Here is a 56,002-nt window from a genome sequence, read left to right as displayed (position 1 = left end):
GCCAGGCACCGTACCTGCGCCTCAATCCGCAAGGGTTGGTGCCGGCCCTTGAACTGGACGGGGTTGTACTGACGCAATCGCAGGCAATTATCGAGTATCTGGATGAGGTCTATCCGCAGACGCCTCTTCTACCGCCAGACCCACCAGGCAGGGCACGGGTGCGGGCGCTGTACCAGCTCATCTCTGCCGACACTCACCACGTCACCACCCTGCGCGTCAGCCATTACCTGCGAACACAGCAAGGCGCCGACGAACGCCAGATTCGCCAGTGGCAGCACCACTGGCTCGGCGAAAGTTTCACGGCCATTGAGACCTTGCTTGGTAGCTCCGCCATGGCCGGGCGCTTCGCTCATGGCGACCAGTTGACACTCGCCGACATCGCCCTGGCACCTCAGGTCTACGCAGCCCAGCGCCTGGAACTGGCAATCGATCAATGGCCGAACCTGGCCCGAATCGTCGAGAACAGCATGGCCGAGCCGGCATTTATCCGTGCACACCCCAACAACCAATCAGTATCGGCTCAGCGATTGAACGCTGCGACCTGACGTGGCGTGTGACTTGCCCCGGCCGTTTTTACAACATTTGCTGCACCGGCTACACAGCGTTCATACCTCAATAAAACCAGCAAGGAGTGCAAGATGGGCCTGAATACTTATTTTGATCGCAAGCATCTGGAAGCGCATTACGCAACGACAGAAGACTACAAACAGCGGTCAGACTCGTGGGAAACACTGGCTAAAAACTCCATCAGCCAATGGTATGCCGAGCAACTCAAAGAATTGACGTTCACGGACGTGCTGGATGCCGGAGCCGGCCTGGGTCGCTTTAGCGATGCAGTGGCGCGGTCGAAAGACGTTAACATCACGGCGATCGATATCTCGCCGGAGATGGTACAAGCCACCCGACAGCGCGTAGAAACCTTGCCGGGCAACCACCGCTTCATTCAGTCGGCTATCGAGGAGGCCCCTTTTGAGCAAGAGGCTTTCGATCTTATTCTGGCGAACCTGGTGCTACACCATGTGCCAGACATCAAAGTAGCGTTCGAGAAGCTGGCAACATTGGTCAAGTCTGGTGGACACGTCGCCCTGCTGACCGCCGACTTCGACTGGATGAGCGAATTGAATCGACTGCAGGACCATGCCCTGCTCACGCTTGGCTTCCCATTCGATGGCCCGGCCTTGACCGCCCCAGGCACCAATAGCTTTTGCGAAGCCAACATCATGAGGTTTGTGCCCGCATCGCTGACGCTGGTCAAAAAGCCCTGGTTCGACGGCACCATGGTCTTTCCGGACGTGGACGCCGTGCTGAACTTTTATACCCGCACCCTGCGCTACAAGAACATCGCCCAACAGATCGGCGATGACTCCCTGAAGCAGGCTGCCCGTGAGCTCATCGAGAAATACTGCTTGCAGGATGGCGAGCTGAAGGTCTCCAGCAGCGTCTATCAATATGTGTTCAAAAAGCTCTGATGAGCTAGGACGAACCTGAAACTCTGCCGATGGCCGCCCCAGGCGGGCGGTCATGGGTGCACTCAGCGCAGCGATTGAAGGTCAGCGGCGCGCAATGGCAGTCATGGACATGTCGACGATGGCCGTCAGTCGAGACTCCTCGTGCACCATTTTTCCGAACACACGCAGCCCTTGAATCATGCACAACAGGAAATCCCCCACGGTCTTTTCATCCAGGGCCGAGTTGAACACCCCTTCGGACTGACCGCGAATGACAGTTGCCGTCAGCAAGGTCAGAGTCCGGCTCATGAAGGAATCGATTCGCGAATACAGTTCGGTGTCTTCCGGCATCATTTCCAGGGTGGTGTTGACGATGAAGCAACCATCCAGTTCCTCCAGCGCCGAAGCAGAGCGGGTGTAATGCATTAACGCCGCCCTCAGTGCCTGATCCGCAGGCTCGATGGAGTTCAGCCGCGCCGCCAACTGAGCGATAGAACCGTTGCTGTAATGCTCGATAGCGGCCAGGAGCATGCCATGCTTGTCGCCAAAAGCGCCGTACAGGCTACCCCTCATCAACCCTGTCGCCTTGCAGATTTCGTCCAGAGACGTGCCACGATACCCGCGCGCCCAAAAGACATGAGCGACGACCTCGGAAACGGTAGCGACGTCGAATTCTCGCGGACGTCCACGTCCCGGTTGGCTGGCAGTTTTTTTGGAGAGATCAATATTGGGCATGGTGAGGGTATTACCGTCAGGCCATTTCAGACGTCATGGAAGGGGGGCGGGCGACAGCCCCTGCCTCTTGCAAGGCTTGCACAAGTACGATTTTACGGGGACCGAAGCCGCTGAATATTCTTGCGGCATAATGGATCCAGTGACCTTTCGCGTCAACCACGCCAGCCTCAGGCAAAAGATCACCGCCCTCGGTCCAGAGCGGCAAGGCGGCGATCAACTCCTAAGGCGAAGCCGGCAACAGAAACCGCGCAACCACCGGCAAGTGATCAGAAATGCGCAACGTATCGTCCTGGCGCACCCGCGCTTCGACTCGTTTGATGTGCGGGCTGTAAAACAGGTAGTCGACGGTCCGGTCCGGGCCGCTCAAGCCCGGGTCATTCGGGTAATGGGTCAGCCATTGGGCCCGGTCGATACCGCTGGCTTCGTTGTTGGTGGGGATCATCGGGTATTTGTCCCACAGCACATGCAGCGCGCTGTCGGCGGAGTAGGGCGTGCGTTGCTCGGTGGGCAGGCGTCGATACTGGCCCAACGGCAACAGGTTGAAGTCGCCACCGATCAACCACGGCGTGCCGCGGCTTTCGTATTTGTCGAGGACCTTGGCAACGGCCGTCACCTGGCGTTGCAAGGTTTCGTCGAGCGCGGTGGTGGCACGGTCCAGATGGGTGTTGAACACGGCCATCTGGCTGCCATTGCTCAATGGCAGGTGAGTGACCAGCAAGGCGTTTTTCGGCCTGAACTGACGGCTGATGAAATTGGCGGGTGCGACCGGTAATTGCAGGCGTTCGGCGTGGTCGATCCGGTAGCGGCTCAGGGTTGCCAATTGCCGGCCAACGCTGCCGTAGATAGGCGGTTCAGGCACGAAGTCGGCTTTCCAGTCGAAGGCCTGCGCGCTGCACGGATACAGGTCGGTGACTCGATCCTGAAGCAATTTGAACTGGTTTTGGTAGCCACTGGCCTTGGCGCCGTCATCGAGTTCCTGCAACAGCACGATGTCCGGTTGCTCGTCGCGAATCACCCGCGCCACTTCGTCGAGGCTGAAGGCCATGTCTTCAGGTGTCGGGCTCTCGTCGTTTCCTGCGGCCAGGTCGTTCCAGAACACGTAGCGCTTGCCTGCCAGGTACTGGACGTTCCAGGTCATCACCTTCAGCGCCTGGCCGGGCACCAGCGTCGGCGCCTGGGCGCTACAATTGACCGGCAGGGTTTCCTTGGTCTCGGGGCGCCAGGTCAGGCTGTAGATCATCAATGCAATCAGGCCAATGGCAATCAGCACGCACAGCAGGGTGTAGCGCAGTAGACGGGTCATGGCTCGGCTTATAGCGTTACAAAATTGACCCCGAGCATAACCGAGAGCAGCGCCCAAGCCCAAGGGTAGAGCGCTCAGAGCGCTCCGTCAGCTTTCTCCGGTGCATCGCTAATCAGCATGAATAAACGGAACACCACCACGCTGGTGAACAGTTGCAGAAAGCTGTGCGCGCTGTCGATCAGTAGCGAGATCACCGGGTTCTGCGGGTCAGGGTAAACCGCCAGTGTGGCACCCTTGAGCACCCACAACGGCCCCATCACGCACAGAATGCACACCAGAATGCGCAGGAAATTCCCGCGGGTCAGGCGCAGGCTTTCCTTCATCGCCGCCAGCGGTGCCAGGCCGCGCAGCACCAGCAGGTACTCGCCGAACGCCAGCGTCACCATCAGCCAGATACCCGGCAGAAAATACAGCGACAGGCCAATCAGGATCAGCAGTGTGTTGAGGGCGGTCAGCACGGCGAAGCGCGGCCACAGGGTTGCAGAGGTCGCCAGCAAGTCGCGGGTGTGCGGCGACTCGCCACGGCTGCGGGCATCGAGAAACAGGATCAGTGCGGCGGTGTACAGCGGATACACCAGCAGGCCGACAATCACACTGATGCCGGGAAAACTGTCCGGCTCCGTCGAGTGGTCGACCACTTGTTGCAGCAGCGCCTCGACAATCACCAGCGGCAGGCACAGCTGCACAATCTGGCGCAAATTGCGCTTGAAGAAATACAGAGAGTCACGCAGTACTTCGAACGGATTCATCAGTCGGTATCGCAGGTTGAAAGCAGGTGCCTCACTTTAACCGATGAACCCCTTTGGGGCGCAAACGTAAACGTTCGGTAAAGGTCATTGAAACATCCTGTATCAGCCCCATTACTGGTGAGCACCTTATCCACCGTGGATGAGGGCGACGATATTCCCGGCAATCTATGAGGTCGCCATGAACAGCGAAGAACAAACCCTGATCGATGGACTGTTTTCCCGGCTGCAACAGGCCGAAACGGATTCAGCCCCGCGCGATGCCCAGGCCGAAGCGCGGATCAAGGAACACCTGACTCGCCAGCCCGCGGCGGGCTATTTCATGACCCAGGCAATTCTGGTGCAAGAGGCAGCCATCAAGAGCCTCGACGAACAGAACAAGCAACTCACTCAACAAATCCAGCAATTGCAGGCTGAACTGCAATCGGCCAAGGCTCAGACGGCGGCGCCGGCACCGAGCAGCGGTGGCTTTTTGTCGAGCATCTTCGGTGGGGCTTCCCGTGATCCACAGCCTGCTCCGACTCAAAGCGCAGCCCCGTCGAATGGCGGCTGGCGTGAACCAGGGCGGCCGTCGTTCAACTCGCAACCGCCGCAGCAAAACTTCGGTGCGTCGCCCCAGCAGAATTACGCTCCGCAACAGCCTGCCGGCAGCGGTTTCCTCGGTGGCGCGTTGAAAACGGCAGCGGGCGTGGCCGGTGGCGTCATGCTGGCGCAAGGCATCAGCAGCCTGTTCCAGCACAATCAGCAGCCGGAAGTGGTTGAAGTCATCAAGGAAGAACCGGCTCAGGTCAACGATCAGAGCGACGGTGGCAATGGCTGGGGCGACGATCAGCGCGTGGCTGACAATTCCAGCGATCAAGGCGGATTCGCCGACGCCGACTATAACGATGACAGCTCATCGTTCTTCGGTGGCGACGACGATTCCTTCGTCTGATACATCCGTGGTGAGGGAGGTTGCTCCCTCGCCACATGGCCGATTATTCGCGGAACAATCCTTCAGGCTGGCATACTGGGCAACTTTTCGGGCCCGGTGCCTGATCCTGTCCGCGCTTCGGCACGCCAAAGAGGATGTACGGTGAAAAAAATCGCAGTGTTCGCCGATGTCCAGAACCTCTATTACACCGTGCGTCAGGCTTATGGTTGCCACTTCAACTATGCCGCGCTGTGGGCTGATGTCAGCAAACAGGGGCAGATCGTCGAGGCCTATGCCTATGCGATCGATCGTGGCGACAGCAAGCAGCAGCAGTTTCAGCAGATCCTGCGCAACCTCGGCTTCATCGTGAAGCTCAAGCCCTACATCCAGCGCAGCGACGGTTCGGCCAAAGGCGACTGGGACGTGGGCATCACCCTCGACATCATGGATGCCGCCGACCATGTCGATGAAGTGGTGCTGGCCTCCGGCGACGGTGATTTCGACATGCTGCTGGAGCGCATCATCGCTAAGCACGGCGTGCAAGCGGTGGCCTATGGCGTGCCCGGTCTCACCGCCAATTCGCTGATCCGCGCTGCCAGCCGTTACGTGCCGATCGAAGGCGCGTTGCTGCTCAAGAATTGATTTTTACGGAGTTGAAACAGGTTTGGAACGCATAGCAGTCATCGACTTTGAAACCACCGGACTCTCCCCGAGCAGCAGCTGCCGGGCCACGGAAATTGCCGTGGTGATTCTTGAACAGGGGCGCATTGTCGAGCGTTACCAAAGCCTGATGAACGCTGGCGTGCGGGTGCCGGCTTTTATTGAGCAACTCACCGGCATCAGCAACGCCATGCTGCGCACCGCGCCCTCGGCCGAGCAGGTGATGAACGAGGTCAACGAATTCGTTGGCATCACGCCGCTGCTGGCGCACAACGCTGCATTCGATCAGAAGTTCTGGGACTACGAACTCGGGCGAATCAAACGCACACGCTTGCAGAACTTTGCCTGCTCGCTGTTACTCGCCCGCCGCCTGATGCCCGCCGCGCCGGACCACAAACTCGGCACCCTCACCACTTTCGCCAGCCTGCCCAATACCGGCAAGGCTCACCGGGCCATGGCCGATGCCGAAATGGCCGCCAACCTGACGGCGCACTTGGCTGAAGAGTTACGGCGCAAGCATGGGCTGCGGGAGTTGTCGCATGATCTTCTCGTCAGTTTGCAGAAAGTGCCGGCGGCGAAGATCAATGAGCATTTGAAGCGGTATCGCGGGTTTTAAGGTTTTGTAGTGTTTCTACTGGCCTCTTCGCGGGCAAGCCTCGCTCCTACAGGTTCGGTGCAGTTCTGTAGGAGCGAGGCTTGCCCGCGAAGGCGTCAGAGCAGGCACCGCATCACGATTTACCATTCCCCTCCAACTGCCCCAACGGCACCCGCTTTTCGATGGCACTCGACAACACAATCGAGGTCTTGCTGAACCCGAACGTGGCGATCCGGTTGATCAACTCTTCCAGCTCCGGCATCGAACCCACCGCCGCTTGCATGATCACGCACGGGTCGCCGGTGACGCGATGGCATTCGGTGAGTTGTGGGATTTTGATCAGTTCGTCGTAGGTTTTCTGGTTGCCGTGCTGATTCAGGCGCAGTTCGATGACGCACTGGATCGGCAGTCCGATTTTGGCCATGTCGACTTTCGCCTGGTAGCCGGTGATCACCCCGCTGGTTTCAAGTTTGGCGACGCGCTCGGCCACCGCCGGAGCGGACAGGTTCACCTTGCGTGCCAGATCGGCGTAGGACGCACGACCGTTTTCCAACAGGGCGCTGAGGAGCATGCGGTCGTATTTGTCCATCGTGGTGTTCCTGAAAAAAGGCTGACTTTCGAAAGCACGGTTTATAGCGCTGAACTCCGTGTTTTGAAAAGTGTACCGGCGCTATAAACAGGTTTTGTAACTTATTTTCCGCTGCTGGCCTTTCTAGAATAGCGGCTCTCTTTGTCTTGTTCTCGAGCTGCCCATGCCTGGCATACGCCGTTTTTCCTTACCGCTGATCGCTGCTTTTTTCGCGTTGTACGTGATTTGGGGGTCGACCTACCTGGTGATTCGTATCGGCGTGCAGTACTGGCCGCCGTTGTTGCTCGCCGGTATTCGTTTCGTGATTGCGGGTACGTTGATGTACGCGTTCCTGCGCTGGCGCGGGGCACCGGCACCGACGTGGGCGCAGTGGAAAGCGGCGGGGATCATCGGGATTTTGCTGCTCACGTGCGGTAACGGCGCGGTGAGTGTGGCCGAGCACACGGGCGTGGCCTCCGGTGTTGCCGCATTGGCGGTGGCAACGGTGCCGCTGTTTACCTTGCTCTGCGGATATTTCTGGGGTGCGCGTAATACCCGTCTCGAATGGGCCGGGATTGTGCTCGGGCTGATCGGTATCGCCATGCTCAACCTCGGTTCCAATCTGCAATCGAGCCCGTTGGGCGCGGCGTTGCTGGTGTTCGCGGCAGCGTCCTGGGCTTTCGGTTCGGTGTGGAGCAAACACTTGCCGTTGCCTCAGGGCGCGATGGCCAGTGCCGTGGAAATGCTGGTGGGCGGCGTGGTGTTGTTGATCGGCAGCGCGGTGAGTGGCGAGCATCTGGAGGCCATGCCGCCGATCGAAGGTTGGGCCGCATTGGCCTATTTGACGTTCTTCGGTTCGATCATTGCCTTCAACGCCTACATGTACTTGTTGAAACACGTGCGTCCAGCGGCGGCCACCAGTTATGCCTACGTCAACCCGGCGGTGGCGGTGTTGCTGGGTATCGTGTTTGTTGGCGAGACCATTGGTATTGAAGAAGCGCTGGCCATGACAGTGATCATCAGTGCCGTGGTGCTGATCGGGTTGCCGCAGTGGCGCCGAGGTGCAGATCGACCAGCCGTAGTGGTGCCGACAGAATCCCGCGCGAATTAGGGTAAACTGCGCGCCATTGCATCTTGTTTTGCACACTTGTTTTGAAAAACCCGCGCTGAATTTTCCTACGGTACTCCCATGACTTTCGCCACCCTTGGCCTGATCGAACCCTTGCTGCGCGCCCTCGAGACGCTGGGCTACCAGACACCTACGCCGGTCCAGGCGCAAGCCATTCCGGCGGTGCTGGCCGGTCGCGACCTGATGGCCGCCGCCCAGACCGGCACCGGCAAAACTGCCGGTTTCGCCCTGCCGCTGCTGCAATTGCTGGCCATGGAAGGGCCGAAAGTCAGCGCCAACTCCGTGCGCGCACTGATCCTGGTGCCAACCCGCGAGCTGGCCGAACAGGTTCACGAAGCCGTGCGTCAGTACGCCGAGAACCTGCCGTTGAGCACGTATGCGGTGTACGGCGGCGTGAGCATCAACCCGCAAATGATGAAGCTGCGCAAAGGCGTCGACCTGTTGGTGGCGACCCCTGGCCGCTTGCTCGACCTGTTCCGTCAGAACGCGCTCAAGTTCAATCAGTTGCAAACCCTGGTGCTGGACGAAGCCGATCGCATGCTCGATCTGGGCTTTTCCGAAGAGCTGGGGAATATCTACAAAGCGCTGCCGAAGAAACGTCAGACGCTGTTGTTCTCCGCAACCTTCTCCGACGCCATCCGCACCCTGGCCGGGCAAATGCTCAACGATCCGCTGAGTATCGAAGTCAGCCCGCGCAACGTGGCCGCCAACACCGTCAAGCAATGGGTGGTGACGGTGGACAAGAAGCGCAAGCCGGAGTTGTTCGTTCACTTGATGCGTAAGGGCAAGTGGAAGCAGGTGCTGGTGTTCGCCAAGACTCGTAACGGCGTAGACGCGTTGGTGGAAAAACTCCAGGGCCTGGGCATCAATGCCGACGGCATTCACGGCGACAAACCTCAGGCGACCCGTCAGCGGGCACTGGATCGTTTCAAGGCCAGCGAAGTGCAGATCCTTGTAGCCACCGATGTGGCAGCGCGTGGTCTGGATATCGAAGATTTGCCATTGGTGGTCAATTTCGATTTGCCGATCGTGGCCGAGGACTACATCCACCGCATCGGTCGTACCGGCCGTGCGGGCGCAACCGGGCAGGCTATTTCGCTGGTGTGTGCTGATGAGGTGAATTTGCTGTCGGCCATCGAGACGTTGACCCGTCAGACGTTGACTCGTCAGATGGAGCAGGATTTCGAGCCTGAGCACCGCGTGCCGGATACCGATGCCAGCGGTCAGGTGATCAAGAAGCCGAAAAAACCGAAGAAGCCCAAGACCTCCAGTGGCGGCAAGCGCAACCTGGGTAAATGGGTCGAGAGCGGTGATGCCTCGGCGCCGGAGCCTTCGATCAAGCCTGTGCGAAAAGTGCCGGTGTTTAATACCGGGCCGCGTAAGCGTAAGCCTTGATCCTCCGAGGATCGTACCCACGCTCTGCGTGGGAACGCCTCAATGGACGCTCTGCGTCCGCTTGGGTAGGGACGCGGAGCGTCCCGGGCTGCATTCCCACGCAGAGCGTGGGAACGATCAGTGTCGGTGTTTCAACCACTCCACCATCCCCATCCCCGCCGCTCGCCCACTGGCGAAACACGCGGTCAGCAGATAGCCGCCGGTCGGCGCTTCCCAATCGAGCATTTCCCCCGCGCAGAACACGCCAGGTAGTTGCTTGAGCATCAAACGTTCATCCATCGACTCGAACATCACGCCCCCTGCGCTGCTTATGGCCTCGTCCAATGGCCGGGTTTTCACCAGCGTCAGCGGCAATGCCTTGATCGCTTTGGCCAGCAGCGCCGGATCGGTAAAACAGTCGGCCGGTGTCAGCTCTCGCAACAACGCCGCTTTCACGCCATCAAGCCCTAGCTGGCTGTGCAGGTGTTTGGCCATGGAACGGGAGCCGCGAGGTTTGCTTAGCGCAGCCTGGATTTTATCCACAGGCTTGCCCGGCAACAGGTCGAGGTGAATGGTTGCCGAGCCGTGTTGATTGATTGCTTCGCGGATCGGTGCCGACAGGGCGTAGATCAAACTGCCTTCAATCCCCGTGGCAGTGATCACACATTCTCCGAGTCGTGGCACGTCGTCATTGAGGCCAATCGCGATGTTTTTCAGTGGCGCGCCTGCGAATTTGCTGACCATCAATTCGCTCCAGGCCTGCACCTCGAAGCCGCAATTGCTCGGTTGCAGCGGCGCCAGTCCTACACTGCGCTGTTCCAGCGGCAGCATCCAGGCACCGTCCGAACCGAGACGCGACCAACTGCCGCCACCGAGGGCCAACAGGGTCGCGTCGGCTTGAACAGTTTTTTCGCCTTCGGGGCTGTCGATGCGCAAGTCACCGTTGTCATCCCAACCGAGCCAGCGATGGCGGGTGTGGATAACTACGCTGGCATCGCGCAGGCGTTTGAGCCAGGCACGCAACAGGGGCGCGGCTTTCATGTCGGTAGGAAACACCCGGCCGGAACTGCCGACAAAGGTTTCGATGCCCAGGTCATGAATCCATTGGCACAAGGCGTCGGCGCCGAAGGACCGTAACAGCGGCGCAATCTGCGGTGCCCGTTCGGCATAGCGTGAGAGAAATGCCGGGTAGGCCTCGGAATGGGTGATGTTCATGCCGCCGACCCCGGCGAGGAGGAATTTTCGCCCCACTGAAGGCATGCCGTCGTACAGATCGACTTTGATCCCGGCCTGGCTCAGTACTTCAGCCGCCATCAAACCGGCGGGGCCGCCGCCGATGATGGCGACGTGAGGGGGGAGGGAAGTGGAGGGCTGGGTCATGGCGAGAGCTGCGGTATGGCGGGATAGGGCGGGCATTCTAGCAGCCCTGTCCCTTGTGGGAGCGAGCCTGCTCGCGATAGCGGTGGATCAGTCGACATCGTTATCGACTGTGAAGGACTCATCGCGAGCAGGCTCGCTCCCACAGGGGGCATTGGTGTTTTCAAAGGTGGTTAAAAAACAACCACCGTTCTGAAGCCTACACCCCGCATGGCCTGTAGGCCCTTTCACTCAGGTTATCCACAGGCGGTTCCACAGGCATTGTGGGTAAAGATCCATAACTCAGTGACAACCTGATGACTGCCAGACCCGTTGGGCGCTGTGGTGGAGGATTCCATGGCGGCGCGCCAGGGCCTTGCGGTCTTTGCTGTAACCGCCGCCGATCACGCCGACCACCGGAATATCCCGGCCAAGGCAATGACGCATCACGCTTTCATCGCGAGCGGCGACGCCTTCGTCTGTCAGCTTCAGATAACCCAGGGCGTCGTCCTTATGCACATCGACGCCGGCGTCGTACAGCACCAGGTCCGGTTGGTAGAGCGGCAGCAAATAGTTGAGTGCGTCGTCCACTACCTTCAGGTAATCGGCATCGCCCATGCCCATCGGCAACGGAATGTCCCAATCACTTTCGGCTTTGCGTGCAGGAAAATTCTTTTCGCAGTGCAGGGAAACGGTTATCGCCTCAGGGGTGTTGTGCAGGATTCGTGCAGTCCCGTCACCCTGATGCACATCGCAGTCGAAGATCAGCACCCGATTCACTCGGCCACTTTCCAGCAGGTAATGGCTGATCACCGCCAGGTCATTGAAGATGCAGAACCCGGCGGGATGATCGTAATGCGCGTGGTGGGTGCCGCCAGCCAGATGACAAGCCAAACCATGTTCCAGTGCCTGTTCGGCCGCCAGCAGCGAACCGCCGACCGCCCGCACCGTGCGCCGGGCCAGCGCTTCGCTCCAGGGCAAGCCGAGGCGTCGCTGGTCTTCGCGGGACAATTCGCCGCCCATGTAGCGTTCGATATACGCAGGGTCATGGGCGAGGGCGAGAATCTCGGGCGGGCAGAGGTCCGGGCGTAGCAGGTCGGTGTCGCGGGCCAGGCCACTGTCCACCAAGTGATCGCGCAGCAGGCGAAACTTGTCCATGGGGAAGCGGTGATCCGCCGGAAACTCGGGACTGTAGTCTTCGTGGTAGATCAATGGCAGGGGCATGGCTGATTTATACAGGAAGGCATGTAGGAATGAGTGAACGATCCTACCAGCGATGTAGACTTGCGGCATGGAAACCGAGGGGAGGGGAGAGGCACGATGGAGCCGATACTGGAACTCGAAAGCGCACGACTGTTGTTACGGCAGTGGCGTGATGAGGATTTGCCGGCGTTTGCGGCGATGTGCGCTGATCCACAGGTGATGCGTTATTTTCCGGCACCCTTGAGTCGACTGGAAAGTGCCTCGTTGATCGGGCGGATTCGCGGGCATTTTGCCGAGCATGGTTTCGGCCTCTGGGCGTTGGAACGTAAAGACACCGGCGCCTTTATTGGTTTTACCGGCCTCGGCGTGGTCGGCTTCGATGCGCCATTCACGCCGGCCATCGAAATCGGTTGGCGCCTGGCGCGTGAGCACTGGGGGCTGGGTTATGCCGGTGAAGCGGCGTGGACCGCTCTGCGCTGCGGGTTTGATCGGTTAACGCTGCAAGAGGTCGTGGCATTCACCACCAAGACCAATCTGCCATCCGAGAAAGTCATGCAAGCAATCGGCATGCACCATGCCCCCGCCGATGACTTCGAGCACCCGCGGCTTGCAGCCGATCATCCGCTGCGTCCGCACGTGTTGTACCGCATCACCCGTGAGCAATGGCTGCAAACCTTGCATGGATAAGCAGGCGCGGACGTTTACAATGGCCCTCATGTTGAACCGGGCCATAAACTGAATCGACCGCCGCAGCCAAGACTGCGCGGCATTGCGTTGTGTGAGGAGAGTCTGAATGAGCCAAGTGTTGGAAGATCTGGTAGACCTGCTGACCCTGGAACCGATTGAAGAAAACCTGTTCCGTGGCCGCAGCCAGGACCTGGGGTTTCGTCAGTTGTTCGGTGGCCAGGTACTCGGCCAGTCCCTGTCGGCGGCCAGTCAGACAGTCGAGCCGGCGCGCCATGTGCATTCGATGCACGGTTATTTCCTGCGCCCGGGCGATGCCAAATTGCCGGTGGTGTATCAGGTCGATCGGGTGCGCGATGGCGGCAGTTTCAGTACGCGCCGGGTGACGGCGATCCAGAAGGGCAATCCGATTTTCACCTGCAGTGCCTCGTTCCAGTACGACGAAGAAGGCTTCCAGCACCAGACCGAGATGCCGCAAGTAGTCGGCCCGGAAAACCTGCCGTCGGAGCTGGAGCTCACCCAGCAGCGCGCGCACCTGATCCCTGAACACATGCGCGAAAAACTGCTGTGCCCGAAACCGATCGAAGTCCGGCCGGTGACCGAAAAAGACCCCTACAACCCGCAGCCTGCCGATCCCATCAAATACGTCTGGTTCCGCGCCGACGGTGCGTTGGCTGACACCCCGGCGCTGCACAAATACCTGCTGGCCTACGCGTCGGACTTCGGTCTGCTGACCACCTCGATGTTGCCCCATGGCAAATCGGTCTGGCAGAAAGACATGCAGGTAGCCAGCCTTGATCACGCCTTGTGGTTCCATGCCGACCTGCGCGCCGATGACTGGTTGCTGTACGCCATGGACAGCCCGTGGGCCGGCAATTCGCGCGGATTCTCCCGTGGCAGCGTGTTCAACCGTGCCGGGCAACTGGTGGCCTCGGTCACTCAGGAAGGCCTGATTCGCCATCGTAAGGATTGGGCATGAGCCTGGCCGAGGTGCGGCATTGGGTGTTCGACATGGACGGCACCCTGACGGTGGCGGTGCATGACTTCGCGGCGATTCGCATAGCGTTGGCGATTCCTGCCGAAGACGACATCCTCACCCACCTCGCGGCACTGCCGGCCGATGAAGCCGCGGCCAAACACGCGTGGCTGCTGGAGCACGAGCGGGATCTGGCGTTGGGTTCGAAGCCTGCGCCGGGCGCGGTGGAACTGGTGCGTGAGTTGGCCGGGCGCGGTTGTCGCCTGGGCATTCTCACGCGCAATGCTCGCGAGTTGGCCCATGTCACGCTGGAGGCCATTGGCCTGGCTGACTGCTTTGCGGTGGAAGATGTACTGGGCCGCGATGAAGCACCGCCCAAGCCGCATCCAGGTGGATTGCTGAAACTGGCCGAAGCCTGGAAAGTGCCGGCGAGCGAAATGGTGATGGTCGGTGATTACCGCTTTGATCTGGATTGCGGCCGGGCGGCGGGGACGCGGACGGTGCTGGTGAATCTGCCGGATAATCCGTGGCCGGAATTGACTGATTGGCATGCTGCCGATTGCGTGGCGTTGCGGCAGATGCTTTCGGCTTGAGGGCCTCTTCGCGGGCAAGCCTCGCTCCTACAGGTGATGTGACGTTCCTTGCTCACACCGCCATTCTGTAGGAGCGAGGCTTGCCCGCGAAGGCGTCAGATCAGGCACCACAAAAACTCACTGCCCGAACAACACCTTCTGCCCCTCAGGCGAGGTAAACATCCCGTCCCCATCGTGCCCGACCCCAGGCACTTCGATCAGTTGCTGACTCAATCCTTGAGGGTGGCGCCGCTTCAGATAATTGAAATAATTGCGCCCACGAATCAATCGAGAAGCACCCTGGGCTTTGGCCTCGCAACTTTTATCCAGCGCAGGATGATTCGGGTCGATGTCCTGCTGCCCGAGTAAATAAACGATGTCACGTTTGACGTAGTTTTCTTCGAGTTGCGCAGGTGTCTGCCCATCGGCATAGGCGGGCAGATCCGCCAGCCCGTATTTCCAGCGATTGAAATTCGGACATTTCGCGTGACTGAACGCCACCGGCCGTTGCTCATTGAAGTAGGCATACGACGAAGGGTTGGCGATCACATAGCGCACTTTCACACCCTCGGTATCGAGGGCTGGCTGAGGGTGACCCAGCAAGGCATAACGCTGAACCACCTGAGCGCCGCCGGAGTGACCGGCGATGACGATTTGCTTCACGTCCGGAAACTGTCGCCGATCACCCAGGCGAGCGATGATTTCGTCGAGCGCCGCATAGGAACTCAGGGTAAACGGCGCGGTGGATAAACCGCCGGCCATCCAGTCATTGCCTTGCCAGCGTAAAACACTGTCAGGCACCGGTTGGCTCGCGACGTCGGTTTCGTTGAGAAACTGCGGGGCGAGCACCAAGGTGTTCGCGCTTTGCCCGGCTTGCTCGGCAGCGCGCTCGGCGCTTTGGCGGTAGGTTTCTGCATTGCGTAATCGACCATGGACGATGATCAACACGCGTTCTATTTTTGTCGGCGTCGGGCCAATGCTTACCGCAATTTCCCCGGCGCTCAACAGCAAACGCCCGGAACTGATCGCCTTGACGCCCTGCTCGGCAGCCTGGGTGCTTGCGCAGGTGATTAACAGAACCAGCAGCCACTTACGCATCACAGATTCTTCGCTGAAAAGGTGTCGCACTGACCAACTTGGCCTTGTGCGAATCCGGCCTTGAACCAGCGTACTCGCTGGGCCGAAGTGCCGTGGGTGAAGGAATCCGGCACCACGCGGCCCTGACCTTGCTGTTGCAAGCGGTCGTCGCCGATGGCGTTGGCGGCGTTCAAGGCTTCTTCGATGTCACCGGGTTCCAGCCAATTCAGACGTTTTTGCGCATTGTTGGCCCAGACGCCAGCCAGGCAGTCGGCCTGCAGTTCCTGGCGCACCAGCAAACCATTGTCGCCTTCCATCTGCCGGCCCTGTTGGCGAGCGGCCTGGATCTTCGCGGAAACGCCGAGCAAGGTCTGCACGTGGTGTCCGACTTCGTGAGCGATGACATAGGCCTGGGCGAAGTCGCCCGCGGCGGAAAAGCGCTGGGACATCTCCTGAAAGAAACTCATGTCCAGGTAGACCTTCTGGTCGGCCGGGCAATAAAAGGGCCCGGTTGCTGACGTCGCCAGGCCGCAGGCCGAGTTGACGCGGTTGCTGAACAGCACCAGGGTCGGGTCTTTATATTGCCGATCGGCCTGCTGGAAAATCTGGCGCCAGGTGTCCTCGGTATCGCCGAGGATCGAGCGCACGAATTCGGCCCCTTCATCATTGGCCGGTGGCGCCTTGCGGGTCTGGGTGGTGGCCGGAGCCGATTGCTCGGTCATCTGCCCGGTCAGTTGACCGAGGATCTGCATCGGGTCCTGGCCGGTGATCCAGCCGATCCCGACGATCAACAGGATCGCCGTCAGGCTCAGGCCCTTGCCTCCACCGAAGCGCATCCCACCGCCCCCCCCACCGACATCATCGCCACGGGCATCAACCACGTTGTCGCTGCGTCGGCCTTTTTTCCAAAGCATGGGGGAATCCTCGTTGAACATGGTGATGAGTGTTGCTGGTGAGTGAGAGCGGCGCCAGTCCGGTCGTCAGACAGCCTTGAGTGGCGCCGGTTCTATACCGCTGGGGAGATTAGCGACTTACGTTGCCAGGCGTGAACTACAGTTGCGTGGCCGCGAAGGTATCGCAGGCGCCGATCCGGCCTTCGGCGAAGCCGGCCGAGAACCAGGTCACCCGTTGTGCGGAGGTGCCGTGACTGAACGTCTCTGGCCGTATCACGTTGTTCTGGGCGTGTTGCAGTTGGTCATCGCCGAAGACCGTGGCGGCGTGCAGTGCCGCATCGATATCACCGGCCTCAAGCCACAGCAGGCGTTTTTGCGCATGGTGCGCCCACACACCGGCAAGGCAATCGGCTTGCAGTTCGGCGCGAACCTCCAGTCCACCATCGCCGGTGACAGGTTGACGGTCTGACAGTGCTCTCTCGAAAGGGTCGGAGAGTCCCAGTTCCAGTTGCACGTGGTGTCCGATTTCGTGAGCGATGATGTAGGACTGTGCGAAGTCGCCGATCACCGAAAACTGCTGGGCCATGACGCGAAAGAACGCGAGATCCAGATACACCTGGCGATTGGCCGGGCAATAAAACGGGCCGCTGGCTGAGTTTGCGAAGCCACACGCCGAGGCCACTCTTTCACTGAACAGGGTCAGTGTGGGTTCCGGGTAATGCCGGCCGGTTTGCGCAAAAAGTTGTTTCCAGGTGTCTTCGGTATCGCCCAGCACGGACTGAACAAACACGAGTTGAGGATCTTCAGAAACCATGGCGGTGGAGTGTTGAGGCGGTGTGTCTGACGGGGCCGGGATGCTGACTGGAACGTCATCCGGCATCGTACTCACCGTTGAATAAATTCCTGCGCCTGCCAGGGTGGCGACGGCCATTGTGGCGCCAATTATTTTCCCTGTCGTTTTGCGGGCATCCTTGCCCTCCCGAGTGTCATTTACGTTGTCGCTGCGTCTTGCTCTGTTCCATAACATGTTTGCGGTCTCTCATAGATTGATTGGGCGTGTATCGCCGCGTCTATGAATAACCGCACTGGCAAAGAGACGTGGATGAAATGTGTAAGGGTTCGTGAAATGCACAGTCGTTGCGACGTGCCGGGGCGGTTATCGGATACCGGGTTCCAGATTTCGCATTCGGTGGGTTGTCTTCTAGAATCGGCAAAATTTCATGTGGAACCTCCCATGGCCGGCAGTCAGATCGAACGAGTTTTCAGCGTGCTGGAAAGCCTCACCAGTGACCCTCGTGGCCTGCCGATGCAGACGCTGGCAGAGCAACTGGATATCCCCAAAAGCGCGACCCATCGCTTGCTCGCCGAGCTGATTCGGCTGGGCTATGTGCGACAGAATCCGGAGAACCTGCGCTATCACTTGTCGACCAAACTGGTGGCCCTGGGTTTCCGTTACCTGTCGAGTAGCGGCGCGGATATCGTTCAACCGGTGCTTGATCGCCTGGCCCAGGAAACCGGTGAGTTGGTGCGCCTTGGAGTGATTGAAGGGGTGCGGCAGGTCTGGATTGCCAAGTCCCAGGGCGCCCGATCCGGCTTGCGCTACGACCCGGACATGGGCCGCGATGCACCGTTGTTTTACACCGCGTCGGGGCATGCGTGGCTGGCGAGCATGAGCGATGCCGAGGCCTTGTCGCTGGTGGAACGCCAGGGCAGTGACCGGCCCAAGGACCTCGGGCCGAATGCACCGCGCTCCAACATCGAATTGCTCGAACGCCTGCGTCTGGCCAGAGAGCAGGGCTATGCCTGGGTCGAGGAGAGTTCGGCGGTCGGCACGTCGGCAATTGCAGCGGTGGTGCGGCATCCGGGTGATGGTCGGGTGATCGGGGTACTCAGCATCGCCGGGCCAAGTGCGCGGATGCCGGGGGCGCGTTTGCATGAACTGGCGCCGCTATTACTGAAGTTTGCCGAGGAGTTGTCAGCGGCGAGCCTGGCTTCAGAGTTGTTGTAGGAGCGAGGCTTGCCCGCGAAGACGGTGTGTCTGTCGACATCAATGTTGCATGACACACCGTCTTCGCGGGCAAGCCTCGCTCTACATTGGATTTTGTGCGCTGTTCGAACACTATTTGCCTTTTCTCATGTAAGAATCTGGAATCAAGTTCTAAATTATTGGAATTCATCTCCCGCAAGGGCAAGAGAGACTCCGTAGGCGCGAGGCTTGCCCGCGAAGCTTTTGATCTCCAGACCCAGGGATAACCCATGACCGTCAGCACCCCGCTTTCCGGTGTCAATCAGCCCTTCAAAGGGATTCTGCTGATCGTCGTCGCCACCTTCCTGTTTTCCAGCCATGACGCTTTGTCGAAATATCTCTCGGGGTTCTATCCCGTCATCATGGTGGTCTGGGCCCGCTATGTGGTTCACACCTTGCTGATGGCGGGGATTTTTCTGCCGCAGTCCGGGCTGCGTGTCCTACGTACCAAACGGCCATTGCTGCAGTTGTTGCGGGCTTTGTGCCTACTGGGGACCAGTTTGCTGTTCACGACTGGTTTGCTGTTCATCCCGTTGGCGGAAGCCACTGCGGTCAATTTTCTCGCACCGGTATTGGTGACGGCGCTGTCGGTGCCACTGCTCGGTGAACGGGTGACGCGCGGCCAATGGCTGGCGGTGATTTGCGGGTTCATCGGGGTGTTGATCATTGTCCATCCCGGCGGCGAACTCTTCACGCCTGCGGTATTGCTACCGTTCTGCTCGGCCCTGTTTTTCTGTTTCTATCAATTGCTCACCCGAAAGCTCAGTGAAATCGACAGTCCGACCACCAGCAATTTTTTTGCAGGGCTCTGCAATACGTTAGTGATGAGCGCGCTGGTGCCGTTCTTCTGGCAAGTCCCAAGCCTGGGTCATGGGTTTTTGATGGTGGCGCTGGGGGCGTGCGGGATGACGGCGCATCTGTTTCTGACTCAGGCCTTCCGTCACGCCGCGCCCGCGCTGTTGGCGCCGTTCGGTTATTGCCAGATTGTCTTTGCGGGTTTGCTGGGCTGGTTGCTGTTTGCCCACACACCGACCCTGACCACGGTGATCGGGATCGCGGTGATTTGTTGCAGCGGGTTGGCGGCAGCGTGGCAACAGCGTAGGCAATAGGAGAGGGCAGGCCTGTAATCAGGCCTGCCCGAGGAAGGGTTTTTACTCGGTGACGGTAGGAATCTTGCGCGGCGCCATGAAGTACATCCAGGTCAGCGCGATGAAGTACATCGCCGGAATCATGGTGAACAGCACGGTGTAGTTGTTGTTGGTGACCGTCAGGATGTGGCCGACCAACTGGGTCATGAACATCCCGCCGATTGCCGCGCACATCCCGCCGAAGCCGAACACCGTGCTCATCATGTGCTTGGGCGTGTAGTCCATCACCAGGCTCCAGATGTTCGCGGTCCAGGCCTGGTGCGCACCGATGGCCAGGGAGATGGCGAACACCGCGAGCCACAGGCTGCTCGAGCCGGCGGCCATGACCACACCGATGATGCAGCAGGCAAACAGGAACATGGACATCAGTCGCGCCTTGATCGGGTTGATCCCGCGGCCGATCAGGAACGAGGACAGGATGCCGCCGCCGACACTGCCGAAGTCAGCCGTGAGGTAGATGATGATCAGCGGGATACCCATCTGGGTCACGTTGATTCCCAGGTTGTATTGCTGATTGAGGAACGGCGGTAGCCAGTACAGGTAGAACCAGAACACAGGCGCGGTCATCGAGTAGGCCAGGGCGAAGGCCCAGGTGCCACGCATACGCAGGATTCGTGAGAACGGTACGCGGGACTGTTCCGGCTCGACTTCCTTCTGGATGTAGTCCAGTTCCGATTGTTTGACGCTCGGATGGTCTTCCGGGTTGAAGTACTTCAGGCCCCAGAACAGCAACCAGATGCCGCCCAGTGCCGCCATGCACAGGAACGCAGCTTGCCAGCCCCAGGCGTGGAGGATCAGCGGCAGCAGCATTGGCGTGAACATCGCGCCGACGTTGGTCCCGGCATTGAAGATGCCGGTGGCCACGGCGCGCTCGCCGGCGGGGAACCACAACCGGGTGGTTTTCACGCAGGCCGGATAATTCGCCGCTTCGGTCAGGCCGAGAATGAACCGGCAGACCATGAAGCCCACCGCCGAAGTGGCCAGGCCATGGGCGCCGGTGGCCAGGCTCCAAAGCAGCACCGCGCAGAAGAACACGCGTTTAACGCCGACCCGGTCGATCAACCGGCCCTGCAGCACGAAGCCGATGGCGTAGCCGACTTGAAACCAGAAGTTGATGTTGGCGTAGTCCATCGCCGTCCAGCTCATTTCCTTGGCCAGGATCGGTTGCATCACGCCCAGGGCGGCGCGGTCGATGTAGTTCAGGGTGGTGGCGAAAAATACCAGCGCCAGCATTCCCCAACGGGTTTTGCCGACGGCCATGGCGCCGCGGATTTTGTCGCCGATGCCGCCAGTGGCGACGCTTTGGGCCGAAGCCACGCGAGAGCTTTGAGAAGGAAACATGTATGTGCCATCCGTTCAATGACTGACAAGCGAGGCTTGTCGGGACTTCAAGGGCGCGTGATCAATCGACGGCACCAGGCGCGGGTGTGATTGATCGGCTGAGGTGTTTTCGTCGGACTGACGACAACGTGTTATTCAGCGAGCGGCACGGTTCGGCCGAGAGGGCACAAGGTTCGGATGGATGCCAAGTACGGCGGGAGGGCGGTGGAGCAAGCAAACAAGGCGTTGAATGAGTGCATGAGCGTGTACCCGTTTTTTGAAATTTTTATGTGGTGTTCAGGGTCTTTGGTAACCGAGTCCATGGGGCGTGACCGGACTCAATGTGGTGTCGATGTTGCGCAGTGGACGAAAAATCGTCAATTCACTAACCGCCATTGTGTTCGATAATCGCCCGCAAAACTAACCGGATAGTACACTTTGAATTGCTGTGTGGATTCGTCAAGCCAATAATTTGCCCAACAAGAATGTCCCCACCACCGGGAGTCGACACATGCAGCGTTCCATTGCCACCGTTTCCTTGAGCGGCACCCTGCCGGAAAAACTCGAAGCCATTGCCGCCGCCGGTTTTGACGGGGTGGAGATTTTCGAGAATGACCTTCTCTACTACGACGGCAGTCCGCGGGAAATCAGACAGATGTGCGCCGATCTCGGGATCGCCATCACGCTGTTTCAACCCTTCCGGGATTTTGAAGGTTGCCGCCGCGATCGCCTGCCGCGCAATCTGGAGCGGGCCGAGCGCAAGTTCGATTTGATGCAGGAACTGGGCACCGACCTAGTGCTGGTGTGCAGCAACGCCTCGGCCGATTCCATCGGTGATGAGCAGATCCTGATTGATGATTTGCACCAGCTCGCCGAACGGGCCGGTATTCGTGGCCTGCGGATCGGTTACGAAGCGCTGGCCTGGGGCCGGCATGTGAACACCTGGCAACAGGTGTGGAACATCGTTCGCCAGGCTGATCATCCGAGCCTCGGCGTGTTGCTGGACAGTTTTCATACGCTGTCACTCAAGGGCGACCCGAGCGCCATCGCCGAGATCCCCGGTGACAAGATTTTCTTCGTGCAAATGGCCGACGCGCCGATCCTGGCCATGGATGTGCTGGAGTGGAGTCGACATTTCCGTTGCTTCCCGGGCCAGGGCGAATTCGATCTGCCGGGCTTCCTCGCGCCAATCATCAAGAGCGGCTACACCGGGCCGCTGTCGCTGGAGATCTTCAACGACGGCTTCCGCGCCGCGCCACCTCGGGCCAATGCCGCCGACGGTTTGCGTTCGCTGCTGTATCTGGAAGAGAAAACCCGCCAACGTCTGGAGCAGGAAACCACGCCTGTGGCCAATCGCGACATTCTGTTCGATACCCCAGGCGCCAGCGAATACAACGGCATCGAGTTCCTTGAATTCGCCGTGGACGAAAGCCTCGGCGCCAAGCTCTCCCATTGGCTCGAACGGCTGGGTTTCGTCAAGGCCGGGCAACACCGCTCCAAAAGTGTCAGCCTGTTGCGTCAGGGCGATATCAACCTGATCCTCAACTCCGAGCCTTACTCCTTCGCCCACAGTTTTTTCGAGGCACATGGCCCATCGCTGTGCGCCACCGCCGTGCGAGTCAAGGACAGCGCCAATGCGCTGGCCCGTGCCGTTGCATACAAGGGCCAGCCCTATCGCGGACTCGTTGGCCCCAATGAGCTGGAACTGGCAGCGGTGCGTGCGCCGGACGGCAGTCTGATTTACCTGGTGGACCAGAACGCCGACGTCTATGGCATCGACTTCAATCTGCAACCGACGGCCGTGGCGAGCGGTGGTCTCAAGCGCATCGACCACATGGCGATGGCGCTACCGGCCGACAGCCTCGACAGTTGGGTGCTGTTCTATAAAAGCCTGCTGGATTTCGAAGCCGACGATGAAGTGGTGCTGCCCGACCCGTATGGTTTGGTGAAGAGTCGCGCATTGCGCAGCCGTTGCAGCTCGATCCGCTTGCCGCTGAACATTTCCGAGAACCGCAACACCGCCATCTCACACGCACTGTCGAGTTATCGCGGTTCCGGCGTGCATCACATCGCTTTCGATTGCGACGACATCTTTGCCGAAGTCAGCCGCGCCAAGGAGGCAGGCGTGCCGCTGCTGGATATCCCGCTCAACTACTACGATGACCTCGCCGCGCGCTTCGATTTCGACGATGAATTCCTCAGCGAGTTGGCGTATTTCAACGTGCTCTATGACCGCGACGCCCAGGGTGGCGAGCTGTTTCATGTGTACACCGAGCCGTTCGAAGGGCGGTTCTTCTTTGAAATCATCCAGCGCAAAAACGACTACGCGGGTTACGGCGCGGCCAACGTCGCGGTGCGACTGGCGGCGATGGCTAAATCGCGAAGTGGTGGCGTACGTCAGGCAAAGTTGTAGGAAAATCGTAAACACGGGTACATAACTGCTGCCTCGCGGCTTCCTTCACTGTGCGCGGCAGCCCATAATCGCCAGCTTGTGCAGTGATGGCCGTGAGCCCGCAATGACAATAATTACAGAACTCTCCGTAGCGCCCGAAAAGCCAATTGCCGAGCCTCGCAAGAGTCGCAAGAACAACCCGGAAAAGACCCGCGAGAACATTCTTCAAGAGGCCATTGTCGAGTTCGTTCAGCAGGGGCTTTCCGGTGCGCGCGTCGATGCAATTGCCGAACGCATCCACACCTCAAAACGCATGATCTATTACTACTTCGGCAGTAAGGAACAGCTCTACGTCGAGGTGCTGGAGAAACTCTACGGGGATATCCGCAGCACCGAGAACCGTCTGCACCTGGCCGAACTGGCGCCTGTGGAGGCGATTCGACGGTTGGTGGAATTCACCTTCGATCACCATGATCGCAACGTCGATTTCGTGCGTATCGTCTGCATCGAGAACATTCACAACGCCGAGTATGTGAAGCGCTCCGATGCGATCAAGGCGATGAATAACACCATCCTCGATTCACTGGGCGAGATTTTGCGTCGTGGCTGCGAAGAAGGTGTATTCCGCACCGACCTCGATCCATTGGATGTGCATCTGCTGATCAGTTCGTTTTGCTTCTATCGCGTGTCGAACCGCCATACCTTCGGTGAGATTTTTCAGATCGACTTGCCGGACGAAAGCATCAAGCAGCGTCATCGGGAGATGATTTGCGAGTCGGTTTTGCGATATCTGCAGGCCTGACGTCTTCGCGGGCAAGCCTCGCTCCTACAGGGCCAGCGGTGATCCCGTAGGAGCGAGGCTTGCCCGCGAAGCTTTTCAACCATTCATGCTCTGAAAATGCGCCAGCATCCGCTGAGCATCCGGTACCACCCCGCTGAACAGTTCAAACGCCTTCACTGCCTGAAACACCGCCATGGTGCCGCCATCCAGGGTGCGGCAACCCAGCGCGCGAGCGTTGCGCAGCAGTTCAGTTTCCAGTGGGAAGTAAACGATCTCCGCGACCCACAATTGCGCCCGAAGCAGCTCCACCGGCACGGGCATGCCCGGCAGTTTTTTCATGCCCATCGGCGTGGTATTCACCAGTCCGTCGGCCTCGGCCATGGTGCTCGCCAAGTCATGGCCGGCAACGGCCCGGCCGAAGCCAAAATGCTGATTGAGGTTGTTCGCCAACGCCTGGGCACGGCTGTTATCCACATCGAAAATGCTCAGCAGCTGTACGCCTTCGCTCAATAGCGCGTGGGCCACTGCCGCGCCTGCGCCACCGGCGCCCATTTGCACCACACGCTCACGGGCAACGTCCTGCAAACCGCGACGAAAACCTTCGGCAAAACCCAGGCAGTCGGTGTTGTGGCCGATGCGTTTACCGTCCTTCAGCACCACCGTGTTCACCGCGCCAATACCGCGGGCTTCCGGCGACAATTCGTCCAGCAACGGGATGATCGTCTGCTTGCACGGGAAGGTGATGTTCAGCCCGGTGAAATTCATCCGTTCGGCGGCCATCAGCAGGTCGGGCAGGGCACTGCTGTCGAGCTTCAATTGATCCAGATCGATCAACCGATACAGGTAACGCAAACCCTGCGCATCGCCTTCATGTTCGTGCAGCGCGGGGGTGCGGGAAGCCTGAATGCCGGCACCGATCAGCCCGGCCAATACCACGGTGTTCTGTGTCATGACGCTTAACCTTTCAAACGTTGGCTGAAATGCGCTAGTGCCAGACGATAGCCGTGGCTGCCAAAACCGCACATGACCGCAGTGGCGATGGACGAAACAAAGGAGTGATGCCGGAAGGGTTCGCGGGCATGGACGTTGGACAGGTGTACTTCGATCACCGGCAGTTCGCTGGCGACCAAGGCATCGCGAATGGCGACCGAGGTGTGAGTCCAGGCGGCCGGATTGATGACGATCCCGGCGCAACGGCCACGGGCGGCGTGAATCCAGTCGAGCAGTTCGCCTTCATGGTTGGTCTGGCGAAATTCCACTGCCAGGCCGAACTCTTCGGCTGCACGACCGCACAGCGCTGAAATGTCCGCCAGGGTTTCGTGGCCATAAGTCGCCGGTTCACGGGTACCCAGCAGGTTCAGGTTCGGACCGTTGAGCACCAGAACGATAGGGGACATCGGATTTCTCCACATATTATTTTTGGCATTGGCCGAGGGTTTCAGCCTGTGGGGAGAAATTGTACTAACTGGTTAATAAGGTCAATTGAAGAGGGCGTCGAGTCTGGATTATTTGTGCGGTGATCGGACAGATACAAAAAGATCGCAGCCTTCCGGCAGTTCCTACAGGTGCGATCTTTTCAGCGAGGCAGATGCTCAACCAGAAAATCGATAAACGCTCTTAGCCGCAACGGCACATGGCGGCTTTGCGGATACAGCAGAGTGAAAGGGCGGGAGCGTCCGCCATAGGGCTTGAGCACTTCCACCAGCGAACCGTCCGCCAGTTCCTTTTCGACGATGAAGCGATAGGTTTGAAAGATTCCGGCACCGCTTTTTGCCAGCGTCACGCCACCCAATACGTCATCGGAACAGCAGTAGTTGCCCTCGGCAAGAATCTCCAGCGCCACATCGTTGTCGTTGAACAGCCAGGCAATCCGCCGCCCACTGCTGGGCAGTTCGTACTGGATGCATTCGTGCTGAGCCAAGTCATCCAGGGTCTGCGGGGTGCCGGCGCGCTTCAGGTAATCAGGGCTGGCAATCATCACCAGCGCGGCGTCCTCCAACGGTCGGGCAATCAGCCCTGAGTCGGGAATGGCCCGCACACGGATTGCCATGTCATAGCCTTCGCCGACGAAATCGATGTTGCGATTGCTGATATGCGCCTCGACTTTCACGGCGGGAAAGCGCGCCCGAAACGCAGGCAGCAAGGGCAGGATTCGATGATGGGCATAGGTCGTGGGAATGCTGATGCGCAAAGTGCCGGAAGGTTCTTGCTGCTGCCCCATCACCTCGCGCTGGGCCTCGACCAGTTGTGCGAGAGCCTCGCGACACTCTTCGAAATAACGCCGGCCACTGTCGGTCAGCTTGACGTTGCGGGTGGTACGCGCAAACAGCCGCACACCCAAACGTTCTTCCATGCGCGACACCGAGCGGCTGACGGCGGCCGGGGTCACGCCTGCCACCAGGGCTGCGGCGGTAAAGCTGCCGGCTTCGGCGGCCAGGCAAAACAGTTCGATGCTGCCCAACTGAAGATCGTCGAAATGTCGCTGCATGATTGATTACACCGGGAATCAAATGAAGTATCAGAGTTTGTATTTATCAAATAAGAGCGCACAAATACAGGGCCAGGTTCAGCACCGGCCAATGTTGGTAATGAAAGGATTGCTTACTCTTTTCTGCCTTGATCGGCAGAACCCTATCGACCTGGAACGCTAGGCTCAAACGTGGCCGGTTGATCGCTCGATCAGCGCCAGTTATCGGATTCTTCAAGGAATGGTGAATCTTCAGACTCTATAACCTAACTGATGGGTTAGCATGAATGTATGCCGCTACAAAGGGTTTTCACTGGTGGTCATGTTGCGTGATGAGCATTGCCCGCCACATGTTCACGTCGATGCAGGTACATGGAGCGCACGCTTCAGATTCAGCTTCTGGCACAACGGCGTCGAGCTCTGGGATGTCGTCCCTCATTCGCATCGACCTCCTCTGGCTGTGCTGGAGGGATTGCGTCAGGCGCTCAGGCAACCTGCCCATTTACGGCGAGCTCGTGGCATCTGGTGGAACAAATTGCAGACGGCCTGCCTCGACAATCAGTTATGGGATTGGCAGGGCAATGAAGTGGTCGTGATGAAGTGGATTGGCAGCACGACTTACATGATTGGTTCGGCTCGCTATGAGCCGGAGAGCAACAAGACCCTGCTGAGCCTGATGGGAGCACCAGAAGGCGTGGAGATCGAATTATGAAAACGATAAGCGCAAAAATGCAGGTCGATCACCCCGTGACCGAAGGCGCTCTGGACGAAGCGATCGAGCGTGGTGGGGCACGCCGTCGTGCCGGATTGAATGCAACGACGGTGATCTTTCTTGATCCATGTCTCGCCGTCGGCTTTGAGGATGGCAGCGGTGTTTTGTTACCGGTGAAAAACTATCCGGAATTCGATGGTTTTGAGACCGAGGATTTCGCCGGACTGAAAGTCGGTTTCGCCGGAGCCGCACTTTGTCACGAAGACAAGGATCTGCAGGTGTCCATCGCCGGCTTGATCTCGGCGAGCAAACCGCTGATGGATATGGCCGCCTCGGTGATCGCATCGCGCAATGGTCGTCAGAGCAGCGCAGCCAAGGCCGAGGCTGCGCGGGCCAATGGCAAGAAGGGGGGGCGCCCGCGCAAGACCGATGTGGCGCTTTGATCACCCACAAAAAAGCCGTCCTGTGGACGGCTGATTGGTGGAGGCTGCGATCAACGACGGGTCAACAACACCCCGGATTCCATGTGATGGGTCCATGGAAACTGGTCGAACATCGCGCATTGGGTAATGCGGTGAGTGTCGTGCAACTGGGCGATGTTGGCCGCGAGGGTTTCCGGGTTGCAGGAAATGTAGAGGATGTTGTCGAAGCGCCGGGTCAGTTCACAAGTGTCCGGGTCCATGCCGGCGCGGGGCGGGTCGACGAACACGCTACCGAATTCGTAGCTCTTGAGGTCGATGCCGTGCAGGCGACGGAACGGGCGAACTTCGTTCAGGGCTTCGGTCAGTTCTTCAGCAGACAAACGCACCAGCGTGACATTACCCACCGCGTTTTCACTCAGGTTGCTGAGCGCTGCGTTGACCGACGTCTTGCTGATTTCGGTGGCAAGCACTTTGCGCACGCGGGTCGCTAGCGGCAGGGTGAAGTTGCCGTTGCCGCAATACAACTCCAGCAAATCGTCGGGGCGATCGCCGAGGGCGTCATACGCCCAGTTGAGCATCTTCTGGTTCACCGTGCCGTTGGGTTGGGTGAACGCGCCTTCCGGCTGGCGATAGCTGAAGGTACGGCCGCCAACTTCGAGTTTTTCGACCACGTAATCGTGGCCGATCACTTCGCGTTTGCCCTTCGAGCGACCAATGATGCTGACGTTCAGGTCGGCGGCCAGTTTCGACGCGGCCGCGTGCCAGTGCTCGTCCAGCGGGCGGTGATAGCACAGGGTGATCATCGCATCGCCGGCCAGGGTGGTGAGGAACTCCACCTGAAACAGCTTGTGGCTCAGGGCCGCACTCGCTTGCCACGCCGCCTTGAGCTGCGGCATCAACTGGTTGATGCGCAGGCTGGCGATCGGGAACTCTTCGATCAGGATCGGCGTGCGTTTGTCTTCCTGGGAAAACATCGCGTAGTGGCGCTCGCCGGCTTCACGCCACAGGCGGAATTCGGCACGCAGGCGGAAGTTCTTCAGCGGCGAATCGAACACCGCAGGTTCGGGTGCATCGAACGGGGCCAGCAGGTCACGCAGGCGTGTGACCTTTTCTTCGAGCTGGACGGCGTAAGCCTGGGAATCAAAAGTCATGCGTTGAACCAACCCAACTTGATCACGAACAGAATCGACAGAATCACCAGCGCCGAATTCAATTCACGGCCGCGACCGGACAACAGCTTGATGGCCGTCCAGGAGATGAAACCGAAGGCGATGCCGTTGGCGATGGAATATGTGAATGGCATGGCCAGGGCGGTGACCACGACCGGTGCGGCGACGGTGATGTCGTCCCAGTCTATTTCCGCCAGGCCGGATGTCATCAGTACGGCGACGAACAGCAACGCAGGCGCGGTGGCGAAGGCTGGAACGCTGGCCGCCAATGGTGAGAAGAACAGCGCCAGCAGGAACAGAATCGCAACCACGATGGCGGTCAGGCCGGTGCGGCCACCGGCACTCACGCCGGCTGCGGATTCGATGTAGCTGGTGGTGGTGGAGGTGCCCAGCAAGGAGCCAGCCATGGCCGCGGTACTGTCGGCGATCAGGGCGCGGCCCATTTTCGGCATGTGGCCGTCCTTGCCCATCAGGCCGGCGCGCTTGGCGACGCCGATCAGGGTGCCGGAGTTGTCGAACAGGTCGACGAACAGGAAGGCGAAGATCACGCTGACCAGACCGATGTCCAGTGCGCCTTTGATGTCCAGTTGCAGGAAGGTCGGTGCCAGCGACGGCGGCATCGACATCACGCCACCGAACGGGGTGAAGCCCAACAGGATGGAGACGATGGTCACCGACAGAATACCGATCAGCACCGCGCCACGGACTTTCAGGGCCTCTAGGGCGACGATCAGGGCAAAGCCGAGGGTCGCGAGAATCGGTGCCGGTTGCTTCAGGTCGCCGAGGCCGACCATGGTCGCCGGGTTGCTGACGACGATGCCGGCGTTGTGCAGGGCAATCAGCGCCAGGAACAGGCCGATACCGGCGGCAATCGCCGAGCGTAGCGCCAGCGGGATGCTGTTGATGATCCATTCGCGGATGCGGAAGATCGACAGCAGGAAAAACATCACCGCCGAGATGAACACCGCGCCCAACGCCACTTGCCAGGTGTGGCCCATGTGCAGGACCACGGTGTAGGTAAAGAAGGCGTTCAGGCCCATGCCCGGCGCGAGGGCGATCGGGTAGTTGGCGATCAGGCCCATGGTCGCCGAGCCGATGGCAGCTGCCAGACAGGTGGCGACAAACACCGCACCCTTGTCCATGCCGGTCTCGCCGAGGATGCTCGGGTTGACGAACAGAATGTAGGCCATGGCCAAAAAAGTCGTGACGCCCGCCAGAATCTCGGTCCGCACGTTGGTGTTGTGTGCCTTGAGTTGAAACAGCCTTTCCAGCATGTCTGCTCCCCGTGGCGCGCCCGGCGCCGTGAATGTATCGACCTCAACAGCAAAGCACAGGCCGCAGCAGGCGCCTGGGTATTTTCTGTGGGTCGGAAAAAGCCGCGCATCATACCAGCAGCGTGGGGCTATGGCTGCTTATGGCTGCGATCGTCGTCGATGTTTTGCATAAAACGGAACTGCGCCATACTGCGCGCTGTTTTTTTGGGGGAGGGAGGGGGTAGATATGTATTGCATTAATAAGCGTGTGATTGCGGCATTTGGACTGCTGCTCAGCTGTTTCATCGGAGCGCAAACAGCCTCTGCGGCCATGGCTCAACCGTTGAGCCAGGTGAAGGTGCTCAAGGTCGAATCGCCATCCTGTGGATTTGAAAGTATTGCGGACGGCCAGGCGCAAACCCGTTGCGACCACAAAGGGCCAAACATCAAGGTGTATGTGCTGGAGGTCGGCTACGGCCGTGCAGCCCATGTCGCACTGGACGGTTTCGAGGTGAACGGCACCCGCACCCCTGTCTGTGCTTTTGATACCGGCAACCTGACCGAGTGCTCCGCCGGGAAAAAAACCGTCGGCTATCTGTACATCTTCGACCTGGCGGGCAAGCAGGACGGCACCTTCACGTTCAGCAACACTTCGATCAATGCGCCGGGCAACACGCTGTCGACGCAGCTTTACATCAAGTAACGGCTGGCCTCGAACAAGGGTCAGGAAAGCTGACTACGCTTTAAAGATCATCCTGTGGACCGCGCCCATGACCTTTAGAGCCCTGATTACCCTCGCCGAGGGCATCGACGATCTGCAAACCGTGACCCTGATCGATGTGCTGCGCCGCGCCAAGGTTGAAGTGGTGGTGGCCAGCATCGAGGCACGGCGTATGCTCACCTGCGCTCGCGGCACCCGTTTGACCGCCGATGCGATGTTGGTGGATTTACTGGCCCAACCCTTCGACCTGATCGTTCTGCCTGGCGGTGCGGTAGGGGCGCAGCATTTGGCGGCCCACCAACCCTTGCAACAATTGATCAAGGACCAGGCCGCCGCCGGGCGCCGGTTCGCCGGTATTGCCGAATCTCCGGCACTGGCGCTGCAAACCTTTGGCGTTTTGCGCCAGCGGCGCATGACTTGCCTGCCCACGGTCAGCAATCAACTGTCGGGTTGCAACTTCATCGATCAACCGGTGGTGGTCGATGGCAACTGCATCACTGCTCAGGGCTCGGGCGCCGCGTTGGAGTTTGCGCTGACACTGGTGGAGCAACTCTGCGGCAAAGCCACGCGGTCGACGGTGGCGGGGGAGTTGGTGGTTTAGTGAATGTCAGGCGTGGATAGCAATCGGTTCGATGAAGGGGGGCTCACGCTGCTCCGCTTGCCAGAGATCATAGTCGGTCTGAACCCCTAACCACATCCGGGCCTTACCGATTCCAGCCCGCTCCAGACGTACCGCCAGGTCCGGACTGATGGGCGCATGGCCGTGCAGTACTCGCGAAAGATGCGGGCGGGCGAATCCAAGGTGCCTGGCCAGTTCGGTGACGCTGACACCAAGCTCGGGCAATACATCCATCAAGAGTGTTTCGCCAGGGTGTGGCGGGTTGTGCATGGGCATGGTCCTGCCTCCTGTCAGTGGTAATCCAGATAGTCGACCAGTTCGATATCCGAACCAATAAAACGAAAAATAACCCGCCAGTTCCCCGAAATGCTGAGTGACCAATATTCGATCAGATCGCCCTTGAGCGGATGTAATCGCCATCCCGGAAGGTCGAGGTCGTCGGGGGCCACTGCGCGATCCATGAACTGCAGCATGCGAGCCAGACGTTTCGCATGATCTGCTCGAATCCCACGAGTCGAACCGGTTTCGTAGAAGCCACGAAAGGCCTTTGTGCTGAAAGGATTTGATCATGCTCGAAGTGTAAGGCGATACATTACACTTGATGCACTATCTATGTATTGCACTTGGTCGGAGAATTTATGCTTTGTGCTGATTTCCAGTCTTTTGGAAGTAGGTAGGGGACTTCCGTATCCTGAGCTACATCAGGCCCTGACCTCTTCCACCGGCACATGCATGCGGTCGCGGTTGGCCAGGGTCGGGAACAGTTTGACCCAGGCCCCGGTCACCATCAGCGTGCCGATGCCGCCCATGACCACTGCCGGCACGGTGCCGAACCAGTGGGCCGTCAGGCCTGATTCGAACTCGCCGAGCTGATTTGAAGCGCCGATGAACAAGCCATTCACAGCGCTGACCCGGCCGCGCATCTCGTCCGGGGTTTCCAGTTGCACGAATGAGGCGCGGATCACCATGCTGATCATGTCCGCTGCGCCCAATACCACCAGCACGGCGAGAGAGAACCAGAACGAAGTCGACAGGCCGAAAGCGATGGTCGCCACGCCGAATACACCCACGGCCGTGAACATCACCCGCCCGACGTTGCGCTCCACGGCAAATCGCGCCAGAAACAGCGACATCAGCAGCGCACCGACTGCAGGGGCCGAACGCAGCAGGCCCAAGCCCCACGGGCCAGTCAGCAGAATATCCTTGGCGAACACCGGCAGCAGCGCGGTCGCGCCACCCAGCAGGACGGCAAACAGATCCAGGGAAATCGCCCCGAGAATGTCCGGGCGGCTGCGAATGAAGCGGATGCCAGCCAGCAGCGAATCCAGGGTGGCCTTGCCCTTGTTCAGCGGTGTCTGCCGGGCCGGAAGGTTGAGCATCAGTGCACAAGCGATGAGGTAAAGGATCACCGTCGGGCCATACACCCAGACGCTGCCGAAGGCGTAGAGCAAACCGCCCAGCGCCGGGGCGACAATGGTTGCCGATTGTTGTGCAGATTGCGCGGCGGCAACGGCACGGGGAAATAACGCGCTGGGCACGATGCTCGGCAGCAATGCCTGAGTCGTCGGCATTTCGAAGGAGCGGGCGGCGCCGAGCAGGAACGCGAGGATGAAGATCATCTCCCGGGTGACATGGTCGGTCGCGCTGCCGATGGCCAGTGACAGGGCGATCAGCGCTTGCAGTGACTGACAGATCGCCGCGACCTTGCGCCGGTCATAGCGGTCCGCGACATGCCCGGTGTGCAGCATGAACAACACTCGAGGGGCAAATTCCACCAGCCCCACCAGGCCCAGATCGAGCACATTGCCCGTTAGTTGATACAGATTCCAGCCAATGGCCACGGTCAACATCTGAAAACCGCTGGCGGTAAATACCCGAGCCAGCCAGAACGCGATAAACGGGCGATGATGACGTAACAGCAGGGGCGCTTGGTTGGGCATCTGAAGGCAGGTCTGAGCGAGGGGAAGGGCGAGATTATCACCAACCTGTAACCAGAAGTTGCAGGGCTGAGAAATTTAGTTAGCTAGACACCGATCTACAGAGCATACGAAATCCCTGTGGCGAGGGGGCTTGCCCCCGTTGGGCTGCGAAGCGGCCCCAGACCTTTACGACTGCTGCGCAGCCGAACGGGGGCAAGCCCCCTCGCCACAGTTAATTCACTCATCTAAAAATGTATTGCAACGCATGACCAAACCCATGAGGCAACCTGTCACGCGGCAATAGACCACACCGTCCATCGGCAAAAATGCGACTACTCTTTCAACGTTGCTTGATCCAGATCAAGACCCTTCGTGGAAATGATCCGGCGGCCAGATGGCCAGATTCCCTACGTTGTGATGATGGTAAAAAAAGAACGAATTCGAATTCGCCACACTCCATATCCGTGGGGGCAGTGGGTGTAGGCCGCCAAGCCTTCAGCCGGTATTACCTGACAGAGGAAGACTTATGTTCGGTTTGGAGGCACTTGATCTCGCCCGGATTCAGTTCGCGTTCACCATTTCGTTTCACATCCTGTTCCCGGCCATCACCATTGGTCTGGCGAGTTACCTGGCGGTGCTCGAAGGCTTGTGGCTGAAAACGCACAACGACACTTACCGCGATCTGTACCATTTCTGGTCGAAGATTTTTGCCGTCAACTTCGGCATGGGCGTGGTTTCCGGTTTGGTCATGGCCTATCAGTTCGGCACCAACTGGAGCCGTTTCTCGGACTTCGCCGGTTCGGTGACCGGGCCGTTGCTGACCTATGAAGTGCTCACCGCCTTCTTCCTCGAAGCCGGTTTCCTCGGCGTCATGCTGTTCGGCTGGAACAAGGTCGGGCGCAAGCTGCACTTCTTCGCTACCGTCATGGTGGCCATCGGCACCCTTATTTCTACCTTCTGGATCTTGGCCTCCAACAGCTGGATGCAGACCCCGCAAGGCTACGAGATCGTCAACGGCCAGGTCATTCCGGTGGACTGGCTGGCGATTATCTTCAACCCGTCGTTCCCCTACCGCCTGATGCACATGGCCACGGCGGCATTCGTTGCGACCGCCTTCTTCGTCGGTTCGTCGGCGGCCTGGCACTTGCTACGCGGCAAGGACAACCCGGCGATTCGCACCATGCTCTCGATGGCGATGTGGATGGCGCTGATCGTGGCGCCGATTCAGGCAGTTATCGGTGACTTCCACGGCCTCAACACCCTCAAGCATCAGCCGGCGAAAATCGCTGCGATCGAAGGCCACTGGGAAAACCACGGTGATGAACCGACGCCGCTGATTCTGTTCGGCTGGCCGGACATGAAGGCCGAGAAAACCAAGTTCGCGGTAGAAATTCCGTACCTCGGCAGCCTGATCCTGACTCACTCCCTGGACAAACAGGTGCCGGCGCTCAAGGAGTTCCCGCCTGAAGACCGGCCGAATTCGACCATCGTGTTCTGGTCGTTCCGGATCATGGTCGGTCTGGGCATGCTGATGATCTTCACCGGTTTGTGGAGCCTGTGGCTGCGCAAACGCGACAAGCTGTATACCTCGCGGCCGTTCTTGTACCTGGCGCTGTGGATGGGGCCGTCTGGCCTGATCGCGATCCTCGCCGGCTGGTTCACCACTGAAATCGGCCGTCAGCCGTGGGTGGTTTATGGGTTGATGCGCACGGCGGATGCGTCCTCCGGGCACAGCTTCGTGCAGATGAGCATCACGTTGATCATGTTCGTTGTGGTGTATTTCGCGCTGTTCGGTGCCGGTCTTGGTTACATGATGCGTCTGGTGCGCAAAGGGCCGAAGATCGACGAAGGCAAGGAAACCAACGAAGGTGGTCCTGGCCAGAAGCGCACACCGGCCCGTCCGTTGTCCGCAGCCGATGACGATGGCACCGAAGCTGATAACAGCCCTAGCCTGACCAAGGAGATTTGAATCATGGGTATTGATCTTCCGCTGATCTGGGCCGTGATCATCATCTTCGGCATCATGATGTACGTGGTCATGGACGGCTTCGACCTGGGAATCGGCATTCTCTTCCCGTTCATCAAGGGCAAGAGTGATCGTGACGTCATGATGAACACCGTCGCCCCGGTCTGGGACGGCAACGAAACCTGGCTGGTGCTGGGAGGCGCGGCATTGTTCGGCGCTTTCCCGCTGGCCTATTCGGTGGTGCTATCGGCGTTGTACCTGCCGCTGATTTTTATGCTGATCGGGTTGATTTTCCGCGGTGTGGCCTTCGAGTTCCGCTTCAAGGCCAAGGATGACAAGCGCCACCTGTGGGACAAGGCCTTCATCGGTGGCTCGATCGCCGCAACGTTCTTCCAGGGCGTGGCATTGGGTGCGTTCATCGATGGGCTGCCGGTGGTCAACCGTCAGTTCGCCGGCGGTTCACTCGATTGGCTGACACCGTTCACGATGTTCTGCGGCGCGGCGCTGGTGGTGGCTTATGCGCTGCTCGGTTGCACGTGGCTGATCATGAAAACCGAAGGCAAGCTGCAGGAACAGATGCATGATCTGGCGCGGCCATTGGCTTTCGTGTTGCTGGCGGTGATTGGCATTGTCAGCATCTGGACGCCATTGGCCCATGCCGAGATCGCCGCGCGCTGGTTCACGCTACCGAATCTGTTCTGGTTCTTGCCGGTGCCAATTCTGGTGCTGGTGACCCTGTACGGTCTGATTCGCGCGGTGGCCCGCAATGCGCATTACACGCCATTCCTGCTGACTCTGGTGCTGATCTTCCTCGGTTACAGCGGTCTGGGTATCAGCCTGTGGCCGAACATCGTGCCGCCGTCGATCTCGATCTGGGACGCCGCCGCACCGCCGCAAAGCCAGGGCTTCATGCTGGTGGGCACGCTGTTCATCATCCCGTTCATCCTGGGTTACACCTTCTGGAGCTACTACGTATTCCGCGGCAAGGTGACCCACGAAGATGGTTACCACTAGCGACTACGGCGCAGAATTGATACCTGCGCCGTTGCAGAGGAGAAAGCGATGATGGCTGGAAAACCTGATTTGCAGGAAATCGAAGCCGCCGAGAAAAAGCCGCTCTGGCAGCGACTCGGCTGGCTGGCGATGATCTGGACCGGCAGCGTCGTGGCACTGTTCATTGTGGCCTCGCTGATGCGCATGTTCATGAATGCCGCCGGTTTGAGCACCCACTGAAATTCCCATCCCGTTGCCTTGCGGCACGGATTTACAACCCTCCTCTGATGGAGGGTTTTTTTTACGTATTTATTTACGTGCTTTGAGAATCACGAACTTGGGGGTGGCCGCGACTTGTTCGACGCCGCGGAACAACCGCGCCAGCTTACTGTGATAACCCAGGTGACGATTGCCGACGATGTACAGCGCACCGCCCACCACCAACGATTCACGCGCCTGCTGGAACATCCGCCAGGCCAGGAAATCGCCGACCACTTGCTGTTGGTGAAACGGCGGATTGCACAGCACTACATCCAGGGATTGAGGTTCCTGCTCTGCCAAACCATCGCCGGCCCGCACGATCACGTCACGATCGCCCAGCGCCACGCGCCAGTTCTCAGCGGCCGATTGCACCGCCATGAACGATTCATCCACCAGTGTGTAGTGGGCCTCAGGGTTTTGCAGGGCACTGGCAATCGCCAGCACACCGTTGCCACACCCCAGATCGGCAACTCGCGCTGCACCGAGGTTCTTCGGCAAGTGCGGCAAAAAGGCCCGCGTGCCGATATCCAGCCCTTCGCGGCAGAACACATTGGCGTGATTGAGCAGTTCGATCGCAGGGGCGTCGAGTCGATAGCGGGTCGGGTAGGGGGAGACAGCAGGGGCTTTGGCTTCGGCTGTGGCGATCAGCAGCCGAGCCTTCTTCACGGCAAGCGAGGCTTGCACCGGGCCGATGTAACGATCCAGCAGATCGCCCGCAGCGCGTGGCAAATGCTTCACCATCGCGGCCGCAATCACTTGAGCGCCGGGAGCCAATTGCCCTTGTAGCCTGATCAGTTGCTCTTCCAGCAGGGCCAGGGTTTTCGGTACCCGGATCAATACCCGGTCGAACGGCCCGATGAACGCTTCGCTGGCGGGCACTTTCGGAACTGCATCAAACGCCTGGCCGTTACGTATCAGGTTCTTTTCCAGTCCCTGAAATGCCAGAAACGAATCGCCGCTGCTGGTCACCCGAACCTTGCCCACCAGGCTGGCGGCCAGAGCACCGAAGCTGTCGTTGAGCACCAGCACGCGGGTATCGGCTGCCGGTTGTTGCACGGCCAAATGAGTCAGCAGGTATTCGTCTGCGGCATCAAATGCTTGCAACGGTTCGTTCTGCTGTTCGGGCTGGCGGATCAGATCGAGTTGAGCGAAGGGGGTTTCGAGCAGAGGCATGAGGCAAGGGGGCTCTGGGTAGTCAACGGAGGATAATCATCGAATGGCCCGTCGCTCAGGGGCGTCGTAGCGGGCAGAACCATCCGAGCGGACTGCGTCGTGGAATGTCACACGGCATCACTCAGGATGGATCGCAGATGGTACGTTTTTTTCGTCTGGATTACTCGCAGGGATTGCTTGATTCGAACAGATTCAGATAACGCACATTCTCGCTGCTTTGATCACCGCAGCAATCTTGTTGTTGACGCCAAGTTTGCGGATGGCTCCGCGTATATGAAACTGCACCGTGCTTTCACTGAGGCTGAGGATTCTCGCGATCTCGCCTGCCGTCTTGCCAATGGCTGAATATTTCAACACCTCGACTTCTCGGATTGATAAATGCACCGGGTTCGGCTTTGGGTGGGAGGAGGGCAGATCTTTCGCGACAAGCCCGTGCAGGTGGCGGCTGATGAACATCGCGTAGCCCAGATTTTTATACAGATCATGCGTAGTAATCGGACAGTGGCTTCTGGCCAGACTCAGCATGCTGCAAAGCCCATTCTGATCATGTACGGATTGGGACCAGCCATAGCGCAAACCTTGCTGCTTTTGTGCTTGCCTCAATGTCGGTGTCTTGGAGAAGATCTCTTCTTGCCAAAGAATCGGTAATTCGGAGTGATTGCAATGGGCTAGTATCGGATCGACTTCACTGAAATGTTCTTGTTCATATTTCGTGTTCCATTCGGTGGGGTAATTATTCAGATTGATGTTATGGCGATGTATTTCACTTCTTTGGGATGTTATTGAAAATGCACAAAAATTAAAGCCCAGATTTTTAACGAGATTGAGAGAGATCTCATACGCGGTCTCCATTTTCTGCGCGTAAGACAGCTGCGTTAACTGTGATTCCTTCCACACTTTCATTTGATAACTCCATGCGGACTTTCTTGAGTGGTGCAGATTGGATCCAAGATCCGGCACGCCAGGAGTGTAGGAGTATTCCTACATATATGCTGGATTATTTTGCTCTTGAAAAAGCTCGCGACTGAATATCCGGTTCTTAGGTTCTGTTACAACGGATAAACAGACTTGATGCTAGACGTTATCGTTTTAGTTGTTTTGTACTGCTTGGTTAAGGCCTGAAAAACATTACAAATCACCGGTGTTTACGCTGCCTGCTTTGCGGGACACTAGCCTCATCTGTTGAATGGAGCGACCCATGACTGCCAGTGCAGAAAAATTCACTCGCCAGACGCTGCTTGACGTCCAGACGTTGACTCCCAACCTGTTCACCCTGCGGACCACCAGGGATCCTGGCTTTCGTTTTCGCGCAGGGCAGTTCGCCCGATTGGGCGTGACCAAGGCCGACGGCAGCACGGTGTGGCGGGCTTATTCGATGGTCTCGTCACCCTATGACGAGTTCCTTGAATTCTTCTCCATTGTCGTACCGGGAGGGGAGTTCACCAGTGAACTGAATCGGCTGGAAGTCGGCGATACGCTGCTGGTCGACCGGCAGGCCTTTGGCTATCTGACGCTGGATCGCTTCGTCGATGGCCGTGACCTCTGGATGTTATCCACAGGCACCGGGCTGGCGCCGTTTCTGTCGATCCTGCAGGACTTCGAGGTTTGGGAAAAATTCGAGCGAATCATCCTGGTCTACAGCGTGCGCGAAGCGCGGGAGTTGGCGTACCAGGAGCTGATTGCAGGGCTGGCCCAGCGCGATTATCTGGCTGAGTACACGCACAAGCTGCAGTTCATCGCTACCGTCACCCGCGAACAGCATCCTGGTGCCTTGAATGGGCGGATCACCAGTCTCATAGAAAGTGGCGAACTGGAGCAGACCGCCGGTGTAGCGCTGACAGCCGAGCATTCACGGGTGATGCTCTGCGGTAATCCACAGATGATCGATGACACGCGCAAGTTGCTCAAACAACGGGACATGCACCTGAGCCTCAGTCGACGACCCGGCCAGGTGGCAGTGGAAAACTACTGGTAAACAAGTGGCGTGTAGCAGCCGCCGAGCTTGCGAGGCTGCTGCTACACGCCGAACGCAGGCTGCTACAAAAGGAGCGTCGTAACTGATTGGGCAATCAGTTATCAGGGTTGATTGTTCTGGGCCTTGAGCAGATCGCGAATCTCTTCCAGCAGCTCTTCTTCCTTGGTCGGAACCGGCGGCAGGGTTGGCGCAACGGCCTCTTCGCGTTTCAGACGGTTGATGGCCTTGACGCCCATGAAGATCGCGAAGGCGACGATGATGAAGTCGATCAAGCTCTGGATGAACTTACCGTAGGCCAGCATCACCGCCGGGACATCACCGTTGGCAGCCTTGAGCGTAATGGCCAGGTCACTGAAGTCCACCCCACCGATCAGCAAGCCGATTGGCGGCATCACCACGTCGCCGACAAATGACGAAACGATTTTGCCGAAGGCGGCGCCGATGATGATACCGACGGCCATGTCGACCACATTACCTTTGACCGCGAAGGCCTTGAACTCACTTATCACGCCCATAGGTTATTTCCTTGTTACAGATGAGGTTGGGTGAACGCAGTGTAATTCAGCAAAACGGCTCCTGCTCGAAACGCCGCCTCACAATGCGAGCTCTTATCGACACATCTTCCGGCAATTAGTTTACAAAGTGCCACCAGTCGCGCGCGATTACGCGCTCTAGACCGGGCTTTCCAGAACCTTTTCGCTATCGGCTCGGTGCGGGATTTCTATTTATGTTTTGGCCTTTGGGTCACTAGCCTCTGTGGGGCGCACCTGGATGCGCCTTATAAAATCAGAGGAAACTTACATGACGACTCCCCTTGGCCTTGGGGCTTTTCCCCTTAGTCGTACCGTTGGCGTTCTGACCGCCAGCCTGCTGTCCTTCTCCGTCAATGCAGCGACGTTGACCCGTGATAACGGCGCCGCCGTCGGCGACAACCAGAACTCGCAAACCGCTGGCGCCACCGGGCCGGTGCTGTTGCAAGACGTACAACTGATCCAGAAACTCCAGCGTTTTGACCGTGAGCGCATTCCCGAGCGCGTGGTGCATGCCCGTGGCACTGGCGCCCATGGCACGTTCACCGTGACCGACGACCTCAGTGATCTGACCAAGGCCAAGGTGTTCGCCGGTGGCCAGAACACACCGGTATTTGTGCGTTTCTCCGCTGTGGTCCATGGTAACCATTCGCCGGAAACCTTGCGTGATCCGCGAGGGTTCGCCACCAAGTTCTACACCGCAGACGGCAACTGGGACCTGGTCGGCAACAATTTTCCGACCTTCTTCATCCGTGACGCGATCAAGTTTCCAGACATGGTCCACGCCTTCAAGCCGGATCCGCGCACCAACCTTGACGACGATTCCCGTCGTTTCGACTTTTTCTCCCATGTTCCGGAAGCCACTCGCACCTTGACCGAGTTGTATTCCAACTCCGGTACGCCGGCCAGTTATCGGGAAATGGACGGAAATGGTGTGCACGCCTATAAATTGGTTAACGCCAAAGGTGATGTGCACTATGTAAAATTTCACTGGAAAAGTTTGCAGGGAATAAAAAATCTCGACCCTAAAGAAGTCACTAATGTTCAAGGTCAAGACTACAGTCATATGACTAACGACTTGGTCGCTCATATTAATAAGGGTGACTTTCCGAAGTGGGACTTGTACGTCCAGGTTCTAAATCCGCAAGACTTGTCCAAGTTTGATTTCGATCCATTGGACGCGACCAAGATCTGGCCCGGTGTTCCTGAACGAAAAGTTGGACAAATGGTGTTGAACCGCAATCCAGCGAATGTTTTCCAGGAAACCGAACAAGTGGCCATGGCCCCGGCCAATTTAGTTCCGGGTATCGAACCTTCGGAAGATCGCTTACTGCAAGGGCGAGTGTTCTCATATGCCGATACCCAACTGTATCGTCTGGGGGCCAACGCTCTGCAGTTGCCGATCAACGCACCCAAAATCGCCGTGAACAACGGTAACCAGGATGGCGCAATGAACATCGGCGCCAGCAGCACGGGCGTGAATTACCAGCCAAGTCGTTTGCTGTCGCGCGAAGAGCCGCAAACCGCGCGTTACAGCCAGTCGACCCTGTCGGGCAGCACGCAGCAGGCGAAAATTCAGCGTGAGCAGAACTTCAAGCAGGCCGGCGATCTGTATCGCTCGTTCAACCAGAAGGAACGTCAGGACCTGATCGACAGCTTCGGCGGCTCCCTGGCCACCACCGATGACGAGAGCAAGCACATCATCCTGTCCTTTCTTTACAAGGCCGACCCGGAATACGGGACCGGGGTGGCCAAAGTAGCCAAGGGGGATCTGGCTCGGGTCAAGGCGCTGGCGGCCAAACTGGTCGACTGATCCATCTGCCTGAAGCGGGACCTCATGTGAGGTCCCGTCTGATCAAGGAGCGTTGCCATGCGTTTTTATCTGCCGGTATTTCTGGCCTGCTGGTCTCTCGGTGTGTTTGCCGGGCCTGAAGCGCCAGTCTCGAAGGATCCTGAGGCACTGAAAGTCCAATTGCAGGATTACTACTTCGATGCCGCCCGACGCGGTGATGTGCCCATGCTCGAAACCTTCATCGAGGCCGGCTATTCACTCGATACCCGCGACAGCAAGGGTTACACCGCGCTGATTCTGGCCGCCTATCACGGCCAGAGCGCCGCAGTGGAGCGTTTGCTCGTTGCCGGGGCGGATGCCTGTGCCCAGGATCAACGAGGCAACACGGCGTTGATGGGCGCGATTTTCAAAGGCGAAGTGCAGATTGCCAGGACCTTGCTGGCCGCACATTGCAGTCCCGACCAACGCAACGGCGCGGGACAGACTGCCGCGATGTACGCCGGCTTGTTCAAGCGCGTCGAGTTGCTGGGCGCTCTCAAGGCCAAAGGGGCGGACATGAACGCCGAAGATCCGCTGGGCAACAGCGCCGCGCGTCTGGCCAGCGGTGAAATCCGTACGGCGGCGCCGCGCTGATCCGCGCGAGCTGAGCTATCATCGCGGTTTTTGCCGGGAGTTCAGATGGCCAAGGCCAAGCGCATGTACGGCTGCACCGAGTGTGGCTCAACCTTCCCGAAGTGGGCCGGCCAGTGCGGCGAATGCGGGGCCTGGAATACGCTGACCGAAACCATGGTGGAGAGCGGCGGCGCCGCAGCCCCCAGCGGGCGCACCGGTTGGACCGGCCAGCAAGCGCAGATCAAAACCCTGGCCGAAGTCAGTGTCGAAGAGATTCCGCGTTTCTCCACGGCGTCCAGCGAGCTGGATCGCGTTCTGGGCGGCGGCCTGGTGGATGGCTCGGTGGTGTTGATCGGTGGTGATCCCGGCATCGGCAAGTCGACCATTTTGTTGCAAACCTTGTGCAACCTCGCCAAGAGCATGCCGGCACTGTATGTCACCGGCGAAGAGTCCCAGCAACAAGTGGCCATGCGCGCCCGGCGCTTGGGCTTGCCTCAGGATCAGCTGCGGGTGATGACCGAAACCTGCATCGAAACCATCATCGCCACCGCGCGGCAGGAAAAGCCCAAGGTGATGGTGATCGACTCGATTCAGACGATTTTCACCGAGCAACTGCAATCGGCGCCGGGGGGCGTCTCCCAGGTGCGCGAAAGTGCGGCGTTGCTGGTGCGTTACGCCAAACAAAGTGGCACGGCGATTTTCCTTGTGGGGCATGTCACCAAAGAAGGCGCGCTGGCCGGTCCTCGAGTACTGGAACATATGGTCGACACCGTTCTGTATTTCGAAGGCGAATCCGATGGGCGCCTGCGTTTGTTGCGTGCGGTGAAAAACCGTTTCGGCGCGGTGAATGAATTGGGCGTGTTCGGCATGACCGACAAGGGCCTGAAAGAAGTCTCCAACCCCTCGGCGATTTTTCTGACCCGCGCCCAGGAAGAAGTCCCGGGCAGCGTGGTCATGGCAACGTGGGAAGGCACCCGGCCGATGCTGGTTGAAGTCCAGGCGTTGGTGGACGATAGCCATATGGCCAACCCACGCCGGGTAACGCTCGGTCTGGATCAGAATCGCTTGGCCATGTTGTTGGCGGTTTTGCATCGACATGGCGGCATTCCGACTCACGATCAGGACGTGTTCCTCAACGTGGTCGGCGGGGTGAAGGTGCTGGAGACTGCATCTGACTTGGCCCTGATGGCGGCGGTCATGTCCAGTTTGCGTAACCGACCGCTGCCCCATGATCTGCTGGTGTTCGGCGAAGTCGGCTTGTCGGGTGAAGTGCGCCCGGTGCCAAGTGGTCAGGAACGCTTGAAAGAGGCGGCCAAGCACGGCTTCAAACGCGCCATCGTGCCCAAGGGTAACGCGCCGAAAGAGGCGCCGCCGGGATTGCAGATTATTGCTGTGACGCGTCTGGAACAGGCACTGGACGCGTTGTTCGAGTAACTTTCAGATCGATACAAAACCTGTGGGAGCGGGCTTGCCCGCGATTGCATTCTTTCATTCAACCTATTTGTTGCGGTTGAATCAGCTATCGCGGGCAAGCCCGCTCCCACAGTGTTTTGCGGCAGTTTCTAGATCTCGATCAGGGCGCCCAATTCGCGCTCTAATTCCTGGGGATCTCCCAGATTGAACTCAATCAACCGCCGCAGTCGTTCAATCGATTCCAGGCTGATGTGTTTGCAGACGAAGCCGAGCTGACCATGGTCATCGTGGGTCAACATCACATCCATCTTGATGGCGACATCTTCGTTGAGATGAATATCAACCAGGAAATGCCAGTCCGGATTCCCCAGCCACGGCTCGGGCTTCTCGATAAGCAGCCCCTTGAGCGACAGGTCGATCAACTTCACCGGCCAGATGAACTCCCCCTGGCTCAGCTCGGTTTGGGCATCGAACGCAAAACGTTTGAAGCGGCGGCGATCAGCGGGGTGGTCACTCATGGCGCAATCCTCTGAATGTCCGCTGACTATAGACCCGCATCATTAAAACCTGCCAGCCAAGACAAGGCCTTGGATCAATGTCGGGGTATGGCCTTTGCTGTCAGTAGCGCTAAACTCCGGATGGCTGTCTTTCTTGTCCACTCTGGCTGGAATCATAAAATGAAAAATAATAATAGCCTGCTACGCCACCTACCCTGGCTGCTGCTGGCAATCCTGGGAGCGTGCGCCCTGGGTGTAGTGGCATTGCGCCGAGGCGAGGCGATCAATGCCTTGTGGATTGTGGTCGCCGCCGTGGCCATTTATCTGGTCGCGTACCGCTACTACAGCCTGTTCATCGCTAACAATGTGATGCAACTCGATCCGCGTCGGGCGACGCCCGCCGTACTCAACAACGATGGTCTGGACTATGTACCGACCAACAAACACATTCTTTTCGGTCACCACTTTGCCGCGATCGCCGGCGCAGGGCCGCTGGTCGGCCCGGTCCTGGCCGCGCAGATGGGCTACCTGCCCGGTACGCTGTGGCTGATTGCCGGGGTGGTGCTGGCCGGTGCGGTTCAGGACTTCATGGTCCTGTTCATGTCCACCCGCCGCAACGGTCGTTCCCTGGGCGACATGGTCCGTGAGGAAATGGGCCGCATCCCCGGAACCATCGCGCTGTTCGGCTGCTTCCTGATCATGATCATCATCCTCGCGGTGCTGGCGCTGATCGTGGTCAAGGCCCTGGCCGAGAGCCCGTGGGGTATTTTCACGGTAATGGCGACCATCCCGATCGCGATGTTCATGGGCATCTACATGCGCTACATCCGTCCGGGCCGCATCGGCGAAATCTCGGTGATCGGCGTGGCGTTGCTGCTGGGTTCGATCTGGCTGGGCGGGCAGATTGCCGCTGACCCGGTGTGGGCCAAGGCGTTCACCTTCACCGGAGTCCAGATCACCTGGATGCTGATCGGCTACGGTTTCGTCGCGGCGGTACTGCCGGTATGGCTGATCCTGGCGCCACGTGATTACCTGTCGACCTTCCTCAAGATCGGCACCATCGTCGCGCTGGCGATCGGCATCCTGATCACCATGCCCGAGCTGAAAATGCCGGCATTGACCCAGTTCATCGACGGCACCGGGCCGGTGTGGAAGGGCGGTCTGTTCCCGTTCCTGTTCATTACCATTGCCTGTGGCGCGGTCTCGGGATTCCACGCGCTGATCTCCTCCGGCACCACGCCGAAGTTGCTGGATAACGAAGTTAACGCCCGTTACATCGGTTACGGCGGCATGCTGATGGAGTCCTTCGTGGCGATCATGGCGATGGTTGCCGCTTCGGTGATCGAGCCAGGCGTGTACTTCGCCATGAACAGCCCGGCGGCCGTGGTCGGCGGTGATGTGGTGGCGGTCGCGCAAGCGGTCAGCAACTGGGGCTTTGCAATCACGCCGGAGGCGCTGCAAGCAGTGGCCAAGGACATCGGTGAAACCACCATCCTGGCGCGTGCCGGTGGTGCGCCGACCCTGGCGGTCGGTATCGCGCAGATCCTGCACAGTGTGCTGCCGGGTGAAAACACCATGGCGTTCTGGTACCACTTCGCGATCCTCTTCGAAGCGCTGTTCATCCTGACCGCGGTGGACGCCGGTACCCGTGCCGGGCGTTTCATGCTGCAGGATTTGCTCGGCTCCTTCGTGCCTGCGTTGAAACGCACCGAGTCCTGGACTGCCAACCTGATCGCAACCGCCGGTTGCGTAGCGATGTGGGGTTACCTGCTGTATCAAGGCGTGATCGACCCATTGGGCGGGATCAATACCTTGTGGCCGCTGTTCGGTATCTCCAACCAGATGCTGGCCGGGATCGCGCTGATGTTGGCAACTGTTGTGCTGATCAAAATGAAGCGCCAACGCTACATCTGGGTGACCATGCTGCCAGCCGTGTGGTTGCTGATCTGCACCACCACCGCAGGCTTCATCAAGCTGTTCGACGCCAACCCGGCGATCGGTTTCCTGTCGCTGGCGAAAAAATACAGTGATGCGTTGGCTAACGGGCAGATTCTGGCCCCGGCCAAGAGCATCGAGCAGATGCAGCACGTGATCTACAACGCCTACACCAACGCAACGTTGACCGCGTTGTTCCTGTTTGTGGTATTCAGCATCCTGTTCTATGCGCTCAAGGTCGGCATTGCCGCCTGGGGCAGCAAAGAACGTACGGATAAAGAATCGCCATTCCAGGCTCAGCCGGATGCGTAATCGAGGATTGCACCATGTTCAATGACCTGAGTCGCCTCGGTAAATACCTCGGTCAGGCCGCGCGCCTGATGGTCGGCATGCCCGACTACGACAACTACGTCGAGCATATGCAAACCAAACACCCGGACAAACCGGTGATGAGCTACGAGATGTTCTTTCGCGAACGTCAGGAAGCCCGTTACGGTGGCAAGGGTGGGCCGAAGTGCTGTTGACCCGGTTGTCGGGTTAATAGCAATCCCTGTGGGAGCTAGCCTGCTAGCGATGGCGCCTGAACATTCAACATCACTGTTGATTGACAGTCTGCCATCGCTAGCAGGCTAGCTCCCACATTTGTTTTTGTGTTGATTTCTAATTTTGTGAAACAGGAGATTCCAGTTGTCCTCTCCCATTCCAGTAACAATCCTCAGTGGCTTTCTCGGCGCTGGTAAAACCACCTTGCTGCGCCACCTGCTCAAAGCCGAGCACGGCTTGAAAATCGCCGTGATCGAAAACGAATTCAGTGACGCCGGTATCGACACCCAGCTGTTGGGCGACGAGCCGGTGCAAGTGATGACGCTGTCCAACGGCTGCGTCTGCTGCACCATCCACACCGATTTGACCAAAGCGCTGTACCTGCTGCTCGAACGCCTGGACAGCGGCGAAATCGCCTTCGATCGCCTGGTAATCGAATGCACCGGTCTGGCCGACCCGGCCCCGGTGGCGCAAACCTTCTTCATCGACGAAGAACTGCGTGAGCGCTACATCCTCGACGGCATCATCACCCTGGTGGACGCGGCCCACGCCGACCTGCACCTGACCCAGACCATCGCCCAGGCACAGATCGGCTTTGCCGACCGCTTGCTGGTGAGCAAACGGGATCTGGTGGACGAGCCGACCTTCACTGCCCTCAGCGAACGCCTGACCCGCATCAACCGTCGCGCGCCCATCCGCGTGGTCGACCACGGCAAGATTGATCTGGCCGAACTGCTGGACGTGCGCGGCTTCAACCTCAATGCCGATCTCGACGGTGGAATGAGTCTGCGCCCAGTGAGCAAGGCGCCGTCCATCGACCGTATCTCCAGCCTGGTGCTGCGCACCGACAAGCCGCTGGATATCGACAAACTCAGTGAGTTCATGAACGAGCTGCTGGAAGAACATGGCAAGCAACTGCTGCGCTACAAAGGTGTTTTGAACATCCTTGGCGAACCGCGGCGCATGGTGTTTCAGGGTGTCTTGAAGCTGTACGGATTCGACTGGGATACGGAATGGGCCGACGATGAAACACGCGAAAGCGTGATCGTGTTCATTGCCGATGATTTGCCGGAAGAGAAGATTCGTGAAGGGTTTGCGCGGGTCGCGGCGGATTGAATATGCGTTCGTCGGTGATGACGCCTTCGCGGGCAAGCCTCGCTCCTACAGCTATTGCATATCCTCTGTAGGAGCGAGGCTTGCCCGCGAAGACGATTTAACCGGCGACACGATTCTGGCTGACTATCGATCCAGCGTTCAGCAGTTTTTCGTCAAGATGATCCAGATGCCGGGTCATCAACATCTCGGCCGCTGTAGCGTCCCGACGCTCCACTGCATCGACAATCTCCGTGTGCTCCTGCCACGCGCAATCATCGCCTACCTGCACATCAAACTGCGCAATCGCCAGCGAAGTCAGCGGTACCAGAGTGCCGAGAAAATGCGCCAACGGTGCGTTCCCCGCCATTTCGGCCAGTTGCAAATGAAACTCCCCAGACAGTCGAATTGCCGGACCACGCGCCGTGCATTGGCGCTCGCTGTCGATCAAGTCGCGCAGGCGTTTCAAGTCTTGTGGGCGAGGCCGTTGGCAGGCCAGTCGAACCAGCGTGATCTCGGTCAGTCGTCGAGCATGCAGCGCCTGCCGAGTCTGTTCGGCATCGGGTGCGGCGACTCGGGGACGATGGTTGGTGCGAAGGATAATGATCTGCTGATGGGACAACTGCGTCAGCACGCCACGAATGTCACTGCGTCGAGCGCTGAACATCTGCGCCAGGCTGTCTTCAGTAAAACGACTGGCTGCATGGATGCGCTGTTCGAGAATGGCGTCGAAGATCCGTGAATAGAGATCATCCGCTGACGGTTTGCTTGTGTCCGTTCGGGTGAAGGGCAGGGCAGTGAATATCTGTGGTGAGGCGAAGCTGTTCATGGCCTGTCTCCAGTTCGAAGAGGGTTTAACTGCCCAGGTGATCGTCCGGGATGTTCAATTCGATGCCCATCCGTTGGCCTTCCCGAAGGATGTGCCGGCGCATCTCGGCGCTGGCCTGGGCGCTGTTCTTACTGCGGATGGCACGCACGACGGCTTCGTTTTCTTCAAGGCGTTCAGCCAGATGTTCCGGCGAATTGCGCAGCACGTCGGCGCTTTGCTTGAGGGCATTGCTGGTTTGTTGCACCACGCTCTGGAAAATCGGGTTTGAGGTCAGGGTGAACAGCTCCTCATGGAACGCAATGTAGGCGTTCACGCCGGCTTCGCTGTCGTTGGCCTCAAGGGCTTCGCGCATGTCCATCAGGGTCAGGCGCAGTTGCCCGACTTCCTTGCTGCTGATGGACTGCGCCACCAGGCCGACGATGAACGGTTCGAGGGTGTAACGCAGTTGCAGCACGTCTTCCAGGCTGGCCCCGGCTACCGCGCTATCGTGGCTTTGACTGTCGTTGAGATTGGCCTCCAGCACCACTACGCCTTTGCCTGGCATGGAGCGCACCAGGCCAAGGGTTTCCAGCACGATCACCGCTTCACGCAGGCTCGGGCGACTGATGCCCAGTTGTTCGGCCAGTTCACGCTGGCCCGGCAGCATTTCGCCGGAACGCCACTGACCGCGGGCCAGCGCGGCCCGAAGTTTTTCTACGACTGAATTTACAACGGTTGACGAGGTAATCACGGTTCGCTCCAGGAGCATCTATAACGATTGATGATCGTGCCCGCCCTCGGGCAGGCACGTCGATTATTCAAAATTCCTGCTGATGGGCCGGTGCAATCGGTTTCCTGGGCTGGAAGGTATAACCCACCTGACCGGAAAGCACTTTGTTCGCCCGTTGGATATCGATGTCCTTTTCCCAACGGGCGATGGCCACCGTGGCGACGCAATTGCCGATCAGGTTGGTCAGCGCCCGGCCGATGCCCATGAACCAGTCCACCGCCAGCACCAGCACCAGACCCACTACCGGAATCGCAGGGATTGCAGTCAGGGTTGCGGCGAGAATCACCAGCGCCGAGCCGGGAATCCCGTGGGCACCCTTGGAGGTGATCAGCGACACCAGCAGAATCGTCAGCAGATCGGTCATGGCCAGCGGCGTGCCGGTGGCATTGGCGATGAACACAATGGCCAGGGTCAGGTAGATCGAAAAGCCATCAAGGTTGAACGAGTACCCGGTCGGAATCACCAGCCCGACCGTGGAGCTGCCGATGCCCAGATGCTCAAGCTTGCGCATGATTTGTGGCAGCACGGCGTCGGAAGAAGCGGTGCCCATGACGATCATCAGTTCTTCACGCAGGTACTTGAGCAACGGCCACATCTTCAGGCCTGAAAGGCGCATCACCAGGCCGAGAATCAATGCCACGAACGCTACACAGGTCATGTAGAAAAGACCGACCAGGCTGCCCAGGTGCTGCAGCGAATCCAGGCCATATTTACTGGTGGTGAAAGCGATGGCGCCGAACACGCCGATCGGCGCCAGACGCACGATCATGCCCATGATGCGGAAGATCACGTGGCTCAGCTCATTAATCAGCCGGGAAATACCCGACGCTGCTTCGCCCACCAGGTTCAGCGCGCTGCCGAACAGCACCGAAAACAGCAGGACTTGCAGAATGTTGTTTTCCGCGAAGGCGCCGATTACCGAGGTCGGGATCAGGTTCATCAGGAACTGGGAGGTGGTTTGCATGTGCTGACCGCGCTGGGCGATGTCGCCCATGTCGGCGGCGGAGAGCTGCTCCAGATGAATGTTCGCGCCGCTGCCAATGCCGGTCGTGAAGGCGAACACCAGGCCGATCACCAAGGCGATGGTGGTCAGTATTTCGAAGTAGATCACCGATTTGAGGCCGATGCGTCCGACCTTCTTCAGGTCGCCGGCACCGCTGATGCCGCTGACCACCACGCAGAACACGATCAGACCAATGAGCATCTTGATCAGTTTGATGAAACCGTCGCCGAGAGGTTTGAGTTGGGCGGAGTATTCGGGAAGGGTCAGCCCGCAGACGATGCCGAGCACCAGTCCGAGAACCACTTGAAGGAAGATTGAACGCGAGCACCATCTGAGCATGGGAGGAATCCTGGTCGGTGTCCTGGCTGCCGTGCGCGATGCACATCAGATTCAGGACTTAATTATTGTGGTCTTACCGGTATGTCCAGTGCAGGCGCAGTCTACGCTGGGTTTTTTCAGGATTACAAGTGGAAATAGAAAAATTGGCATGACCGGTCTGACCAGTGGCTAAAGCCGCGTAGGAGCTGCCGAAGGCTGCGATCTTTTGATCTTTCTGGCAGACGAAAAAAAACCGGCCATCACTGACCGGTTTTTTCACTACTGCGGTTTAGCGGGGCAATTAAGCGCCGTATACCGGCAGCTTCTTGCAGATGGCCTTGACCTTCTCACGAACGGCGTCGATCACCGCTTCGTTGGAAAGATCTGCCAGGATGTCGCAGATCCAGCCGGCCAGCTCTTTGCACTCTGCTTCCTTGAAGCCGCGAGTGGTCACAGCCGGAGTACCGAAACGCAGACCGGAGGTGACGAACGGGGAGCGTGGATCGTTCGGTACCGAGTTCTTGTTCACGGTGATGAACGCTTTGCCCAGTGCGGCGTCGGCGTCTTTACCGGAGATTTCCTGCTTGATCAGCGACAGCAGGAACAGGTGGTTCTGAGTACCGCCCGACACCACGTCGAAACCGCGCTCGATGAACACGCCGGCCATGGCCTGGGCGTTTTTCACCACTTGTTGCTGGTAGGCCTTGAACTCAGGTTGCAGCGCTTCCTTGAAGCAGATCGCCTTGGCAGCGATCACGTGCTCCAGCGGGCCACCCTGGGCGCCCGGGAATACCGCGGAGTTGAGCTTCTTTTCGATATCGGCGTTGGCGCGAGCCAGGATCAGGCCGCCACGTGGACCGCGCAGGGTCTTGTGCGTGGTGGTGGTCACGACGTCAGCGAATGGAACCGGGTTCGGGTAGACGCCAGCGGCGACCAGACCGGCCACATGAGCCATGTCGACGAACAGGTAGGCACCGACTTTGTCAGCGATTTCGCGGAAACGCGGGAAGTCGAGGATCTGCGAGTAGGCAGAGAAACCGGCCACGATCATTTTTGGCTTGTGCTCGACCGCCAGGCGCTCGACTTCGTCGTAGTCGATCAGGCCGTTGGCATCGATGCCGTACTGAACAGCGTTGTACAGCTTGCCGGAGGACGAAACGCTGGCACCGTGGGTCAGGTGACCGCCGTGGGCCAGGCTCATGCCCAGAATGGTGTCGCCCGCTTGCAGCAGGGCCAGGTAAACGGCGCTGTTGGCTTGGGAACCGGCGTGTGGCTGAACGTTGGCGTAATCGGCGCCGAACAGTTCTTTGGCACGGTCGATGGCCAGTTGCTCAACCACGTCGACGAACTCGCAACCGCCGTAGTAGCGCTTGCCCGGATAACCTTCGGCGTACTTGTTGGTCAGTACCGAGCCTTGAGCTTCCATCACCGCAGGGCTGGTGTAGTTTTCCGAAGCGATCAGCTCAATGTGTTCTTCCTGGCGCTGAGCTTCTTGCTCCATGGCGGCAAAAAGGTCGGCGTCGTACTTGGCAATAGTCAAATCACGGCTGAACATGGCGGTCCTCAAGGATCGGGGCAGAAAAGGGGGGCATTCTAACCCAATGGGTTTTAGATGGCATATGAAAGGACATCATGTCGCAGACAAGTGGTGTTCATGCGCCGGATTTGCGGTGTTTGTGCGGGCCTCTTCGCGGGCAAGCCTCGCTCCTACGGATAGCACCGTCTGTAGGAGCGAGGCTTGCTCGCGAAGGCGTCACGACAGGCGCTGCTGAATCTCAATCAAACATGAACAACGCATCATTGCTGAACTGCGCCTCAAACCGACTCGCCGGCATCGGCCGGCCAAACAGATACCCCTGAACCTCATCGCAACCATGCTCACGCAGGAAGTCGAGCTGCTCGTGGGTTTCCACGCCTTCGGCGATCACCGCCAGATTGAGGCTGTGGGCCATGGCAATGATCGCCCGGGCAATTTGTGCATCCTGTTCCCCCGAGGGCAGGCCATCGACGAAAGTGCGGTCGATTTTCAGCACGTCGATCGGGAATTGCTTGAGGTAGTTGAGCGATGAATAGCCGGTGCCGAAGTCATCGACTGCGATACTCAGGCCGAGGTTTTTCAACCCGGCGAGGATCTGCATCGCCTCGCTGACTTCGCGCATCAGAATACTTTCAGTCAACTCCAGCTCCAGGCACGCCGGCGGCAGGCCGGTTTCCTTGAGGATGGTGGCGATCCGGGTGCCGAGCTGCCCATCGGAGAATTGCCGGGCAGAAATGTTCACCGACACCTTCGGCACCCGCACCTTGGCCTGATGCCAGGTCTTGAGCTGACGGCAGGCTTCGCTGATCACCCAGTCGCCGACATCCACCACCAACCCGAGCTCTTCGAGCACCGGAATGAAATCCCCCGGCGGCACCAGACCGCGACGTGGGTGGCGCCAGCGCAGCAGGGCTTCGGCACCGGTCAGACGCTTGCCGTCACCGCTGAATTGCGGCTGGTAGTACAGCACGAATTCGTTTTGTTCCAGGGCATGACGCAAGTCGCTTTCCAGCTCCAGACGCTCCAGGGCGCTGGCGTTCATGTCGGCCTGATAGAACTGGAAGTTGTTTTTACCGCGTTCCTTGGCGTGGTACATCGCCGTGTCGGCGTTCTTCATCAGCTGACTGAGTTCGCTGCCGTCCTGAGGGCTCAGGGCGATACCGATACTGGCAGTGACAAAAAACTCGCGGCCTTCCAGCACGAACGGTTTCACCAGGCTGGCGAGGATCTGTTCGGCCACGTGAATCGCCCGGTTCAACGCGATCTCCCGGTTGACCCGCGGTTGCAGCAGCAAAGTGAACTCATCACCCCCCATGCGTGCCACGGTGTCGTCATCGTCGACGCAACCAAGCAGGCGCGTGGCCATTTCCTTGAGCATACGGTCGCCGGCGGCGTGGCCCAGGGAGTCGTTGATCGGCTTGAAACGGTCCAGGTCGAGGAACATCAGCACCACCCAGGACTTCTGCCGTTCAGCCGATTGCAACGCGGTGTGCAGGCGATCCTGGAACAGCGTGCGGTTGGGCAGGTGAGTCAGGGCGTCGTAATAGGCGAGCCGGTGAATCCGTTGTTCACTGGCCTTGCGCTCGCTGATGTCGCTGAAGAAACACACGTAGCTGGCCAGGTCGCCTTCATCGTCGAGTACCGCGGTAATCCCGACCCAGGCCGGGTAATGCTCGCCATTGCGTCGTTTGAGCCAGACTTCGCCTTCCCAGGTGCTGTGCTGATGCAATTGCTTGAGCACATAGCGCAGATGGGCTTCCTGCTGCTCATCGACGGTGAGCATATTCGGCAACTGGTCGAGGACCTGGGCCACTGCATAGCCGCTGACGCGACTGAAAGCCTCGTTGGCCTGAACGATGTAGCCGGCCGGGTCAGTGATCAGAATCGCCGAGGTCGAGTGCTCGAATACCGTGGCCGCCATGCGCAGGTCTTTTTCGGCCCGACGTTGCTGGCTGATGTCGCGGCCGACCCCGAGCACACCTTCGAAGGCACCGTGCTCGTCCCAGACCAGCACCAGACGCAACTCGATGGGGATCTTGCGTCCGTCGGCCCGCAGGCAGTCGAACAGAAACAGCTGGGTCTGCACCTGACTGCGCAGCAGCGCCAGTTGCTCGGGCTTATCCAGCGCTTTGCTGACCCGGTCCATCAGGCTGTAGATGCCAGTCAGTTGTTGTGGATTGGCGATGGTCGATTGCCAGCCGTTCTGGAATATCCAGTCGGCGTCGAAGCCCAGTACGGCTTGCACCGAGGGGCTGACGTAGTTGAGCGCCATCTTGCTGTCGGTGGAAAAAATCACGTCGCTGATGCTTTCGGCGAGCATCCGGTAGCGTTGCTCGCTGTCGCGCAGGGACTCGCTGGCCTCGATCTGCTCGGTGATGTCCTTGGCCACGCCAATGATGCGGGTGACCTGATCGTGTTTGTCCCGCGCCAGGGCCTGTTCGCGAATATCGAAACGCCGCCATTTGCCATCGCGATGGCGGAAACGCAGCTGACATTGCATCAGTTGGGTGTAACCCGCGTGACGTTGGGACTGGCGTGATCGGTGGTAGTAGTCGGCATCCTCGGGGTGCAACAGGATTTCCCAGAAATACTCGCCCATCTGGTGCAGTTCGGTGCGGTTGTAACCCAGCGTTTGCCCCAGGTGATGGTTGCTGAAGATCATCCGCTGGCTGATTACATCCTGCACATACAGATGATCCGGCACGGTGCGCACCACGTCGGACCAGAACCCTTCACGCTCCAGCAGCGACAATTCGATGAGCTTGCGACTGGTGATGTCGCTGATGCTCAGGATCACCGCTTTGTAGTCGGCCTGATCTTCCGGCAGACGCAGTACCAGCCACAAATGCTGGTCGCGGCCATTGGCGTCCTGGAGTTTGATTTCCAGCTCAAGCTGTTTCTGCTGCTGGAGCACCGCTTCGAGCACTTGATTGCCGATGGCCGTGCAGTCCAATGGGCAGCCGTCGATCAGCAGTTTCCAGGCTTGATCGCAGGAATTGACATTGAGCAGTTGCAGGGCGACTTGATTGACCTCGGTGATGCGCAGTTCCTGCAGCAGTTGCTGGCGTTGCTCCGGTGTCTGGAGCCAGGCCTTCAACTGCTCGCTGCTGTTGAGTTGAGCCCTGTCGAAGAGACTTTTGAGCCCGGACAGGTCGAGCACGCACAGCGCAACGCCGGTGCCTTCGAAAATGTCCTGATAGCGTCGACGGCCTTCATGCAATTGGCGTTGGCGGCGACGAATGTTCAGCAAAGCGATGAACGGCAACAAGGAGAGGGCCAGACCCAGCAGGCATTTGCCGATGAACGCCGGCAGCAGTTGTTCGATCACCCGTTGCCGGTCGAACAGCCCGCGCAGTTGCCAATCGCTGCTGCTCAAGGGGATTGTCAGCACGCTGTTGGCCAGTTCGTCGGCTGTCAGCACGGCCGGTTTGGCCGAGGGCTGAGCGTCATCGCGGCTGATGATTTGATGATTGATGCGGTTTTCCACCAGCCACTGGGGGCGGATGCCGACGTCGCCCTGTTTGGTCAGTGAGGAGAAAAACGTTGGCGTCAGGCGCAGGACCCAATAGCCGCGGCTGCTGCC

The 56,002-nt window shown here is 58.9% G+C and carries 54 protein-coding genes and 1 pseudogene (1 of these 55 cut by a window edge); 28 read left to right on the top strand and 27 right to left on the bottom strand.

Going from position 1 to position 56,002, the window contains the following annotated elements:
* Together maiA and PMI18_RS26575 are read left to right on the top strand one after the other, a co-directional pair.
* On the top strand, window positions 1-545 hold the 3' portion of the coding sequence (gene maiA / locus PMI18_RS26570; RefSeq protein WP_007895401.1) for a maleylacetoacetate isomerase. 118 nt of this gene lie to the left of the window's left edge; the window shows 545 of its 663 coding nt (coding positions 119-663); its start codon lies beyond the left edge, outside the window; it ends in the stop codon at window positions 543-545.
* Window positions 546-638: 93 nt separating this feature from the next.
* A complete protein-coding gene (locus tag PMI18_RS26575; RefSeq protein ID WP_007895400.1) occupies window positions 639-1,469 on the top strand; it encodes a class I SAM-dependent methyltransferase in 831 nt (276 codons plus the stop codon).
* 81 nt (window positions 1,470-1,550) lie between these two features.
* On the opposite strand, the gene PMI18_RS26580 is transcribed toward PMI18_RS26575, so the two are convergent.
* The 3 genes from PMI18_RS26580 to PMI18_RS26590 form a co-directional block, all read right to left on the bottom strand.
* Window positions 1,551-2,183 carry a TetR/AcrR family transcriptional regulator gene (locus tag PMI18_RS26580; protein WP_007895399.1) on the bottom strand — a complete coding sequence of 211 codons (633 nt, stop codon included), beginning with the start codon at window positions 2,181-2,183 and terminating at the stop codon, window positions 1,551-1,553.
* Window positions 2,184-2,403: 220 nt separating this feature from the next.
* On the bottom strand, window positions 2,404-3,486 hold the full coding sequence (locus tag PMI18_RS26585) for an endonuclease/exonuclease/phosphatase family protein (protein WP_007895398.1): 1,083 nt from the start codon (window positions 3,484-3,486) through the stop codon (window positions 2,404-2,406).
* A gap of 74 nt (window positions 3,487-3,560) precedes the next feature.
* Complete coding sequence (locus tag PMI18_RS26590) at window positions 3,561-4,235, bottom strand: YciC family protein (RefSeq protein WP_007895397.1); 675 nt, start codon at window positions 4,233-4,235, stop codon at window positions 3,561-3,563.
* A 178-nt stretch (window positions 4,236-4,413) separates the two neighbouring features.
* Between PMI18_RS26590 and PMI18_RS26595 the strand changes: the two genes are divergently transcribed.
* The 3 genes from PMI18_RS26595 (at window position 4,414) to PMI18_RS26605 (ending at window position 6,421) form a co-directional block, all read left to right on the top strand.
* On the top strand, window positions 4,414-5,166 hold the full coding sequence (locus tag PMI18_RS26595; RefSeq protein WP_007895395.1) for a DUF2076 domain-containing protein: 753 nt from the start codon (window positions 4,414-4,416) through the stop codon (window positions 5,164-5,166).
* A 141-nt stretch (window positions 5,167-5,307) separates the two neighbouring features.
* Window positions 5,308-5,787 carry a LabA-like NYN domain-containing protein gene (locus tag PMI18_RS26600; protein ID WP_007895393.1) on the top strand — a complete coding sequence of 160 codons (480 nt, stop codon included), beginning with the start codon at window positions 5,308-5,310 and terminating at the stop codon, window positions 5,785-5,787.
* A gap of 22 nt (window positions 5,788-5,809) precedes the next feature.
* Complete coding sequence (locus PMI18_RS26605) at window positions 5,810-6,421, top strand: 3'-5' exonuclease (RefSeq protein ID WP_007895390.1); 612 nt, start codon at window positions 5,810-5,812, stop codon at window positions 6,419-6,421.
* Window positions 6,422-6,533: 112 nt separating this feature from the next.
* Here the strand turns inward: PMI18_RS26605 and PMI18_RS26610 are convergent, their stop codons facing one another.
* Window positions 6,534-6,989: an Lrp/AsnC family transcriptional regulator gene (locus PMI18_RS26610; protein ID WP_007895388.1), complete on the bottom strand. Its 456-nt coding sequence runs from the start codon at window positions 6,987-6,989 to the stop codon at window positions 6,534-6,536.
* A gap of 163 nt (window positions 6,990-7,152) precedes the next feature.
* Between PMI18_RS26610 and yedA the strand changes: the two genes are divergently transcribed.
* On the top strand, window positions 7,153-8,079 hold the full coding sequence (gene yedA / locus PMI18_RS26615; protein WP_007895363.1) for a drug/metabolite exporter YedA: 927 nt from the start codon (window positions 7,153-7,155) through the stop codon (window positions 8,077-8,079).
* A gap of 78 nt (window positions 8,080-8,157) precedes the next feature.
* On the top strand, window positions 8,158-9,492 hold the full coding sequence (locus PMI18_RS26620; RefSeq protein WP_007895361.1) for a DEAD/DEAH box helicase: 1,335 nt from the start codon (window positions 8,158-8,160) through the stop codon (window positions 9,490-9,492).
* 117 nt (window positions 9,493-9,609) lie between these two features.
* On the opposite strand, the gene PMI18_RS26625 is transcribed toward PMI18_RS26620, so the two are convergent.
* Together PMI18_RS26625 and PMI18_RS26630 are read right to left on the bottom strand one after the other, a co-directional pair.
* On the bottom strand, window positions 9,610-10,851 hold the full coding sequence (locus PMI18_RS26625; RefSeq protein WP_177319008.1) for a TIGR03862 family flavoprotein: 1,242 nt from the start codon (window positions 10,849-10,851) through the stop codon (window positions 9,610-9,612).
* Window positions 10,852-11,130: 279 nt separating this feature from the next.
* Window positions 11,131-12,051: a histone deacetylase family protein gene (locus tag PMI18_RS26630; RefSeq protein WP_007895347.1), complete on the bottom strand. Its 921-nt coding sequence runs from the start codon at window positions 12,049-12,051 to the stop codon at window positions 11,131-11,133.
* Window positions 12,052-12,147: 96 nt separating this feature from the next.
* Here PMI18_RS26630 and PMI18_RS26635 point away from each other — a divergent pair, with 96 nt between their 5' ends.
* From PMI18_RS26635 to PMI18_RS26645, 3 genes are all read left to right on the top strand, one after another.
* On the top strand, window positions 12,148-12,717 hold the full coding sequence (locus PMI18_RS26635; protein ID WP_007895345.1) for a GNAT family N-acetyltransferase: 570 nt from the start codon (window positions 12,148-12,150) through the stop codon (window positions 12,715-12,717).
* A 106-nt stretch (window positions 12,718-12,823) separates the two neighbouring features.
* The gene (tesB, locus tag PMI18_RS26640) at window positions 12,824-13,693 is read left to right on the top strand and encodes an acyl-CoA thioesterase II (protein WP_007895344.1); all 870 of its coding nucleotides are present in this window, start codon (window positions 12,824-12,826) and stop codon (window positions 13,691-13,693) included.
* Complete coding sequence (locus tag PMI18_RS26645) at window positions 13,690-14,283, top strand: HAD family hydrolase (RefSeq protein WP_007895343.1); 594 nt, start codon at window positions 13,690-13,692, stop codon at window positions 14,281-14,283. The genes tesB and PMI18_RS26645 overlap by 4 nt, the downstream gene beginning before the upstream one ends.
* A gap of 117 nt (window positions 14,284-14,400) precedes the next feature.
* On the opposite strand, the gene PMI18_RS26650 is transcribed toward PMI18_RS26645, so the two are convergent.
* From PMI18_RS26650 to ypfJ (PMI18_RS26660), 3 genes are all read right to left on the bottom strand, one after another.
* Entirely contained in the window at window positions 14,401-15,360 is a 960-nt protein-coding gene (locus PMI18_RS26650; RefSeq protein WP_007895342.1) for an alpha/beta fold hydrolase, read from the bottom strand.
* Window positions 15,360-16,253, bottom strand: coding sequence for a KPN_02809 family neutral zinc metallopeptidase (gene ypfJ, locus PMI18_RS26655; RefSeq protein ID WP_007895335.1), 894 nt, complete (start codon window positions 16,251-16,253; stop codon window positions 15,360-15,362). Before ypfJ (PMI18_RS26655) ends, PMI18_RS26650 begins: the two co-directional genes overlap by 1 nt.
* A gap of 136 nt (window positions 16,254-16,389) precedes the next feature.
* Window positions 16,390-17,259, bottom strand: coding sequence for a KPN_02809 family neutral zinc metallopeptidase (ypfJ, locus tag PMI18_RS26660; RefSeq protein WP_007895316.1), 870 nt, complete (start codon window positions 17,257-17,259; stop codon window positions 16,390-16,392).
* Between the two features lie 207 nt (window positions 17,260-17,466).
* Here ypfJ (PMI18_RS26660) and PMI18_RS26665 point away from each other — a divergent pair, with 207 nt between their 5' ends.
* Entirely contained in the window at window positions 17,467-18,240 is a 774-nt protein-coding gene (locus PMI18_RS26665; protein WP_007895315.1) for an IclR family transcriptional regulator, read from the top strand.
* Between the two features lie 248 nt (window positions 18,241-18,488).
* Window positions 18,489-19,367 (top strand): DMT family transporter, encoded by an 879-nt coding sequence (locus tag PMI18_RS26670; protein ID WP_007895314.1) that lies wholly within the window; start codon window positions 18,489-18,491, stop codon window positions 19,365-19,367.
* Between the two features lie 42 nt (window positions 19,368-19,409).
* Here the strand turns inward: PMI18_RS26670 and PMI18_RS26675 are convergent, their stop codons facing one another.
* Window positions 19,410-20,747 carry an MFS transporter gene (locus tag PMI18_RS26675; protein ID WP_007895313.1) on the bottom strand — a complete coding sequence of 446 codons (1,338 nt, stop codon included), beginning with the start codon at window positions 20,745-20,747 and terminating at the stop codon, window positions 19,410-19,412.
* Between the two features lie 490 nt (window positions 20,748-21,237).
* On the opposite strand from PMI18_RS26675, the gene quiC reads away from it, so the two are divergent.
* On the top strand, window positions 21,238-23,139 hold the full coding sequence (quiC, locus tag PMI18_RS26680) for a 3-dehydroshikimate dehydratase QuiC (RefSeq protein WP_007895311.1): 1,902 nt from the start codon (window positions 21,238-21,240) through the stop codon (window positions 23,137-23,139).
* Window positions 23,140-23,242: 103 nt separating this feature from the next.
* Window positions 23,243-23,920: a TetR family transcriptional regulator gene (locus PMI18_RS26685; RefSeq protein ID WP_007895309.1), complete on the top strand. Its 678-nt coding sequence runs from the start codon at window positions 23,243-23,245 to the stop codon at window positions 23,918-23,920.
* 75 nt (window positions 23,921-23,995) lie between these two features.
* Here PMI18_RS26685 and PMI18_RS26690 read toward each other — a convergent pair whose 3' ends face one another.
* From PMI18_RS26690 to PMI18_RS26700, 3 genes are all read right to left on the bottom strand, one after another.
* Window positions 23,996-24,850: a shikimate dehydrogenase gene (locus PMI18_RS26690; RefSeq protein ID WP_007895308.1), complete on the bottom strand. Its 855-nt coding sequence runs from the start codon at window positions 24,848-24,850 to the stop codon at window positions 23,996-23,998.
* A 5-nt stretch (window positions 24,851-24,855) separates the two neighbouring features.
* On the bottom strand, window positions 24,856-25,296 hold the full coding sequence (aroQ, locus tag PMI18_RS26695) for a type II 3-dehydroquinate dehydratase (RefSeq protein ID WP_007895306.1): 441 nt from the start codon (window positions 25,294-25,296) through the stop codon (window positions 24,856-24,858).
* Window positions 25,297-25,475: 179 nt separating this feature from the next.
* On the bottom strand, window positions 25,476-26,387 hold the full coding sequence (locus PMI18_RS26700) for a LysR family transcriptional regulator (protein ID WP_007895301.1): 912 nt from the start codon (window positions 26,385-26,387) through the stop codon (window positions 25,476-25,478).
* A gap of 262 nt (window positions 26,388-26,649) precedes the next feature.
* Here PMI18_RS26700 and PMI18_RS26705 point away from each other — a divergent pair, with 262 nt between their 5' ends.
* On the top strand, window positions 26,650-27,078 hold the full coding sequence (locus PMI18_RS26705; protein WP_007895300.1) for a hypothetical protein: 429 nt from the start codon (window positions 26,650-26,652) through the stop codon (window positions 27,076-27,078).
* Window positions 27,075-27,521, top strand: coding sequence for a DUF2442 domain-containing protein (locus tag PMI18_RS26710; protein ID WP_007895299.1), 447 nt, complete (start codon window positions 27,075-27,077; stop codon window positions 27,519-27,521). Before PMI18_RS26705 ends, PMI18_RS26710 begins: the two co-directional genes overlap by 4 nt.
* Window positions 27,522-27,571: 50 nt before the next feature.
* Here the strand turns inward: PMI18_RS26710 and trmA are convergent, their stop codons facing one another.
* A complete protein-coding gene (gene trmA, locus PMI18_RS26715; RefSeq protein ID WP_007895298.1) occupies window positions 27,572-28,651 on the bottom strand; it encodes a tRNA (uridine(54)-C5)-methyltransferase TrmA in 1,080 nt (359 codons plus the stop codon).
* On the bottom strand, window positions 28,648-29,943 hold the full coding sequence (locus PMI18_RS26720) for an NCS2 family permease (RefSeq protein ID WP_007895297.1): 1,296 nt from the start codon (window positions 29,941-29,943) through the stop codon (window positions 28,648-28,650). Before PMI18_RS26720 ends, trmA begins: the two co-directional genes overlap by 4 nt.
* Window positions 29,944-30,169: 226 nt before the next feature.
* Here PMI18_RS26720 and PMI18_RS26725 point away from each other — a divergent pair, with 226 nt between their 5' ends.
* Complete coding sequence (locus tag PMI18_RS26725) at window positions 30,170-30,625, top strand: DUF4879 domain-containing protein (RefSeq protein WP_007895296.1); 456 nt, start codon at window positions 30,170-30,172, stop codon at window positions 30,623-30,625.
* A gap of 67 nt (window positions 30,626-30,692) precedes the next feature.
* Window positions 30,693-31,244, top strand: a complete 552-nt coding sequence (locus PMI18_RS26730; RefSeq protein WP_007895295.1) for a DJ-1 family glyoxalase III — start codon at window positions 30,693-30,695, stop codon at window positions 31,242-31,244.
* Window positions 31,245-31,250: 6 nt separating this feature from the next.
* Here the strand turns inward: PMI18_RS26730 and PMI18_RS26735 are convergent, their stop codons facing one another.
* The 3 genes and pseudogenes from PMI18_RS26735 to PMI18_RS26740 all read right to left on the bottom strand — a co-directional run bounded on the left by PMI18_RS26735 (window position 31,251) and on the right by PMI18_RS26740 (window position 33,202).
* Window positions 31,251-31,538: a HigA family addiction module antitoxin gene (locus PMI18_RS26735; protein ID WP_007895287.1), complete on the bottom strand. Its 288-nt coding sequence runs from the start codon at window positions 31,536-31,538 to the stop codon at window positions 31,251-31,253.
* Between the two features lie 14 nt (window positions 31,539-31,552).
* Window positions 31,553-31,832, bottom strand: a pseudogene (locus PMI18_RS0129255) (type II toxin-antitoxin system RelE/ParE family toxin).
* Between the two features lie 131 nt (window positions 31,833-31,963).
* Window positions 31,964-33,202: an MFS transporter gene (locus tag PMI18_RS26740; RefSeq protein WP_007895286.1), complete on the bottom strand. Its 1,239-nt coding sequence runs from the start codon at window positions 33,200-33,202 to the stop codon at window positions 31,964-31,966.
* 505 nt (window positions 33,203-33,707) lie between these two features.
* Between PMI18_RS26740 and PMI18_RS26745 the strand changes: the two genes are divergently transcribed.
* From PMI18_RS26745 to PMI18_RS29990, 3 genes are read left to right on the top strand one after another with little or no spacing between them, the layout of a single operon-like run.
* Window positions 33,708-35,150, top strand: coding sequence for a cytochrome ubiquinol oxidase subunit I (locus PMI18_RS26745; protein WP_007895285.1), 1,443 nt, complete (start codon window positions 33,708-33,710; stop codon window positions 35,148-35,150).
* 3 nt (window positions 35,151-35,153) lie between these two features.
* Window positions 35,154-36,161, top strand: coding sequence for a cytochrome d ubiquinol oxidase subunit II (gene cydB, locus PMI18_RS26750; RefSeq protein ID WP_007895284.1), 1,008 nt, complete (start codon window positions 35,154-35,156; stop codon window positions 36,159-36,161).
* A 51-nt stretch (window positions 36,162-36,212) separates the two neighbouring features.
* Window positions 36,213-36,380, top strand: coding sequence for a DUF2474 domain-containing protein (locus PMI18_RS29990; protein ID WP_052967973.1), 168 nt, complete (start codon window positions 36,213-36,215; stop codon window positions 36,378-36,380).
* Between the two features lie 69 nt (window positions 36,381-36,449).
* Here the strand turns inward: PMI18_RS29990 and PMI18_RS26755 are convergent, their stop codons facing one another.
* Entirely contained in the window at window positions 36,450-37,574 is a 1,125-nt protein-coding gene (locus PMI18_RS26755; RefSeq protein ID WP_007895280.1) for a methyltransferase, read from the bottom strand.
* A gap of 192 nt (window positions 37,575-37,766) precedes the next feature.
* Window positions 37,767-38,477: an autoinducer binding domain-containing protein gene (locus tag PMI18_RS26760; protein ID WP_007895277.1), complete on the bottom strand. Its 711-nt coding sequence runs from the start codon at window positions 38,475-38,477 to the stop codon at window positions 37,767-37,769.
* 295 nt (window positions 38,478-38,772) lie between these two features.
* On the opposite strand from PMI18_RS26760, the gene PMI18_RS26765 reads away from it, so the two are divergent.
* On the top strand, window positions 38,773-39,549 hold the full coding sequence (locus PMI18_RS26765; RefSeq protein ID WP_007895275.1) for a ferredoxin--NADP reductase: 777 nt from the start codon (window positions 38,773-38,775) through the stop codon (window positions 39,547-39,549).
* A gap of 101 nt (window positions 39,550-39,650) precedes the next feature.
* Here the strand turns inward: PMI18_RS26765 and mscL are convergent, their stop codons facing one another.
* Window positions 39,651-40,064, bottom strand: a complete 414-nt coding sequence (gene mscL / locus PMI18_RS26770; RefSeq protein ID WP_007895273.1) for a large-conductance mechanosensitive channel protein MscL — start codon at window positions 40,062-40,064, stop codon at window positions 39,651-39,653.
* Between the two features lie 286 nt (window positions 40,065-40,350).
* Here mscL and katB point away from each other — a divergent pair, with 286 nt between their 5' ends.
* From katB to radA, 3 genes are read left to right on the top strand one after another with little or no spacing between them, the layout of a single operon-like run.
* Complete coding sequence (katB, locus tag PMI18_RS26775; protein ID WP_007895272.1) at window positions 40,351-41,892, top strand: catalase KatB; 1,542 nt, start codon at window positions 40,351-40,353, stop codon at window positions 41,890-41,892.
* Window positions 41,893-41,949: 57 nt separating this feature from the next.
* Window positions 41,950-42,504: an ankyrin repeat domain-containing protein gene (locus PMI18_RS26780; protein WP_007895271.1), complete on the top strand. Its 555-nt coding sequence runs from the start codon at window positions 41,950-41,952 to the stop codon at window positions 42,502-42,504.
* A 45-nt stretch (window positions 42,505-42,549) separates the two neighbouring features.
* On the top strand, window positions 42,550-43,917 hold the full coding sequence (gene radA, locus PMI18_RS26785; protein ID WP_007895270.1) for a DNA repair protein RadA: 1,368 nt from the start codon (window positions 42,550-42,552) through the stop codon (window positions 43,915-43,917).
* Window positions 43,918-44,045: 128 nt separating this feature from the next.
* Here radA and PMI18_RS26790 read toward each other — a convergent pair whose 3' ends face one another.
* Entirely contained in the window at window positions 44,046-44,414 is a 369-nt protein-coding gene (locus PMI18_RS26790) for a PilZ domain-containing protein (RefSeq protein ID WP_007895269.1), read from the bottom strand.
* Between the two features lie 159 nt (window positions 44,415-44,573).
* Here PMI18_RS26790 and PMI18_RS26795 point away from each other — a divergent pair, with 159 nt between their 5' ends.
* The 3 genes from PMI18_RS26795 to yjiA all read left to right on the top strand — a co-directional run bounded on the left by PMI18_RS26795 (window position 44,574) and on the right by yjiA (window position 47,987).
* Complete coding sequence (locus PMI18_RS26795; RefSeq protein WP_007895268.1) at window positions 44,574-46,640, top strand: carbon starvation CstA family protein; 2,067 nt, start codon at window positions 44,574-44,576, stop codon at window positions 46,638-46,640.
* Window positions 46,641-46,654: 14 nt separating this feature from the next.
* The gene (locus PMI18_RS26800) at window positions 46,655-46,852 is read left to right on the top strand and encodes a YbdD/YjiX family protein (protein WP_007895266.1); all 198 of its coding nucleotides are present in this window, start codon (window positions 46,655-46,657) and stop codon (window positions 46,850-46,852) included.
* Between the two features lie 163 nt (window positions 46,853-47,015).
* Complete coding sequence (gene yjiA, locus PMI18_RS26805) at window positions 47,016-47,987, top strand: GTPase (protein ID WP_007895263.1); 972 nt, start codon at window positions 47,016-47,018, stop codon at window positions 47,985-47,987.
* A 97-nt stretch (window positions 47,988-48,084) separates the two neighbouring features.
* Here the strand turns inward: yjiA and PMI18_RS26810 are convergent, their stop codons facing one another.
* From PMI18_RS26810 to PMI18_RS26830, 5 genes are all read right to left on the bottom strand, one after another.
* Window positions 48,085-48,792, bottom strand: coding sequence for a GntR family transcriptional regulator (locus tag PMI18_RS26810; RefSeq protein WP_007895262.1), 708 nt, complete (start codon window positions 48,790-48,792; stop codon window positions 48,085-48,087).
* A gap of 25 nt (window positions 48,793-48,817) precedes the next feature.
* Window positions 48,818-49,522 (bottom strand): FadR/GntR family transcriptional regulator, encoded by a 705-nt coding sequence (locus PMI18_RS26815; protein ID WP_007895261.1) that lies wholly within the window; start codon window positions 49,520-49,522, stop codon window positions 48,818-48,820.
* Between the two features lie 67 nt (window positions 49,523-49,589).
* Window positions 49,590-50,903 (bottom strand): C4-dicarboxylate transporter DctA, encoded by a 1,314-nt coding sequence (locus tag PMI18_RS26820; protein ID WP_007895260.1) that lies wholly within the window; start codon window positions 50,901-50,903, stop codon window positions 49,590-49,592.
* Between the two features lie 280 nt (window positions 50,904-51,183).
* Window positions 51,184-52,437: a serine hydroxymethyltransferase gene (gene glyA / locus PMI18_RS26825; RefSeq protein WP_007895259.1), complete on the bottom strand. Its 1,254-nt coding sequence runs from the start codon at window positions 52,435-52,437 to the stop codon at window positions 51,184-51,186.
* 220 nt (window positions 52,438-52,657) lie between these two features.
* Window positions 52,658-56,002, bottom strand: a 3,345-nt coding sequence (locus PMI18_RS26830; protein WP_007895258.1) for a sensor domain-containing protein, incomplete at its 5' end; no start/stop codon positions are given.

Origin of the sequence: Pseudomonas sp. GM102 (assembly GCF_000282555.1) — a bacterium.
In the GTDB taxonomy this organism is placed as follows: Bacteria; Pseudomonadota; Gammaproteobacteria; order Pseudomonadales; family Pseudomonadaceae; genus Aquipseudomonas.
The sequence above is the reverse complement of the archived record's forward strand: the minus strand, read 5'-3'. Positions and strand labels throughout refer to the sequence as shown.

Excerpts from the sequence above, each read along its gene's own strand:
- PMI18_RS26575 (WP_007895400.1), top strand. The coding sequence starts at position 639 with ATGGGCCTGAATACTTATTTTGATCGCAAGCATCTGGAAGCGCATTAC.
- PMI18_RS26580 (WP_007895399.1), bottom strand. The coding sequence starts at position 2,183 with ATGCCCAATATTGATCTCTCCAAAAAAACTGCCAGCCAACCGGGACGT.
- PMI18_RS26585 (WP_007895398.1), bottom strand. The coding sequence starts at position 3,486 with ATGACCCGTCTACTGCGCTACACCCTGCTGTGCGTGCTGATTGCCATT.
- PMI18_RS26590 (WP_007895397.1), bottom strand. The coding sequence starts at position 4,235 with ATGAATCCGTTCGAAGTACTGCGTGACTCTCTGTATTTCTTCAAGCGC.
- PMI18_RS26595 (WP_007895395.1), top strand. The coding sequence starts at position 4,414 with ATGAACAGCGAAGAACAAACCCTGATCGATGGACTGTTTTCCCGGCTG.
- PMI18_RS26610 (WP_007895388.1), bottom strand. The coding sequence starts at position 6,989 with ATGGACAAATACGACCGCATGCTCCTCAGCGCCCTGTTGGAAAACGGT.
- yedA (WP_007895363.1), top strand. The coding sequence starts at position 7,153 with ATGCCTGGCATACGCCGTTTTTCCTTACCGCTGATCGCTGCTTTTTTC.
- PMI18_RS26620 (WP_007895361.1), top strand. The coding sequence starts at position 8,158 with ATGACTTTCGCCACCCTTGGCCTGATCGAACCCTTGCTGCGCGCCCTC.
- PMI18_RS26625 (WP_177319008.1), bottom strand. The coding sequence starts at position 10,851 with ATGACCCAGCCCTCCACTTCCCTCCCCCCTCACGTCGCCATCATCGGC.
- PMI18_RS26630 (WP_007895347.1), bottom strand. The coding sequence starts at position 12,051 with ATGCCCCTGCCATTGATCTACCACGAAGACTACAGTCCCGAGTTTCCG.
- PMI18_RS26635 (WP_007895345.1), top strand. The coding sequence starts at position 12,148 with ATGGAGCCGATACTGGAACTCGAAAGCGCACGACTGTTGTTACGGCAG.
- tesB (WP_007895344.1), top strand. The coding sequence starts at position 12,824 with ATGAGCCAAGTGTTGGAAGATCTGGTAGACCTGCTGACCCTGGAACCG.
- PMI18_RS26645 (WP_007895343.1), top strand. The coding sequence starts at position 13,690 with ATGAGCCTGGCCGAGGTGCGGCATTGGGTGTTCGACATGGACGGCACC.
- PMI18_RS26650 (WP_007895342.1), bottom strand. The coding sequence starts at position 15,360 with ATGCGTAAGTGGCTGCTGGTTCTGTTAATCACCTGCGCAAGCACCCAG.
- ypfJ (WP_007895335.1), bottom strand. The coding sequence starts at position 16,253 with ATGCTTTGGAAAAAAGGCCGACGCAGCGACAACGTGGTTGATGCCCGT.
- ypfJ (WP_007895316.1), bottom strand. The coding sequence starts at position 17,259 with ATGTTATGGAACAGAGCAAGACGCAGCGACAACGTAAATGACACTCGG.
- PMI18_RS26665 (WP_007895315.1), top strand. The coding sequence starts at position 17,467 with ATGGCCGGCAGTCAGATCGAACGAGTTTTCAGCGTGCTGGAAAGCCTC.
- PMI18_RS26670 (WP_007895314.1), top strand. The coding sequence starts at position 18,489 with ATGACCGTCAGCACCCCGCTTTCCGGTGTCAATCAGCCCTTCAAAGGG.
- PMI18_RS26675 (WP_007895313.1), bottom strand. The coding sequence starts at position 20,747 with ATGTTTCCTTCTCAAAGCTCTCGCGTGGCTTCGGCCCAAAGCGTCGCC.
- quiC (WP_007895311.1), top strand. The coding sequence starts at position 21,238 with ATGCAGCGTTCCATTGCCACCGTTTCCTTGAGCGGCACCCTGCCGGAA.
- PMI18_RS26685 (WP_007895309.1), top strand. The coding sequence starts at position 23,243 with ATGACAATAATTACAGAACTCTCCGTAGCGCCCGAAAAGCCAATTGCC.
- PMI18_RS26690 (WP_007895308.1), bottom strand. The coding sequence starts at position 24,850 with ATGACACAGAACACCGTGGTATTGGCCGGGCTGATCGGTGCCGGCATT.
- aroQ (WP_007895306.1), bottom strand. The coding sequence starts at position 25,296 with ATGTCCCCTATCGTTCTGGTGCTCAACGGTCCGAACCTGAACCTGCTG.
- PMI18_RS26700 (WP_007895301.1), bottom strand. The coding sequence starts at position 26,387 with ATGCAGCGACATTTCGACGATCTTCAGTTGGGCAGCATCGAACTGTTT.
- PMI18_RS26705 (WP_007895300.1), top strand. The coding sequence starts at position 26,650 with ATGAATGTATGCCGCTACAAAGGGTTTTCACTGGTGGTCATGTTGCGT.
- PMI18_RS26710 (WP_007895299.1), top strand. The coding sequence starts at position 27,075 with ATGAAAACGATAAGCGCAAAAATGCAGGTCGATCACCCCGTGACCGAA.
- trmA (WP_007895298.1), bottom strand. The coding sequence starts at position 28,651 with ATGACTTTTGATTCCCAGGCTTACGCCGTCCAGCTCGAAGAAAAGGTC.
- PMI18_RS26720 (WP_007895297.1), bottom strand. The coding sequence starts at position 29,943 with ATGCTGGAAAGGCTGTTTCAACTCAAGGCACACAACACCAACGTGCGG.
- PMI18_RS26725 (WP_007895296.1), top strand. The coding sequence starts at position 30,170 with ATGTATTGCATTAATAAGCGTGTGATTGCGGCATTTGGACTGCTGCTC.
- PMI18_RS26730 (WP_007895295.1), top strand. The coding sequence starts at position 30,693 with ATGACCTTTAGAGCCCTGATTACCCTCGCCGAGGGCATCGACGATCTG.
- PMI18_RS26735 (WP_007895287.1), bottom strand. The coding sequence starts at position 31,538 with ATGCCCATGCACAACCCGCCACACCCTGGCGAAACACTCTTGATGGAT.
- PMI18_RS26740 (WP_007895286.1), bottom strand. The coding sequence starts at position 33,202 with ATGCCCAACCAAGCGCCCCTGCTGTTACGTCATCATCGCCCGTTTATC.
- PMI18_RS26745 (WP_007895285.1), top strand. The coding sequence starts at position 33,708 with ATGTTCGGTTTGGAGGCACTTGATCTCGCCCGGATTCAGTTCGCGTTC.
- cydB (WP_007895284.1), top strand. The coding sequence starts at position 35,154 with ATGGGTATTGATCTTCCGCTGATCTGGGCCGTGATCATCATCTTCGGC.
- PMI18_RS29990 (WP_052967973.1), top strand. The coding sequence starts at position 36,213 with ATGGCTGGAAAACCTGATTTGCAGGAAATCGAAGCCGCCGAGAAAAAG.
- PMI18_RS26755 (WP_007895280.1), bottom strand. The coding sequence starts at position 37,574 with ATGCCTCTGCTCGAAACCCCCTTCGCTCAACTCGATCTGATCCGCCAG.
- PMI18_RS26760 (WP_007895277.1), bottom strand. The coding sequence starts at position 38,477 with ATGAAAGTGTGGAAGGAATCACAGTTAACGCAGCTGTCTTACGCGCAG.
- PMI18_RS26765 (WP_007895275.1), top strand. The coding sequence starts at position 38,773 with ATGACTGCCAGTGCAGAAAAATTCACTCGCCAGACGCTGCTTGACGTC.
- mscL (WP_007895273.1), bottom strand. The coding sequence starts at position 40,064 with ATGGGCGTGATAAGTGAGTTCAAGGCCTTCGCGGTCAAAGGTAATGTG.
- katB (WP_007895272.1), top strand. The coding sequence starts at position 40,351 with ATGACGACTCCCCTTGGCCTTGGGGCTTTTCCCCTTAGTCGTACCGTT.
- PMI18_RS26780 (WP_007895271.1), top strand. The coding sequence starts at position 41,950 with ATGCGTTTTTATCTGCCGGTATTTCTGGCCTGCTGGTCTCTCGGTGTG.
- radA (WP_007895270.1), top strand. The coding sequence starts at position 42,550 with ATGGCCAAGGCCAAGCGCATGTACGGCTGCACCGAGTGTGGCTCAACC.
- PMI18_RS26790 (WP_007895269.1), bottom strand. The coding sequence starts at position 44,414 with ATGAGTGACCACCCCGCTGATCGCCGCCGCTTCAAACGTTTTGCGTTC.
- PMI18_RS26795 (WP_007895268.1), top strand. The coding sequence starts at position 44,574 with ATGAAAAATAATAATAGCCTGCTACGCCACCTACCCTGGCTGCTGCTG.
- PMI18_RS26800 (WP_007895266.1), top strand. The coding sequence starts at position 46,655 with ATGTTCAATGACCTGAGTCGCCTCGGTAAATACCTCGGTCAGGCCGCG.
- PMI18_RS26810 (WP_007895262.1), bottom strand. The coding sequence starts at position 48,792 with ATGAACAGCTTCGCCTCACCACAGATATTCACTGCCCTGCCCTTCACC.
- PMI18_RS26820 (WP_007895260.1), bottom strand. The coding sequence starts at position 50,903 with ATGCTCAGATGGTGCTCGCGTTCAATCTTCCTTCAAGTGGTTCTCGGA.
- glyA (WP_007895259.1), bottom strand. The coding sequence starts at position 52,437 with ATGTTCAGCCGTGATTTGACTATTGCCAAGTACGACGCCGACCTTTTT.